Annotated in this window: 52 protein-coding genes and 2 tRNA genes (1 of these 54 running past the window's edge); 17 read left to right on the top strand and 37 right to left on the bottom strand. The window is 61.8% G+C overall.

Going from position 1 to position 56567, the window contains the following annotated elements:
- A protein-coding gene (locus ACW4TB_RS16290; RefSeq protein ID WP_455843017.1) for a propionyl-CoA synthetase crosses the window boundary here: on the bottom strand, nt 1-1888 show its 5' portion. 62 nt of this gene lie to the left of the window's left edge; only the first 1888 of its 1950 coding nucleotides appear in the window; it begins with the start codon at nt 1886-1888; its stop codon lies off the left edge, out of view.
- Nucleotides 1889-2008: 120 nt separating this feature from the next.
- On the opposite strand from ACW4TB_RS16290, the gene ACW4TB_RS16285 reads away from it, so the two are divergent.
- The gene (locus ACW4TB_RS16285) at nt 2009-2875 is read left to right on the top strand and encodes a LysR family transcriptional regulator (protein WP_039602801.1); all 867 of its coding nucleotides are present in this window, start codon (nt 2009-2011) and stop codon (nt 2873-2875) included.
- Here ACW4TB_RS16285 and ACW4TB_RS16280 read toward each other — a convergent pair.
- The 5 genes from ACW4TB_RS16280 to ACW4TB_RS16260 all read right to left on the bottom strand — a co-directional run bounded on the left by ACW4TB_RS16280 (nt 2849) and on the right by ACW4TB_RS16260 (nt 6824).
- Nucleotides 2849-4006: an HPP family protein gene (locus ACW4TB_RS16280; RefSeq protein ID WP_012313690.1), complete on the bottom strand. Its 1158-nt coding sequence runs from the start codon at nt 4004-4006 to the stop codon at nt 2849-2851. The two genes, ACW4TB_RS16285 and ACW4TB_RS16280, sit on opposite strands and share 27 nt — an antisense overlap.
- Nucleotides 4007-4216: 210 nt before the next feature.
- Nucleotides 4217-5536, bottom strand: coding sequence for an ATP-binding protein (locus ACW4TB_RS16275; protein ID WP_012313689.1), 1320 nt, complete (start codon nt 5534-5536; stop codon nt 4217-4219).
- Nucleotides 5533-6201, bottom strand: a complete 669-nt coding sequence (locus tag ACW4TB_RS16270) for a response regulator transcription factor (RefSeq protein WP_012313688.1) — start codon at nt 6199-6201, stop codon at nt 5533-5535. Before ACW4TB_RS16270 ends, ACW4TB_RS16275 begins: the two co-directional genes overlap by 4 nt.
- Nucleotides 6202-6516: a PepSY domain-containing protein gene (locus tag ACW4TB_RS16265; RefSeq protein ID WP_012313687.1), complete on the bottom strand. Its 315-nt coding sequence runs from the start codon at nt 6514-6516 to the stop codon at nt 6202-6204. It abuts the gene before it with no gap.
- A complete protein-coding gene (locus ACW4TB_RS16260) occupies nt 6516-6824 on the bottom strand; it encodes a PepSY domain-containing protein (protein ID WP_012313686.1) in 309 nt (102 codons plus the stop codon). The genes ACW4TB_RS16265 and ACW4TB_RS16260 overlap by 1 nt, the downstream gene beginning before the upstream one ends.
- A gap of 153 nt (nt 6825-6977) precedes the next feature.
- Between ACW4TB_RS16260 and ACW4TB_RS16255 the strand changes: the two genes are divergently transcribed.
- Both ACW4TB_RS16255 and queD read left to right on the top strand, forming a co-directional pair.
- Nucleotides 6978-8057 carry a patatin-like phospholipase family protein gene (locus ACW4TB_RS16255; RefSeq protein WP_455828419.1) on the top strand — a complete coding sequence of 360 codons (1080 nt, stop codon included), beginning with the start codon at nt 6978-6980 and terminating at the stop codon, nt 8055-8057.
- Nucleotides 8058-8108: 51 nt separating this feature from the next.
- Nucleotides 8109-8465, top strand: a complete 357-nt coding sequence (gene queD, locus ACW4TB_RS16250; RefSeq protein WP_012313684.1) for a 6-carboxytetrahydropterin synthase QueD — start codon at nt 8109-8111, stop codon at nt 8463-8465.
- A 27-nt stretch (nt 8466-8492) separates the two neighbouring features.
- On the opposite strand, the gene ACW4TB_RS16245 is transcribed toward queD, so the two are convergent.
- Both ACW4TB_RS16245 and ACW4TB_RS16240 read right to left on the bottom strand, forming a co-directional pair.
- Nucleotides 8493-9254 (bottom strand): hypothetical protein, encoded by a 762-nt coding sequence (locus ACW4TB_RS16245; protein WP_279928417.1) that lies wholly within the window; start codon nt 9252-9254, stop codon nt 8493-8495.
- A gap of 67 nt (nt 9255-9321) precedes the next feature.
- Nucleotides 9322-9789: a DUF1289 domain-containing protein gene (locus tag ACW4TB_RS16240; protein ID WP_012313682.1), complete on the bottom strand. Its 468-nt coding sequence runs from the start codon at nt 9787-9789 to the stop codon at nt 9322-9324.
- Between the two features lie 405 nt (nt 9790-10194).
- On the opposite strand from ACW4TB_RS16240, the gene acnB reads away from it, so the two are divergent.
- Complete coding sequence (gene acnB, locus ACW4TB_RS16235; RefSeq protein ID WP_039602878.1) at nt 10195-12804, top strand: bifunctional aconitate hydratase 2/2-methylisocitrate dehydratase; 2610 nt, start codon at nt 10195-10197, stop codon at nt 12802-12804.
- A 65-nt stretch (nt 12805-12869) separates the two neighbouring features.
- Here the strand turns inward: acnB and prpD are convergent, their stop codons facing one another.
- The 6 genes from prpD to ACW4TB_RS16205 form a co-directional block, all read right to left on the bottom strand.
- The gene (gene prpD / locus ACW4TB_RS16230; protein WP_254467455.1) at nt 12870-14354 is read right to left on the bottom strand and encodes a 2-methylcitrate dehydratase; all 1485 of its coding nucleotides are present in this window, start codon (nt 14352-14354) and stop codon (nt 12870-12872) included.
- A gap of 138 nt (nt 14355-14492) precedes the next feature.
- Nucleotides 14493-15683 (bottom strand): 2-methylaconitate cis-trans isomerase PrpF, encoded by a 1191-nt coding sequence (gene prpF, locus ACW4TB_RS16225; RefSeq protein ID WP_279928413.1) that lies wholly within the window; start codon nt 15681-15683, stop codon nt 14493-14495.
- Between the two features lie 139 nt (nt 15684-15822).
- Nucleotides 15823-18411: a Fe/S-dependent 2-methylisocitrate dehydratase AcnD gene (acnD, locus tag ACW4TB_RS16220; protein ID WP_279933591.1), complete on the bottom strand. Its 2589-nt coding sequence runs from the start codon at nt 18409-18411 to the stop codon at nt 15823-15825.
- A 154-nt stretch (nt 18412-18565) separates the two neighbouring features.
- A complete protein-coding gene (prpC, locus tag ACW4TB_RS16215; RefSeq protein WP_254467452.1) occupies nt 18566-19693 on the bottom strand; it encodes a bifunctional 2-methylcitrate synthase/citrate synthase in 1128 nt (375 codons plus the stop codon).
- A gap of 154 nt (nt 19694-19847) precedes the next feature.
- Nucleotides 19848-20738 carry a methylisocitrate lyase gene (prpB, locus tag ACW4TB_RS16210; RefSeq protein WP_012313676.1) on the bottom strand — a complete coding sequence of 297 codons (891 nt, stop codon included), beginning with the start codon at nt 20736-20738 and terminating at the stop codon, nt 19848-19850.
- 8 nt (nt 20739-20746) lie between these two features.
- Nucleotides 20747-21451 (bottom strand): GntR family transcriptional regulator, encoded by a 705-nt coding sequence (locus ACW4TB_RS16205; protein WP_455828418.1) that lies wholly within the window; start codon nt 21449-21451, stop codon nt 20747-20749.
- Nucleotides 21452-21745: 294 nt separating this feature from the next.
- On the opposite strand from ACW4TB_RS16205, the gene rloA reads away from it, so the two are divergent.
- The 5 genes from rloA to ACW4TB_RS16180 all read left to right on the top strand — a co-directional run bounded on the left by rloA (nt 21746) and on the right by ACW4TB_RS16180 (nt 27175).
- On the top strand, nt 21746-22282 hold the full coding sequence (gene rloA / locus ACW4TB_RS16200) for a retropepsin-like aspartic peptidase RloA (protein ID WP_012313674.1): 537 nt from the start codon (nt 21746-21748) through the stop codon (nt 22280-22282).
- A gap of 5 nt (nt 22283-22287) precedes the next feature.
- Nucleotides 22288-23823, top strand: a complete 1536-nt coding sequence (gene rloB, locus ACW4TB_RS16195; RefSeq protein WP_012313673.1) for an osmotic stress tolerance membrane protein RloB — start codon at nt 22288-22290, stop codon at nt 23821-23823.
- A complete protein-coding gene (locus ACW4TB_RS16190) occupies nt 23823-24806 on the top strand; it encodes an alpha-L-glutamate ligase-like protein (protein WP_254467451.1) in 984 nt (327 codons plus the stop codon). Before rloB ends, ACW4TB_RS16190 begins: the two co-directional genes overlap by 1 nt.
- Before the next feature lie 171 nt (nt 24807-24977).
- Nucleotides 24978-26321 (top strand): aminodeoxychorismate synthase component I, encoded by a 1344-nt coding sequence (pabB, locus tag ACW4TB_RS16185; RefSeq protein ID WP_279933596.1) that lies wholly within the window; start codon nt 24978-24980, stop codon nt 26319-26321.
- A 119-nt stretch (nt 26322-26440) separates the two neighbouring features.
- Entirely contained in the window at nt 26441-27175 is a 735-nt protein-coding gene (locus ACW4TB_RS16180; protein ID WP_279933598.1) for a phosphoadenylyl-sulfate reductase, read from the top strand.
- Nucleotides 27176-27276: 101 nt separating this feature from the next.
- Here ACW4TB_RS16180 and cysB read toward each other — a convergent pair whose 3' ends face one another.
- The 3 genes from cysB to ACW4TB_RS16165 all read right to left on the bottom strand — a co-directional run bounded on the left by cysB (nt 27277) and on the right by ACW4TB_RS16165 (nt 29930).
- Entirely contained in the window at nt 27277-28251 is a 975-nt protein-coding gene (gene cysB, locus ACW4TB_RS16175; RefSeq protein ID WP_012313669.1) for an HTH-type transcriptional regulator CysB, read from the bottom strand.
- A 129-nt stretch (nt 28252-28380) separates the two neighbouring features.
- Nucleotides 28381-28878 (bottom strand): universal stress protein, encoded by a 498-nt coding sequence (locus tag ACW4TB_RS16170; protein ID WP_012313668.1) that lies wholly within the window; start codon nt 28876-28878, stop codon nt 28381-28383.
- 104 nt (nt 28879-28982) lie between these two features.
- Nucleotides 28983-29930: a putative 2-dehydropantoate 2-reductase gene (locus tag ACW4TB_RS16165; protein WP_279933601.1), complete on the bottom strand. Its 948-nt coding sequence runs from the start codon at nt 29928-29930 to the stop codon at nt 28983-28985.
- Between the two features lie 233 nt (nt 29931-30163).
- Between ACW4TB_RS16165 and ACW4TB_RS16160 the strand changes: the two genes are divergently transcribed.
- Nucleotides 30164-31240, top strand: coding sequence for a 3-deoxy-7-phosphoheptulonate synthase (locus tag ACW4TB_RS16160; protein ID WP_046787319.1), 1077 nt, complete (start codon nt 30164-30166; stop codon nt 31238-31240).
- A gap of 62 nt (nt 31241-31302) precedes the next feature.
- Here ACW4TB_RS16160 and ACW4TB_RS16155 read toward each other — a convergent pair whose 3' ends face one another.
- The gene (locus ACW4TB_RS16155; RefSeq protein ID WP_046787320.1) at nt 31303-31584 is read right to left on the bottom strand and encodes a GNAT family N-acetyltransferase; all 282 of its coding nucleotides are present in this window, start codon (nt 31582-31584) and stop codon (nt 31303-31305) included.
- Between the two features lie 515 nt (nt 31585-32099).
- On the opposite strand from ACW4TB_RS16155, the gene ACW4TB_RS16150 reads away from it, so the two are divergent.
- A complete protein-coding gene (locus ACW4TB_RS16150) occupies nt 32100-32351 on the top strand; it encodes an Lpp/OprI family alanine-zipper lipoprotein (RefSeq protein ID WP_003250288.1) in 252 nt (83 codons plus the stop codon).
- 140 nt (nt 32352-32491) lie between these two features.
- Here ACW4TB_RS16150 and ACW4TB_RS16145 read toward each other — a convergent pair whose 3' ends face one another.
- The 3 genes from ACW4TB_RS16145 to ACW4TB_RS16135 form a co-directional block, all read right to left on the bottom strand.
- Nucleotides 32492-33469, bottom strand: a complete 978-nt coding sequence (locus tag ACW4TB_RS16145; RefSeq protein WP_279933605.1) for a L,D-transpeptidase family protein — start codon at nt 33467-33469, stop codon at nt 32492-32494.
- 131 nt (nt 33470-33600) lie between these two features.
- Entirely contained in the window at nt 33601-33882 is a 282-nt protein-coding gene (locus ACW4TB_RS16140) for a hypothetical protein (RefSeq protein ID WP_012313663.1), read from the bottom strand.
- A 58-nt stretch (nt 33883-33940) separates the two neighbouring features.
- On the bottom strand, nt 33941-34546 hold the full coding sequence (locus ACW4TB_RS16135) for an arylesterase (protein WP_012313662.1): 606 nt from the start codon (nt 34544-34546) through the stop codon (nt 33941-33943).
- 10 nt (nt 34547-34556) lie between these two features.
- Between ACW4TB_RS16135 and ACW4TB_RS16130 the strand changes: the two genes are divergently transcribed.
- Nucleotides 34557-35240 (top strand): ABC transporter ATP-binding protein, encoded by a 684-nt coding sequence (locus ACW4TB_RS16130; protein WP_012313661.1) that lies wholly within the window; start codon nt 34557-34559, stop codon nt 35238-35240.
- The gene (locus ACW4TB_RS16125) at nt 35240-37747 is read left to right on the top strand and encodes an ABC transporter permease (RefSeq protein WP_196997778.1); all 2508 of its coding nucleotides are present in this window, start codon (nt 35240-35242) and stop codon (nt 37745-37747) included. The genes ACW4TB_RS16130 and ACW4TB_RS16125 overlap by 1 nt, the downstream gene beginning before the upstream one ends.
- A 57-nt stretch (nt 37748-37804) precedes the next feature.
- Here ACW4TB_RS16125 and greB read toward each other — a convergent pair whose 3' ends face one another.
- The 4 genes from greB to ACW4TB_RS16105 form a co-directional block, all read right to left on the bottom strand.
- Nucleotides 37805-38278 carry a transcription elongation factor GreB gene (greB, locus tag ACW4TB_RS16120; protein ID WP_012313659.1) on the bottom strand — a complete coding sequence of 158 codons (474 nt, stop codon included), beginning with the start codon at nt 38276-38278 and terminating at the stop codon, nt 37805-37807.
- An 11-nt stretch (nt 38279-38289) separates the two neighbouring features.
- Nucleotides 38290-38598 (bottom strand): hypothetical protein, encoded by a 309-nt coding sequence (locus ACW4TB_RS16115; protein WP_012313658.1) that lies wholly within the window; start codon nt 38596-38598, stop codon nt 38290-38292.
- Between the two features lie 214 nt (nt 38599-38812).
- Complete coding sequence (locus ACW4TB_RS16110) at nt 38813-39247, bottom strand: DoxX family protein (RefSeq protein ID WP_012313657.1); 435 nt, start codon at nt 39245-39247, stop codon at nt 38813-38815.
- Nucleotides 39248-39361: 114 nt separating this feature from the next.
- Nucleotides 39362-40768 carry an MltF family protein gene (locus ACW4TB_RS16105; protein ID WP_012313656.1) on the bottom strand — a complete coding sequence of 469 codons (1407 nt, stop codon included), beginning with the start codon at nt 40766-40768 and terminating at the stop codon, nt 39362-39364.
- A 158-nt stretch (nt 40769-40926) separates the two neighbouring features.
- Here ACW4TB_RS16105 and ACW4TB_RS16100 point away from each other — a divergent pair, with 158 nt between their 5' ends.
- The 3 genes from ACW4TB_RS16100 (at nt 40927) to ACW4TB_RS16090 (ending at nt 43762) form a co-directional block, all read left to right on the top strand.
- A complete protein-coding gene (locus ACW4TB_RS16100) occupies nt 40927-41724 on the top strand; it encodes a TatD family hydrolase (protein WP_012313655.1) in 798 nt (265 codons plus the stop codon).
- Nucleotides 41725-41839: 115 nt separating this feature from the next.
- Nucleotides 41840-43318 carry a methyl-accepting chemotaxis protein gene (locus tag ACW4TB_RS16095; protein ID WP_012313654.1) on the top strand — a complete coding sequence of 493 codons (1479 nt, stop codon included), beginning with the start codon at nt 41840-41842 and terminating at the stop codon, nt 43316-43318.
- A 75-nt stretch (nt 43319-43393) separates the two neighbouring features.
- Complete coding sequence (locus tag ACW4TB_RS16090) at nt 43394-43762, top strand: Mpo1-like protein (RefSeq protein ID WP_012313653.1); 369 nt, start codon at nt 43394-43396, stop codon at nt 43760-43762.
- A gap of 3 nt (nt 43763-43765) precedes the next feature.
- On the opposite strand, the gene ACW4TB_RS16085 is transcribed toward ACW4TB_RS16090, so the two are convergent.
- The 3 genes from ACW4TB_RS16085 to ACW4TB_RS16075 all read right to left on the bottom strand — a co-directional run bounded on the left by ACW4TB_RS16085 (nt 43766) and on the right by ACW4TB_RS16075 (nt 45712).
- Entirely contained in the window at nt 43766-44563 is a 798-nt protein-coding gene (locus tag ACW4TB_RS16085; RefSeq protein WP_012313652.1) for an acyl-CoA thioesterase, read from the bottom strand.
- Between the two features lie 76 nt (nt 44564-44639).
- Entirely contained in the window at nt 44640-45419 is a 780-nt protein-coding gene (locus tag ACW4TB_RS16080; RefSeq protein WP_012313651.1) for a CHAD domain-containing protein, read from the bottom strand.
- Between the two features lie 14 nt (nt 45420-45433).
- Nucleotides 45434-45712, bottom strand: coding sequence for a hypothetical protein (locus ACW4TB_RS16075; RefSeq protein WP_012313650.1), 279 nt, complete (start codon nt 45710-45712; stop codon nt 45434-45436).
- 153 nt (nt 45713-45865) lie between these two features.
- Here ACW4TB_RS16075 and ACW4TB_RS16070 point away from each other — a divergent pair, with 153 nt between their 5' ends.
- Nucleotides 45866-46906: a patatin-like phospholipase family protein gene (locus ACW4TB_RS16070; RefSeq protein WP_012313649.1), complete on the top strand. Its 1041-nt coding sequence runs from the start codon at nt 45866-45868 to the stop codon at nt 46904-46906.
- Between the two features lie 80 nt (nt 46907-46986).
- On the opposite strand, the gene ACW4TB_RS16065 is transcribed toward ACW4TB_RS16070, so the two are convergent.
- The 9 genes from ACW4TB_RS16065 to ACW4TB_RS16025 form a co-directional block, all read right to left on the bottom strand.
- Nucleotides 46987-48858, bottom strand: a complete 1872-nt coding sequence (locus tag ACW4TB_RS16065; protein WP_012313648.1) for a SurA N-terminal domain-containing protein — start codon at nt 48856-48858, stop codon at nt 46987-46989.
- A gap of 183 nt (nt 48859-49041) precedes the next feature.
- Complete coding sequence (locus ACW4TB_RS16060) at nt 49042-49314, bottom strand: HU family DNA-binding protein (protein WP_012313647.1); 273 nt, start codon at nt 49312-49314, stop codon at nt 49042-49044.
- Nucleotides 49315-49466: 152 nt separating this feature from the next.
- The gene (gene lon / locus ACW4TB_RS16055; RefSeq protein WP_012313646.1) at nt 49467-51863 is read right to left on the bottom strand and encodes an endopeptidase La; all 2397 of its coding nucleotides are present in this window, start codon (nt 51861-51863) and stop codon (nt 49467-49469) included.
- A 156-nt stretch (nt 51864-52019) separates the two neighbouring features.
- The gene (gene clpX, locus ACW4TB_RS16050; RefSeq protein ID WP_012313645.1) at nt 52020-53303 is read right to left on the bottom strand and encodes an ATP-dependent Clp protease ATP-binding subunit ClpX; all 1284 of its coding nucleotides are present in this window, start codon (nt 53301-53303) and stop codon (nt 52020-52022) included.
- Between the two features lie 108 nt (nt 53304-53411).
- Nucleotides 53412-54053: an ATP-dependent Clp endopeptidase proteolytic subunit ClpP gene (gene clpP, locus ACW4TB_RS16045; RefSeq protein WP_009683825.1), complete on the bottom strand. Its 642-nt coding sequence runs from the start codon at nt 54051-54053 to the stop codon at nt 53412-53414.
- 91 nt (nt 54054-54144) lie between these two features.
- The gene (gene tig / locus ACW4TB_RS16040) at nt 54145-55458 is read right to left on the bottom strand and encodes a trigger factor (RefSeq protein WP_012313644.1); all 1314 of its coding nucleotides are present in this window, start codon (nt 55456-55458) and stop codon (nt 54145-54147) included.
- 246 nt (nt 55459-55704) lie between these two features.
- Nucleotides 55705-56004, bottom strand: a complete 300-nt coding sequence (locus ACW4TB_RS16035; RefSeq protein WP_012313643.1) for a DUF6388 family protein — start codon at nt 56002-56004, stop codon at nt 55705-55707.
- A gap of 239 nt (nt 56005-56243) precedes the next feature.
- Nucleotides 56244-56319: transfer RNA gene (locus ACW4TB_RS16030), tRNA-His, on the bottom strand.
- Nucleotides 56320-56355: 36 nt separating this feature from the next.
- Nucleotides 56356-56440 (bottom strand) — tRNA-Leu (locus ACW4TB_RS16025).
- Nucleotides 56441-56567: the final 127 nt, after the last annotated feature.

Genomic DNA, 56567 nt, shown 5'->3' with positions numbered 1-56567 from the left:
CCAGTGTCGAGGGCGGCACATATGCCTGGCCATCGGCAATCTTGCGCAGCACCGCCCGCAGGATCTTGCCCGAGCGGGTCTTGGGCAGCCGTTTCACCAAGCGCACCCGGTTGAAGCACGCCAACGCGCCGATCTCTTCACGCACCCTGCCCACCAAGTCCACTAACAGTTGCGCCTCGGTAATACCCTCACCGTCCTTGAGCACCACCAGCGCCAAGGGCACCTGGCCCTTGATCTCGTCATGTACGCCGATTACCGCGCATTCGGCCACCGCAGGGTGGCACGCCACCAAGTCCTCCATCTCACCGGTGGAAAGGCGATGGCCAGAGACGTTGATCACGTCATCGGTTCGCCCCATGATGTAGACGAAGCCATCGTCATCCAGGTAGCCACCATCACCGGTGTGGTAGTAACCCGGGTAAGTCTGCAGATAAGCCTGCAGGTAGCGCTCATGATCGCCCCACAAGGTCTGGCTGCAACCGGGCGGCAGCGGCAGGGCGATGACGATGGCGCCCTGATGGTTCGGGCCCAGCAGGTGCCCATCGTCATCCAGCACACGTACGTCATAGCCCGGCACCGCGCGGTTGCTCGAGCCCGGCCGCGCCGCGCTGCCCTCCAGCCCCACGCATGGCGCGGTGACTGGCCAGCCAGTCTCGGTCTGCCACCAATGGTCGTGCACCGGCTTGCCGGTAACCCGTTCCAGCCATTGGTGGGTACTTGAATCGAGCTTTTCCCCCGCCAGGAACAACTGGCGCAGCGAGCTCAAGTCATGTCGCCGGATCAACTCGCCATCCGGGTCCTCCTTACGGATCGCCCGCATGGCGGTCGGTGCACAGAACAAGGCATTGACCCCATACTGCTCAACCACACGCCAATAGGCCGACGCATCCGGGGTGCGGATCGGCTTACCTTCGTAGAACACCGTGGTGCAGCCGCTCATCAGTGGCCCATAGACGATCAGCGAATGACCGACCACCCAGCCCACATCGGAAATGCCCCACCACACGTCACCGGCGTGCATGCCGTAGATGTGGCGCATGGCATAACAGAGGGCGACAGCGTTGCCACCGTTCTCACGGACGATGCCCTTGGGTTTGCCCGTGGTACCAGAGGTGTACATGATGTAAAGCGGGTCTGCCGATTCCAGCTCGACCGCAGGCACAGGCTCGGCATTTACCAGCGCTTGCTGCCAGTCAAGGTCGCGGTTTGGCTGCAACCGGGCGCGAGCCTGGGGCCGCTGCAGCACCAACACCTGGCGCGGCTGATGGTGAGCCAGTTGCAGTGCGCGGTCGACCAGCGGCTTGTACTCGATCACCCGATCGAACTCCAGGCCGCAGGAGGCCGTCAGCAGAAGGGTTGGCCGCGCATCATCGATACGCAGGGCCAGTTCGTTGGCTGCAAAACCACCGAACACCACCGAGTGCACCGCACCGATACGCGCGCAGGCGAGCATGGCCATGGCCGCCTGCGGCACCATCGGCATGTAGATGATCACTCCATCGCCTTTGCCCACCCCCAACTGGCGCAGCAAACCGGCCAGGCGCGCCACCTCGTCACGCAGCTGGTTGTAGCTGAACGTTTGCTGCACGCCGGTCACGGGGGAGTCGTAGATCAACGCCGCCTGCTCGCCACGGCCCAACTCGATTTGCCGATCGAGGGCCAGGTAGCAGCTGTTCAGGCGGCCGTCAGCGAACCAGCGATGGGTGCCGTCCGGGTTTTCCTGCAGCGTCAGGGTGGGTTTGCGGTACCAGGCCAGATGTTTGGCCTGTTCGGCCCAAAAGGCAGCAGGGTCGGCAATGGAATGAGCGTAGTTGTGCTGGTAGGTCATGTTGATGGCAACCCGGTACTTGTTGTTATTGAAGGGCGAGCCTTGAGTATGGACCGCCACGCCCGGGCTGCCATGGGACTAAAGTCACAACGCATATGCAGATTTGCAGCGTCGGCGAAAGCGCCCCATAACGGTGCAAAGCCTCTAGAATAGGCCACCCTCCCCGCCACAGAGCAGCCCATGGATATCGAGCAGGCCCGAACCTTTCTGGAAGTCGTACGGTGCGGCAGCCTCGTCGCCGCCGCCGAACGCCTGTTCGTGTCACAGACCGCCATTACCGCCCGCGTTCAGCGCCTTGAGCAGCAACTGGGCTGCCAGCTGTTCGTGCGTAGCCGCAACGGCGCCAGCCTGACCAGTGATGGCGAAGCCTTCGTCAGCTATGCCAACCAGCTGGTGCAGACGTGGGAAGCGGCGCGCCGTGACCTGCCGCTGCCTGAGGGCTGCCAGCAGGTGCTGCACGTAGGGGCGGAAGTGAGCTTGGGCAACCCGATGCTGCTCGACTGGGTCAGCGCCTTGCACTGCGCATTACCCAGCCACGCTATCCGCAGCGAGGTCAGCGACGGTGAGTCCTTGCTGCGCAAGGTAGAGATGGGCCTGCTGGACGCCGCACTGGTCTATCAGCCCACCTACGGTCCGGGCCTGCAGGTAGAGCAGTTGATGGAAGAGAAGCTGATCCGCATACGCCGGGTCGAGCAACCCGACCCGTACATCTACATCGACTGGGGCGAGGCCTTCCGCCGCCAGCACGACGCCGCCCTGCCCGACTGCGCGCGACCGGCGCTGAGCTTCAACCTCGGGCCGCTGGCCCTGCAGTTCATTCTCGACAAAGGCGGCAGCGGCTATTTCCGTACCCGCGTGGTGCAGGCGTATCTGGACAGCGGAGTATTCGAGCGGGTGCCGCAAGCTCCGGAGTTCACCTACCCGACCTTCCTGGTATACCCGCGCAAGCGCGACAGCGAGGCCCTGCAACAGGCCTTCGCGGTGCTGCGCCGGCTGGTGGCCTCCGGCGCCAGTGATTGGTCACAACGCTGGGACCCGCTGATCTGAAACGCTGCCAGCGCCACTGAGCAACTGGCGCTTAAGGCCGGCGATCAGGTCGGTCTGGGTGATCACACCGACCAACTGGTCGCCATCGATCACCGGCAGGCAGTGCAGCCCTTGCTCGCACAGCAGGGGCAGCAGGCGTTCCAATGGGTGCTGGCTGCTGACACTGATGACCTGCCGGCTCATCACCTGCTCCATACGCACGGCCTTGCCCGCGAAAAGCCCCCGCCAGCTGAACCGGCCACGCTGCATGGCCGGACCGAGCAGATCGCTGAGACTGACGATACCCACCAGCTTGCCCTGTTGCAGCACCGGCAGGGTTTTCAGGTGATGACTGGCGAGCATCTTCCAGGCCTGTTCCAGGGTGGTGTCGGGTGCGGCGAACTGCACATCGCGCGACATCACCGACGCTGCGGTGATCCCGCCCAGGCTGCGCTGCAGGGCATGCTGCTCGGTGGCCAGGATGATGCGCTCCAGTTCATCGCGGGTGACGTCGACGAACTCACCCAGCTCTTCCAACGCCTGATCCAGATCCGCACCACTGACCCCGACCCGCTCGCTGGGCAAGGGGTCGTGGGTGTGGTGCTGGTCCTTGCGTGGTGCAGCGCCCTTGGGGTAATGCACGCCGGTCAAACGGTTGTATACCACTGCCACCATCACCAGAATCAGCGCGTTGAGCAACACGGGCTCCAGCAGGTGGTCGCCCAACGCCGTCAGCCCTGAATCGGCCAGCACCGCGCTCACCGCAACACCGCCACCCGGCGGGTGCAGGCAGCGCAACAGGCACATCAGCAAAAGCGAGATGCCCAAGGCAGCCGCCGCAACCCACAGGTGGGGGCCGAACCCCTCGCGCATGGCAAGGCCCACTGCACCCGCCAGCGCATAGCTGCCCAGCACCGGCCAGGGCTGAGCCAACGGGCCGGAATGCACGGCGAACACCAGCACTGCCGAAGCCGCAAGAGGGCCCAGCAGGTGCAAGGCGATGCCAGGCCCGTAGGCCATGCCGGTCAACCAGCCAGCGAGGAACAAACCGAGCAGCGCGCCGATGCCGGCACGCAGCCATTGTTTTGGAGGAATATTAAGGGGCGACGGCAACAGCCGCTGCAGACGACTTTCGGAACGCGAGGCAGTCATTCAAGTAATCGTGTTTGTGGTTCTGATGAAAAAGAAAGCCCAGCCAAACTGGCCTGGGCCCTAGGGGCTCCGTCCGTGGAAGAGATGGAAACCGCAGGGTTTCGTCAGTGGATTGTGCCGCCCTGTGTCGGACTTGGGCCAATTCAAAAAAATGCGGTTGCACTGCAGTTTTTTTGCAGTGCTGCTAGCCGGCGCTAGGGCCAGAGAGAATCAGCGCGCCTTGCGCGGTAATTCGATACTCACCCGCAAACCACCCAAAGGGCTCTCGAGCAAGGCCAAAGACCCACCCCAGGCATCGACGATATCCCGCACGATCCCCAGCCCAAGGCCATGCCCATCCACTTGCTCATCCAGCCGCGAACCACGCTCAAGCACCTGCAGACGCTGGCTTTCAGGTATGCCCGGACCGTCGTCGTCGACCCACACTTGATAGCCTTCGGTCGTCGGGGCTATGCCCAGGCGCACTTCGCTGTCTGCCCACTTGCAGGCGTTATCCAGCAGGTTACCTAGCAGCTCCAGGAAGTCCTCCCGGTCCCAAGGCAGCAGCAACCCTGGCGGTACATCGCGCTCGAGCAACAAGCCTTCGCCATGGATCATGCCCAAGGTAGCGAGCAAGCCCGGAAGTTCGGTATCGCAGTCGAATTGGGCGCCAGGCAGCGCATCCCCGGCCAGGCGCGCCCGGTTCAGCTCGCGTGCCAGGCGCTGCTGGATCTGCTCCAACTGCTCGCGCAGTTGCGCACGCACATCGGGCAAGTCATTCAAGCGCTCGCTGGACGCCAGGCTCAGCAGCACCGCCAATGGCGTCTTCAATGCATGGCCCAGGTTACCCAACGCGTTGCGCGAACGGCGCAGGCTGTCTTCGGTATGGCTGAGCAAATGGTTGATCTGGCCCACCAGCGGTGCCAGTTCGCTGGGCACTTGGGCATCGAGCTGCGAGCGCTGGCCTTGCTGCAATTGAGCAATCTGCTGACGCGCCCGCTCCAGCGGGCGCAACGAGCGGGTGACAGTGATGCGCTGCAGCACCAGCACCAGGATCAGCGCTACCAGGCCCATGCCCAGGCCGATCTGCTGCAGGCGCCGGAACCCCTCGCGCACAGGCGAGTAATCCTGGGCAACGCTGATCGAAATGTCCTGGCCCAGCCGCCGGTAATCGGCACGCAGTGCAAGCAACTGCTGGCCTTCCGGGCCCAGTTCGTGGCTGTCGGAAAGGCCAGGGGCGGCTGGCTTCGGCATGTCCAGGTCCCACAGCGAGCGCGAGCGCCAGGTGCCCTTGTCGAAATCGATGCGGAAGTAGTAACCGGAAAACGGCCGTTGGTAGGCGGCGGAAATACGCCGCTCATCCAGCTGCAACCCCGAAGGCCCACGTACTAGCGCCACCAGCAGGTTTTCGCTTTCCTTGCGCAGACCGTTTTCCAGATAGCGCTGCAAACCGGCTTCGAACAGCCATAAGGTAAGTTGCGCCAGTACCACTCCGGCCACCACCAATACGGCTACAAGGCCCAGGCTCAAGCGTGCCTGGATCGATTTCACCCGGCGCTCCCGGCGTAGATGTAGCCTTGCCCGCGGCGAGTCTCGATGACGCTGCGGCCCAGCTTGCGGCGCAGATGATTGACGTGCACTTCGAGCACGTTGGAGTCACGCTCGGTTTCACCGTCGTACAAGTGCTCGGCCAGGTGGCTCTTGGAAAGGATCTGCTGCGGGTGCAGCATGAAGTAACGCAACAGGCGGAATTCGGCAGCGGTCAACTGGATATCAACCCCTTCGCGGCTCACGCACTGGCGGCTTTCGTCCAGATGCAACCCGGCAGCTTCGAGCCTGGGCTGGTTGGCAAGGCCCTTCGCCCGGCGCAGCAGCGCCTGAATGCGCAACTGCAGCTCTTCAGGGTGGAAGGGCTTGCTCAGGTAGTCGTCCGCACCGGCCTTCAACCCCTCGATGCGCTCGGCCCACGAGCCTCGCGCGGTCAGGATCAGCACCGGCGTTGCCAGACCCGCGGCACGCCACTGCGCCAGCACCTCCAGGCCCGGCAACCCCGGCAGGCCGAGGTCCAGAATGATCAGGTCGTAGGGCTCGCTCTGGCCCTGGTATACCGCGTCCCGGCCGTCAGCCAGCCAATCCACGGCGTAGCCCTGGCGCTGCAGGCCGGCAATCAACTCGTCAGCCAGGGGAACGTTGTCCTCGACAAGCAACAGGCGCATTCAGTCGTCTTCCTCGTCTTTGAGCAGGGCACCGGTGCTGGCATCGAGCTTGATCTCGCGCACCACACCTTCCGTGGTCAGCAGCTCGACTTCGTATTCGTAGCGATCATCGTCTTCTTCCAGCTCCGCCTCCAGCAACCGCGCCCCGGGGTGACGCCCCAGGGCGGTCTCGAGCAGTTGCTCGAGCGGCAGAATCACGCCTTTCTGACGCAACTGCAGGGCCTCATCCTGATCCAGGTCGCGAGCAACAGCCAAGGAACAGACGGCCAGCAGCGAGAGTGCCAGGTAGCGCGCCGACCGGGTCAAGTGGATCATCAGCGGTCCTGTTCGTCCTTCAGCACTTCACCGGTCTTGGCGTCCAGGTCAACGTCCCATTCGACGTTCTGGGTGTCACGCATCTCGACCTTGTAGATGTAGCGACCGTATTCGTTTTCCAGCTCCGAATCGGTGACGGTGGCGCCCGGGTGCTTGGCAACGGCAGTGGCCTTGAGCTCATCCAGCGACTTGATGGTCTTGGCATTCACAAGCTTTACCACTTCGTCAGGCTGGACGTCCTTGGCCAGGGCAACGTTGGCACCGAAAGCAAGCGCAGCGGCAGTGAAAATGGCAGTCAAAGTTTTCATCAGGTTCTCTCCATCGAGATGTGCAATTTGTCTACGGAGTTAAGATTATCCACCGGTCCTTAACTCAACCTGAAAATAGCTGGCGCCATGATAGCGCAGCGCATCAACCAGCGACTCCCTATAATGGCCCTCCTGTGAGTTGCGAGGCCGTCCATGAGCGCCATCCATATCAAGTACCCGGCTCTGACCCTGAAGGCCGGCAAACGTGCCCTGCAGCAGATCCGCGAACGCGGGTTGCAGGCAGCGGACGTCGGTGTGGTGCCAGGCGCCGCTGGCGGGCCCAAGCCGCTGGGGATTCAGGGATTGGACCTGGCGCTGTTTGGCGAGTGGCTGCCATCGGCCCCTCGCCAGCGGGCATTGATTGGCGCATCGATCGGCTCCTGGCGTTTCGCCAGCGCCTGCCTTGACGACCCGGTCGCAGGCATCCGCCGCCTCGGCGAGCTGTATACCGAACAGGACTTCGCCAAAGGTGTGACCGCAGCCCAGATCAGCCGCAGCTGCCAGCAGATGCTCGACGACCTGCTGCAAGGGCGCGATGGGCAGATCCTGGCTAACCCGCACTACCGCCTGAACATCCTGGTGGTGAAGAGCCACGGCCATCTTGCCCACGACCACCGCGGCCGGTTGGGGATGGGTCTTGGCTCGGTGATCGCCAGCAACCTGCTGGGGCGCTCACGCCTGGCACGGCATTTTGAACGGATCATCCTGCACGATGAGCGTGCCACCCCGCCGCTGGATCAGCTCATAGACTTTCCCTCACGCTATCTGCCACTGGGCCTGGGCAACCTGCGCCATGCCCTGCTCGCTTCCGGCTCGATTCCGATGGTCATGGAAGGTGTGCGCGACATCCCCGGTGCCGGTGCGGGCACCTATCGCGACGGCGGTTTGCTCGACTATCACCTTGACCTGCCATACCGCGGCGACGACCTGGTGCTTTACCCGCACTTCACCGACAAGGTCGTGCCAGGCTGGTTCGACAAAGCGCTGCCATGGCGCAAGGGCGATGCCACACGCCTGCGCAATGTGCTGTTGGTGACGCCTTCACAGCAATACCTGGCCGCACTGCCCTTCGGCAAGCTGCCCGACCGCAACGACTTCAAGCGCTTCATGGGCGATGCACCCAGCCGCAAACGCTACTGGTACCAGGCCATTACCGAAAGCCAGCGGCTGGGTGACGAACTGCTGGAGCTGATCGCCACCGGGCGGCTGCACGAACGCCTGCAAGCCTTGTAGCGACCATGCTGGTAGACTGCGCGCATCTTCGATACACACAGAGTTCTGACCGTGGAAATCTTTAAGGAATTTACCTTCGAATCGGCCCACCGCCTGCCTAACGTCCCAGCCGGGCACAAATGCGGCCGCCTGCATGGCCACTCGTTCAAGGTCGGCCTGCACCTGACCGGCCCGCTTGACCCGCACACCGGCTGGATCCGCGACTTTTCCGAGATCAAGGCGATCTTCAAGCCGATCTACGAGCAGTTGGACCACAACTACCTCAACGATATTCCAGGCCTGGAAAACCCAACCAGCGAAGTCATCGCCAAGTGGATCTGGGAACAGGTCAAGCCGCTGCTGCCGGAGCTGTCCAAGGTGCGTATTCATGAAACCTGCACCAGCGGCTGCGAATACAGCGGCGATTGATTGGCGGCTGCGCTACACGAGCACAGGTCAAGGCGTGGCAACGAGCGGGCGAGGGTGAGGAGGCACACAAGGGTTCGACACCTGCAGGCTGAACTGGCCGCGCGCGCCTTGACGGTTGTTAAGGTATGCAACCCGCTCCACCCGTCGCCTCACTTGCCGCCCGTCCGCACTGTAAAGCTTCATGTTCAAGAGCAATTGCCCTTCTTGCAACCGCTGCGGATCCAGGCCAGGGATGTACCACAACGGCGTCCGGCGCCCGGCGGTCAGCTTGTACAGTGCCGTCTCCAGATCGATAGGCGGGTCGGCGGGTAGCACCACAGATGTCCCGAAGGGGTCTCGCAACACCAGACTGGCTGGGTCGTCCTTGCACACACCCGCATCCGAACGCGCCGGGTAAAAGCCCAGATAACCGTTTCGACTGACGTCGAGCCAGTATTCCAGTGAAGGCCATCGGTCGAGGTTATTGCCCTCATATGCCGGGCGGATCTCGTAAACGAAGCCAGTTGCAAGTCGATAGACGCCAAACCAGAAACTGTCACAAAACGCACGCTGACGATCCTCGCGCCCCCACAGCGAGTCAATCAGGAACGATTGCAACATTTCTTCGCCATAGTCCAGGCTGGTCATCAGCCAACCATCGTCACCGTTCCAGTCATCGAATTCGACCCAGAACGGCCGGGTGATTTCATCATCGTCAAACCGGGCGGCCGGCAACGGTGTATCCAGCAATTGCCAGCGGCATGTCGCGGTAAAACTCAGCAGCGGTTCAAAACACAGCTCCACCATCATCCGTACTCCATACGCTCGATAAAAACGCACAATGGCGCCTTTTCAAGGCATGGAGCAGAAAGAAGGCTTACCTCAGTTCGGCACGCAGGAACCCGGGCGCGATATAGCGCTGGTAATGCGCCTCGGACAACAAAAAGAATTCCCGGTCGATGGCATCGCGCAACTGCGGCAGCTCCCAGTCACGAAACTCGGGCAGCAACGCCATCCCGTAGGCTTCCAGGTCGCGAATCAGGCGGGCACCGCGTGCAATCAGCTGATACGCCCAACAATACTCAGACTGCTGCTCGACAAAGCGTATGGAGCGCTGCTGCAGTTGCTGACGCAGCAGGTTTGCATCAAACACTTCCAGCTTGGCCATCATCACCTGCACCAGCAACTGTTCCAGGCGCAGCAAAACGGCACGTTTCTGATCGTCGTCGTAGCCGTTCCAGTGGATGACTTCATGATGGAAGCGCTTGCAGCCACGGCACACCGTGTCTCCATAAACCGTGGAGCAAAGGCCGACGCAAGGGGTCTTGATGGACTGGTTGGGCATGGAAAAACAACGGCTTGGCGGTGGAACACAGGCCCATGTTAGCCCTTTGTCTAACCAGGGTCACTCGTTAAAGTCATGTTCGCCGCCTTACCTTCTGCGACAATTTGCCGTAGAATCATCCCGCCTTTTCAAGGCAACAATGTCCGTTGGAAGCTGTTTTCAAAGCGTCACGAGCACAGTTGATCCGGTAGAACGGCGTTGGCCCGGGCCATGCACCCCTCGCATGCCCGTGCCAGCCCTCATCAGCCCCCGTTCTGCAGGCGTAAAACTTTGAAAGCAGCTTCTGTAAGGATTCTCTGCGACCCTGGCTGGGCGGCCCAAGAAGCCGTGATGGCGCATGGGTGCAGAGAATGCTGGATGAGCGTCCCGGACTCCCTTTAGGGACCACTGATGAGGGTAATAACTGTGCTTGAAGCCTACCGCAAACACATCGAAGAGCGTGCCGCCCTGGGTATCGTGCCCCAGCCGCTGAACGCCGAACAAACTGCAGGCCTGGTCGAGCTGCTGAAAAACCCGCCGGCCGGCGAAGAAGCCTTCCTCGTAGACCTGATCACCCACCGCGTTCCACCAGGAGTCGACGAAGCTGCCTACGTCAAGGCTGCTTTCCTGTCTGCCGTGGCCAAGGGTGAAGCCAACTCGCCACTGATCGACCGCAAGCACGCCACCGAGCTGCTGGGCACCATGCAGGGCGGCTACAACATCGAAACGCTGGTCGCGCTGCTGGATGACGCCGAACTGGGCGCCGTCGCGGCCGAAAAGCTCAAGCACACCCTGCTGATGTTCGATGCCTTCCACGACGTGGCCGAAAAAGCCAAGGCAGGCAATGCTCACGCCAAGGCCGTGCTGGAATCCTGGGCTGCCGGCGAGTGGTTCACCTCGCGTCCGGCCATCGCCGACAAGTACACCCTGACCGTGTTCAAGGTGCCCGGCGAAACCAACACCGACGACCTGTCCCCTGCCCCGGACGCCTGGTCGCGCCCTGACATCCCGCTGCACGCCCTGGCCATGCTGAAAATGGCCCGCGACGGCATCGAGCCACAGCAGCCGGGCTCTGTCGGTCCGCTGGCGCAGATCGAAGCGGTCAAGGCCAAAGGCTTCCCGGTCGCCTACGTCGGTGACGTGGTCGGTACCGGGTCTTCGCGCAAATCCGCCACCAACTCGGTGCTGTGGTTCTTCGGCGACGACATCCCGTACGTGCCGAACAAGCGCGCCGGTGGCTTCTGCTTCGGCACCAAGATCGCCCCGATCTTCTACAACACCATGGAAGACGCCGGCGCCCTGCCGATCGAATTCGACTGCACCAACCTGGGCATGGGCGACGTCATCGACGTTTACCCATACAAAGGTGAAGTACGCCGGCACGACAGCGACGAGCTGGTCACCAGCTTCGAGCTGAAAACCGAAGTACTGCTGGATGAAGTCCGCGCTGGCGGCCGCATCCCGCTGATCGTCGGCCGTGGCCTGACCGAAAAAGCCCGAGCCGAGCTGGGCCTGGGTGCATCCGACCTGTTCAAGAAGCCAGAGCAGCCTGCCGATTCCGGCAAGGGCTTCACCCTGGCACAGAAAATGGTCGGCCGTGCCTGCGGCCTGCCGGAAGGCCAGGGCGTGCGCCCAGGTGCTTACTGCGAGCCGAAGATGACCACCGTCGGCTCCCAGGACACCACTGGCCCGATGACCCGCGACGAGCTGAAAGACCTGGCGTGCCTGGGCTTCTCCGCTGACCTGGTGATGCAGTCGTTCTGCCACACCGCAGCCTATCCAAAGCCGATCGATGTCACTACCCACCACACCCTGCCAGACTTCATCCGCACCCGTGGCGGCGTGTCGCTGCGCCCAGGCGACGGCATCATCCACAGCTGGCTGAACCGCATGCTGATGCCTGACACCGTCGGTACCGGTGGTGACTCGCACACCCGTTTCCCGATCGGCATCTCGTTCCCGGCCGGTTCCGGCCTGGTGGCCTTCGCCGCCGCTACCGGCGTCATGCCGCTGGACATGCCAGAGTCGATCCTGGTGCGCTTCAAGGGCAAACTGCAGCCAGGCATCACCCTGCGTGACCTGGTACATGCCATCCCTTACTACGCCATCCAGCAGGGCCTGCTGACCGTCGAGAAGAAAGGCAAGAAAAACGCCTTCTCCGGCCGCATCCTGGAAATCGAAGGCCTGGACGAACTGACCGTCGAGCAAGCGTTCGAACTGTCCGACGCCTCGGCCGAGCGTTCCGCTGCCGGCTGCACCATCAAGCTGCCGGAAAAGGCAATCGCCGAGTACCTGAAGTCGAACATCACCCTGCTGCGCTGGATGATCGGCGAAGGCTACGGCGATGCCCGCACCCTGGAGCGTCGCGCCCAGGCCATGGAAGCCTGGCTGGCCAAGCCTGAGCTGCTGTCGGCTGACGCCGATGCCGAATACGCCGAAATCATCGAAATCGACCTGGCCGACGTCAAGGAGCCTGTGCTCTGCGCGCCGAACGACCCGGACGACGCCCGCCTGCTGTCGTCGGTACAGGGCGAGAAGATCGACGAAGTGTTCATCGGTTCGTGCATGACCAACATCGGCCACTTCCGCGCTGCCGGCAAGCTGCTGGAGAAGGTCAAGGGCGGTATTCCGACCCGTCTGTGGCTGGCTCCGCCAACCAAGATGGACGCCCACCAGCTGACCGAAGAAGGCTACTACGGCATCTACGGCAAGGCCGGTGCGCGCATGGAAATGCCAGGCTGCTCGCTGTGCATGGGTAACCAGGCACGCGTGCAGACCGGTTCGACCGTGGTCTCCACCTCGACCCGTAACTTCCCGAACCGCCTGGGCGACGCCACCAACGTCTACCTGGCATCGGCCGAGCTGGCGGCTGTCGCATCGATCATCGGCAAGCTGCCGACCGTCGAGGAGTACATGCAGTACGCGAAAGACATCGACAGCATGGCTGCCGACGTTTACCGCTACCTGAGCTTCGACCAGATCGCTGAGTTCCGCGAAGCTGCGGCCAACGCCAAGATCCCGGTTGTCCAAGCGTAATCAGCAGTACGCTTCAAGAAAAACCCCGGTATGAATGCCGGGGTTTTTTATTGCTCTTGCTCGCCTCAGGTCACGAACAAATCCACAAACCGGTGTACCGCCGTACCCTCCAGCCGCTGTTGATCCTCGCACAGCTCGAAAATCTCCAGGCAACGCTGGGGCGCAAACCGCGTCGCCAGGTTGTCCCTGAACTTGGCCTCCAGCAAGGGGATGCCCTCCCCGCGCCGGCGCCGGTGCCCGACCGGGTATTCCACCACCACCTGTTCGGTACTGCTGCCATCCTTGAAGAACACCTGCAAGCCATTGGCGATCGAGCGCTTGTCCGGCTCCAGGTATTCGCGGCTGAAACGAGGGTCCTCGACCACCTCCATCTTTTCGCGCAGACGGTCGATGCTCGGGTGGGCGGCGTGGAAGGCATCTTCGTAATGCTCGGCCACCAGATGGCCGAATATAAGCGGCACCGCCACCATGTACTGCAGGCAGTGGTCGCGGTCAGCAGCATTGGCCAGCGGGCCGACCTTGGAAATGATGCGAATGGCTGATTCCTGGGTCGTGATGACGATACGGTCGACTTCGTGCAGACGGTTGCGCACTTGCGGGTGCAGGCTCACAGCGGCTTCGCAGGCGGTCTGGGCGTGGAACTCGGCCGGGAAACTGACCTTGAACAACACGTTCTCCATCACGTAGCTGGTCAACGCCTGCGGTATGCGCAGCGCCTGCTGGGCAGAAGGCTTGAGCGCCAGGTCCTTGTTGGTATGGCTGAACGACACATCATAAAAGCCCCACTGCGGCGCGGTCAGCACCCCGGGCACACCCATCTCGCCACGCAGCGCGATATCGGCCAGGCGTACGCCCCGGCTGGAAGCATCACCGGCAGCCCACGACTTGCGTGAGCCGGCGTTGGGTGCATGACGGTAGGTGCGCAGCGCCTGGCCATCGACAAAGGCGTGGGACAAGGCCGAGAGCAGTTGTTCACGATTGGCACCCATCAACTTGGCGCACACGGCTGTGGAGGCCACCTTGACCAGCAGCACGTGGTCCAGGCCGACGCGATTGAAGGCGTTTTCCAGCGCCAGCACACCCTGGATCTCATGGGCCATGACCATGGCCTCGAGCACTTCGCGCATGAACAGCGGGCCTTCACCCTTGGCCACCCGTTTTTGCGACAAGTGATCAGCTACCGCAAGGATCCCCCCTAGGTTATCGGAAGGGTGGGCCCACTCTGCGGCAAGCCAGGTGTCGTTGTAATCCAGCCAACGCACGGTGCAGCCGATATCCCAGGCGGCCTTGACCGGATCGAGCCGGTAACTGGTGCCGGGCACCCGGGCGCCGTTGGGTACCACTGTGCCCTCCACCAGCGGGCCGAGGTGCTTGGTGCACTCTGGAAAGCGCAGGGCCAGCAGGCCGCAGCCCAAGGTGTCCATCAGGCAATTGCGCGCGGTGTCCAACGCCTCGGGGGACTCGACGCGGTAGGTGAGAACGTAATCGGCAAGGGTTTGCAGCACCACGTCATAGTCAGGGCGCTCGTTCAGGTCTACGTTGGCGCTCATTTGCAGCTCCTTTGATTGGGGCCGCTACGCAGCCCATCGCCGGCAAGCCGGCGCCCACAAGGCCACTGCAGGCACCGGCTTGCCGGCGATGGGCCGCGCAGCAGCCTTGCTGATTCAAAGCCAAGCGCCAATGGTGCGTCAGAAGCTGTCGCCGGGCACCCTTACCCAGCCTTCCATCAACACCCGGGCACTACGACTCATGATTGCCTTGGTGACCGTCCACTCGCCATCCACCTGGCTGGCCTGAGCCCCGACCCGCAAGGTGCCGGAGGGATGGCCGAAGCGCACGGCACTGCGCTCGCCCCCGCCAGCAGCGAGGTTGACCAGCGTACCTGGAATGGCAGCAGCGGTACCGATGGCCACCGCAGCAGTACCCATCATCGCGTGGTGCAACTTGCCCATGGAAAGTGCACGCACCAGCAGGTCGATGTCAGCCGCCTCGACAGCCTTGCCACTGGACGCAGTGTAGGTGTTTGGCGGCGCAACGAAAGCCACCTTCGGCGTGTGCTGACGCCCGGCCGCCTGGTCGACATGTTCGATCAGCCCCATGCGCACGGCGCCATGGGCACGGATCGCCTCGAAACGCGTCAGCGCTTGCGCATCGCCGTTGATCGCATCCTGCAGCTCGGTACCGGCATAACCGATATCGGAGGCATTGACGAAAATGGTCGGGATACCGGCGTTGATCAAGGTGGCTTTGAAGGTACCGACACCGGGCACTTCCAGGTCATCCACCAGGTTACCGGTAGGGAACATCGCACCGCCGCCTTCACCCTCATCGGCCGCCGGATCAAGGAATTCCAGTTGCACCTCTGCCGCCGGGAACGTCACACCGTCGAGCTCGAAGTCGCCGGTTTCCTGCACTTGGCCCTCGGTGATCGGCACATGAGCGATGATGGTCTTGCCTATATTGGCCTGCCAGATACGCACGGTGGCAACGCCATTGCGCGGGAAGCGCGACGGCTCGACCAAGCCACTGCTGATGGCGAACGAGCCGACAGCAGCAGACAGGTTGCCGCAGTTGCCGCTCCAGTCGACGAAGGCCTTGTCGATGGCTACCTGGCCGAACAGGTAGTCGACGTCGTGGTCGGACCTGGTGCTTTGCGACAGGATCACGGTTTTGCTGGTGCTTGAAGTGGCGCCACCCATGCCGTCGATCTGCTTGGCATAGGGGTCAGGGCTGCCGATGACCCGCAGTAGCAGTGCGTCACGGGCCGGCCCTGGGGCTTGAGCTGGTTCAGGGAGGTCTTGCAGGCGGAAGAACACGCCTTTGCTGGTGCCGCCGCGGATGTAGGTGGCGGGGATCTTGATTTGTGGTGCGTGTGCCATGGTTGTGCTGTCCTGATAGTCCGGCGAAATACCCTGGGGCTGCTCTGCAGCCCTTTCGCGACGCAAGGCCGCTCCTACAGCTCCGGTAGGAGCGGCCTTGCGTCGCGAAAGGGCCGCAACGCGGCCCCGCTTTTCAAGCTCAGGCGGTGGCTTCGAGGAAATCCTGGGCGAAGCGCTGCAGTACCCCGCCCGCCTCGTAGATCGACACCTCTTCGGCGGTATCGAGCCGGCAGGTCACCGGCACCTCGACCCGTTCGCCATTGCGGCGCGTAACCACCAGCGTCAGGGTTGCACGCGGCTTGCGCTCACCTGCCACGTCATAGGTCTCGCTGCCATCCAGGCCCAGGGTCTTGCGGTCGGTCCCCGGCAGGAATTCCAGCGGCAGGACGCCCATGCCCACCAGGTTGGTGCGGTGAATGCGCTCGAAGCCTTCGGCCACGATCGCCTCGACGCCCGCCAGCCGCACGCCCTTGGCCGCCCAGTCGCGGGACGAGCCTTGCCCATAGTCGGCACCGGCAACGATGATCAGCGGCTGCTTGCGCTGCATGTAGGTTTCGATGGCTTCCCACATCCGGGTCACCTTGCCCTCCGGCTCCAGGCGCGCCAGCGAACCCTGCTGCACGCTGCCATCGGGTTTGCGCACCATCTCGTTGAACAGCTTAGGGTTGGCGAAGGTGGCACGCTGTGCCGTCAGGTGGTCGCCGCGGTGCGTGGCGTAGGAGTTGAAGTCCTCCTCCGGCAAGCCCATCTTGGCCAGGTATTCACCCGCCGCGCTGTCGAGCAGGATGGCATTGGAAGGTGACAGGTGGTCGGTGGTGATGTTGTCCGGCAGCACCGCCAACGGACGCATGCCGCGCAACGTGCGCTCACCGGCCAGGGCGCCTTCCCAGTAGGGCGGGCGGCGGATATAGGTACTCATCGGACGCCACTCGTAAAGCGGCGCCACTTTCGGCCCACGGTCTTCCTCGATAGCGAACATCGGGATGTAGACCTTGCGGAACTGCTCCGGTTTGACCGCCGCGCGCACCACCGCGTCGATCTCTTCGTCGCTTGGCCAGATGTCCTTGAGGCGGATCTCCTGACCATCGACTACGCCCAGTACATCCTTCTCGATGTCGAAGCGGATAGTGCCGGCAATGGCATAGGCCACCACCAGCGGCGGCGAAGCGAGGAATGCCTGCTTGGCGTACGGGTGGATGCGCCCATCGAAGTTGCGGTTGCCCGAGAGCACCGCCGTCGCGTAGAGGTCACGGTCGATGATTTCCTGCTGAATCACCGGGTCCAAAGCACCGGACATGCCGTTGCAGGTGGTGCAGGCGAAAGCGACGATACCGAAGCCCAGCTGCTCCAGCTCCTTCTCCAGCCCCGCTTCCTCCAGGTACAGCTGCACGGCCTTGGAGCCGGGCGCGAGCGACGACTTGACCCACGGCTTGCGCGCCAGGCCGAGCTTGTTGGCATTGCGTGCCAGCAGGCCAGCTGCGATCACGTTGCGCGGGTTGCTGGTGTTGGTGCAACTGGTAATCGCAGCGATGATCACTGCGCCGTCAGGCATCTGCCCCGGTATCTCGTCCCAGGCACCAGCGATGCCCTTGGCTGCCAGCTCACTGGTGGCAACACGGGCATGCGGGTTGGACGGCCCGGCCATGTTGCGCACCACGCTCGACAGGTCGAAGTTCAGCACGCGTTCGTATTCGGCCTTCACCAACGCGTCAGCCCACAAACCCGTGGCCTTGGCGTAGGTCTCCACCAGTTTAACCTGCTGATCTTCACGGCCGGTCAGTTTCAGGTAGTCGATGGTTTGCTGGTCGATGGCGAACATTGCAGCGGTTGCACCGTATTCCGGTGCCATGTTGGAGATGGTCGCACGGTCGCCGAGGGTCAGGGCGCGTGCACCTTCGCCGTAGAACTCAAGGTAGGCGCCAACCACCTTCTGCTTGCGCAGGAACTCGGTCAAGGCCAGCACCAGGTCGGTGGCGGTGATGTTGGGCGCCAGCTTGCCGCTGAGCTCCACGCCGACAATTTCCGGCAGGCGCATCCAGGAGGCGCGGCCCAGCATGACATTTTCAGCTTCGAGGCCGCCGACGCCGATGGCGATCACGCCCAGGGCGTCGACATGTGGAGTATGGCTGTCGGTGCCCACGCAGGTGTCCGGGTAGGCAACACCGCGATCGCTGTGAATCACCGGCGACATTTTCTCCAGATTGATCTGGTGCATGATGCCGTTACCGGGCTGGATCACATCGACGTTCTTGAACGCCTTCTTGGTCCAGTTGATGAAATGGAAGCGGTCTTCGTTGCGACGGTCTTCGATGGCGCGGTTCTTGTCAAAGGCCTGCGGGTCGAAGCCACCGCACTCGACGGCCAGCGAGTGATCGACGATCAGTTGCACCGGCACGACAGGGTTGACCGCCGCCGGGTCGCCGCCTTTTTCGGCGATGGCGTCACGCAGGCCGGCGAGGTCGACCAGCGCGGTCTGGCCGAGGATGTCGTGGCACACCACGCGGGCCGGGAACCACGGGAAGTCAAGATCACGCTTGCGTTCGATCAGCTGGCCGAGCGAGGCGCTCAGGGTTGCAGGGTCGCAGCGGCGCACCAGGTTTTCGGCGAGCACGCGCGAGGTGTAAGGCAGGCTGTCGTAGGCACCGGGCTTGATGGCCTCGACCGCAGCACGGGCGTCGAAATAGTCCAGGTCAGTGCCTGGCAGGGCTTTGCGGTATGCAGTGTTCATAGAATTATCGGGCTCGGTCACGGTACGGTCGTGGATAAACGCACAGACGCTTCAATCACTACGGGAGCCGGCTTGCCAGCGATCTGGCCGGATCAGGCGGCGCCTTCATCGCCGGCAAGCCGGCTCCCACAAGTTCGCTACAGCGCCTGCTGTTTCAGCGCTGCTCGATCGGCACGAACTGGCGCTGCTCGACGCCGACATACTCGGCGCTGGGGCGGATGATGCGGTTGTTGGCGCGCTGTTCGAACACGTGCGCTGCCCAGCCGGTCAGGCGCGAGCAGACAAAGATCGGGGTGAACAGCTTGGTCGGGATACCCATGAAGTGATACGCCGAGGCATGGTAGAAATCGGCGTTGGGGAACAGACGCTTCTGCTCCCACATGGTCTTGTCTATGGCTTCGGAAACCGGGAACAGCACCTTGTCACCGACTGCGTCGGCCAGCTGCTTCGACCAACCCTTGATCACCTCGTTGCGCGGGTCGGACTCTTTATAGATGGCATGACCGAAGCCCATGATCTTGTCCTTGCGCTCGAGCATGCGCAGCAATTCTGCGGTGGCTTCCTGCGGGCTCTGGAAGCGCTCGATCAGCTCCATCGCCGCCTCGTTGGCGCCGCCGTGCAGTGGGCCGCGCAGCGAGCCGATGGCCGCTGTGATGCAGGAGTACAGGTCCGACAGCGTCGAGGCGCAGACTCGGGCGGTGAAGGTCGATGCGTTGAACTCGTGCTCTGCATACAGGATCAGCGAAACGTTCATTACCTTGACATGTAACTCGCTCGGCTTCTTGCCGTGCAGCAGGTGCAGGAAATGGCCGCCCAGGGTGTCTTCGTCGCTGGTGCAGTCGATACGTACGCCATGGTGGGTGAAGCGGTACCAATAGCACATCACCGCCGGGAACAGCGCCAGCAGGCGATCGGTCTTGTCGTGCTGCGCGTCGAAGGTCAACTCTGGTTCCAGCGTACCCAGCACCGAGCAGCCGGTGCGCATGACGTCCATCGGGTGCGCATCGCGCGGAATGCGCTCGAGCACTTCCTTCAGCGCCTGCGGCAGGTCGCGCAGGCCCTTGAGCCTGTGTTTGTAATCGGCAAGTTCTGCCTTGCTGGGCAACTCGCCGTACAGCAGCAGGTACGCCACTTCTTCAAATTCGGCGCCTGCCGCCAGGTCGCGCACATCATAGCCCCGGTAAGTCAGGCCGGCACCGGCCTGGCCGACGGTCGACAGCGCAGTCTGGCCGGCCACCTGGCCACGCAGGCCCGCGCCACTGAGTACTTTTGCTTCGGCCATGGTGTTTCTCCTTTTTTGAATTTGTTATGGATATCGTTCTGGCTAATTCAGGGTGCCTGTACCGGCCCTATCGCCGGCAAGCCGGCTCCCACAGGCTCAACCTTGGCGCTGTACCTGTGGTAGCCGGCTTGCCGGCGATGAGGCCAGCATTGGCTCAACCTTTTTTCTGCGCAAACAGCGCATCGAGGCTCTGCTCGAAGGCGTGGTAGCCGATGGCATCGTAGAGCTCCATGCGGGTCTGCATGGTGTCGATCACATTCTTCTGCGTGCCGTCGCGACGCAGCGCGGTGTAGACATTCTCGGCCGCCTTGTTCATGGCACGGAACGCCGACAGCGGGTACAGCACCAACGACACGTCCACACCAGCCAGCTCTTGGGTGGTGAACAGCGGCGTCGCACCGAATTCGGTAATGTTGGCCAGGATCGGCGCCTTCACCCGGTCGGCGAAGGTCTTGTACATCTGCAGCTCGGTGATGGCTTCAGGGAAAATCATGTCAGCGCCGGCCTCGATGCAGGCGGCGGCGCGATCCAGCGCTGCGTTCAGGCCTTCCACGGCCAGGGCATCGGTACGCGCCATGATCACGAAGCTGTCATCGGTACGCGCATCGACCGCAGCCTTGATGCGGTCGACCATCTCCTGCTGGGAGACGATCTCCTTGTTCGGACGGTGGCCGCAGCGCTTGGCGCCTACCTGGTCTTCGATATGGATGGCGGCAGCACCGAACTTGCTCATCGAACGCACAGTGCGCGCAACGTTGAATGCCGAGGCCCCGAAGCCGGTGTCGACATCTACCAGCAAGGGCAGATCGCAGACGTCAGTGATGCGCCGCACATCGGTCAGCACGTCATCAAGACCGGTGATGCCCAGGTCCGGCAAGCCCAGCGAACCGGCGGCGACACCACCACCGGACAGGTAGATGGCCTTGAAGCCGGCGCGCTTGGCCAGCAGCGCATGGTTGGCGTTGATGGCGCCGACCACCTGCAGGGGATGTTCGGCGGCAACGGCATCGCGAAAACGCTGACCAGGGGTGCTCTTCACAGTCATTTCTCACCTCAAAGGCTATTGTTGTTGGCGTCCAGGTAGTGACGCTCGATGTTGCGTTTGGACGCGCCGATGTGGCGGCGCATCAGGAGTTCGGCAAGCTCGCCGTCACGATCGGTGATGGCATCGAGAATGCGGTGGTGTTCGGCAAAGGCCTGGCGCGGACGGTTGGGCGTGGCGGAAAACTGGATGCGGTACATGCGCACCAGCTGGTACAGCTCGCCGCAGAGCATCTTGACCAGGGTCTGGTTGCCGCTGCCCTGGATGATCCGGTAATGGAAGTCGTAATCGCCTTCCTGTTGGTAGTAGCCCACCCCCGCCTGGAACGCTGCGTCGCGCTCGTGGGTGTCCAGCACCCGACGCAGCTCGTCGATATCAACCTGGCTCATCCGCTCGGCGGCCAGTCGGCACGCCATGCCTTCCAGCGACTCACGGATTTCATACAGCTCGATCAGTTCAGCATGGCTGAGCGACACCACGCGCGCGCCTACATGGGGCACCCGCACCAGCAGGCGCTGACCCTCCAGGCGATGGATGGCCTCACGCAGCGGACCCCGGCTGATGCCGTAGGTGCGCGCAAGCTCCGGCTCGGAGATTTTGCTGCCTGGGGCTATTTCCCCCTTAACGATCGCGGCCTGAATGCGCCGGAAGACATTCTCGGACAAGGTTTCCGTTTCATCCGACGCTGAGGGGCTGGGGGTAATGAGGTCCAGCATATTGTTGACACCTTGATAAGCTCTTGAGAAGAAACTAGCGAAACAAGCTCATCCAGTCAAAGATAAAATGAACATTGTCGACAATCGTCTAAGCGCGAACTTAGTGAGTGATGGCGTTGTCAGATCGCGACGCGCTGGCGCCAAGGCATCGGCGTGATAGAATGCCGCGCCTCCAACGGAGTATGGATAGCGTTTCTGTCATCCATTCATGTTGTTGACAGATGAACCGAGGAAGCTTGCGCAGTACCTGCCAGTCGCCTTGCCCCGAACCTTGCACAGCACCGCGCCAGGACTATGAGACTTACACCCGTTTTATTGCTGTCATGCCTCACCCTGCTGCCGGCCCTTGGCCAGGCGGCGGGCAAGACCGTGTACGGTCTTAACGAATACGCTCGCCTTGGCGACCTCGACCTGGAAGTGGCCGCCAAGCTCGACACCGGCGCCAAAACCGCATCCCTGAGCGCCCGCGACATCAAGCGCTTCAAGCGCAATGGCGAGAGCTGGGTGCGTTTCTACCTGGCCATTGACGCAGCCCATTCGCACCCCATCGAACGCCCGTTGGCGCGGGTCAGCAAGATCAAGCGCCGCGCAGGCGACTATGATGCCGAATCAGGCAAGGCCTATACCGCCCGCCCGGTCATCGAACTCGAAATCTGCATGGGCCAGGCTCTGCGCACCATCGAAGTCAACCTCACCGACCGCAGCGCATTCCAGTTTCCGCTGCTGATCGGTTCCGAGGCGCTCAAGCACTTCGACGCGCTGGTCGACCCAAGCCTTAAATACGCGGCCGGCAAACCTGCCTGTGCCACCGACGCTCCCAAAGCAGAGTAATCCCGATGCGCTCTCTTACCCTACATCTGAAAGTCCTGATCACCGTACTGGTGCTGCTGGGCGTGGCGGTCACGGCTTATCAGATCTTCTTCCTCGGCATACCGGTGACCGAAGACGAAACCGACGACCTTTGGAACATCGACGCAAAGGTCGAGTTCGTCGCCAGCAGTAAGGACCCGGTCAAGGTACAAATGTTTGTACCGCCGCTGAACCGCGACTATGTCAGCCTCAACGAGAGCTTCATCTCCAACAACTACGGGGTCAGCGTCAACCGCGCCGATGGCAACCGCAAGGTAACCTGGTCGGCCCGCCGCGCCAGCGGCAACCAGACCCTCTACTACCGCCTGGTGCTGACCAAGCGCTACAGCAGCGAAAAGGCCGCCATCAAAGGCCCGACCTTCCGTGACAGCCTGGCGGTAGAAGGCCCCGAGAAGATCGCCGCTGAAGCCCTGATGGCGCCGATCCGCCAGCACTCTGCCGACGTCGAGACCTTCGTCAGCGAAACCATCAAGCGGGTCAACAACCTCAACGACGACAACGTCAAGCTGCTGCTGGCCGGCGATACCTCGCCCATGAAGAAGGCCCAGGTCATCGACCTGCTGCTGTCGATAGCGCATGTGCCGATGGAGAAGGTCCACACCATCCGCCTGGTGGCCGATACGCCGCAGTCCCCCGAGCTCTGGCTGCGCAGCTTCAACGGCAGCGACTGGCTGTACTTCAACCCGGACACCGGTGAGCAGGGCCTGCCCAGCGACCGCCTGCTGTGGTGGACCGGTGACGACAACCTGGTCACCGTCGATGGTGGCAAGAAGGCCAACGTCACTTTCAGCATGAACAACAGCGAGATGAACGCCATTCGCCTGGCCAAGCTGACCGACGAGAACACCGACGCCGACTTCCTCGAGTACTCGCTGTACGGCCTGCCGCTGCAGACCCAGCAGACCTTCATGATCATGGTGATGATCCCGATCGGCGTGCTGGTGATCCTGGTCCTGCGCAACCTGATCGGCATCCAGACCCTGGGCACGTTCACACCGGTACTGATCGCCCTGGCGTTCCGCGAGACCCAGCTGGGCTTCGGCATCGTGCTGTTCACCGTCATCACGGCATTGGGCTTGTCGCTGCGCTCCTACCTTGAGCACCTCAAGCTGCAGATGCTGCCGCGCCTCTCGGTGGTACTGACCTTCGTCGTGGTATTGATTGCCGCCATCAGCTTGTTCAGCCACAAGCTGGGGCTGGAGCGCGGCCTGTCGGTGGCGCTGTTCCCGATGGTGATCCTGACCATGACCATCGAGCGCCTGTCGATCACCTGGGAAGAGCGTGGCGGTGGCCATGCCATGAAAGTGGCGATCGGCACCCTGTTCGCAGCGTCGCTTGCCCACCTGCTGATGATGGTGCCGGAGCTGGTGTACTTCGTCTTCACCTTCCCGGCGGTACTGCTGATCCTGGTGGGCTTCATGCTGGCAATGGGTCGCTACCGCGGTTACCGCCTGACCGAGCTGGTGCGTTTCAAGGCATTTCTGAAGAAGGCTGACGCCTGATGTTTGGCCTTATCAAGACGTGGAAAGCCCTGGAGGCCCGGGGCATCATGGGTATCAACCGCCGCAATGCGGACTATGTGCTCAAGTACAACAAGCGCAGCCTGTACCCGATCGTCGACGACAAGATCATCACCAAGGAGCGTGCGCTGGCAGCGGGCATTCACGTGCCTGAAATGTACGGCATCATCGAGACCGAGAAACAGATCGACAAGCTTCACGAGATCATCGGCGGGCGCAACGACTTCGTCATCAAGCCGGCCCAGGGGGCCGGCGGTGACGGCATTCTGGTGATTGCCGACCGCTTCGAGGACCGCTACCGCACGGTTTCCGGCAAGATAATCAGCCATGAAGAGATCGAGCATCAGGTCTCCAGCATCCTTACCGGCCTGTACTCGCTCGGTGGGCATCGCGACCGCGCGCTGATCGAGTACCGGGTAACTCCCGACCAGATCTTCAAGAGCATCAGCTACGAAGGCGTGCCTGACATCCGCATCATCGTGCTGATGGGCTACCCGGTGATGGCCATGTTGCGACTGCCAACCCGCCAGTCCGGCGGCAAGGCCAACCTGCACCAGGGCGCCATCGGTGTAGGCGTTGACCTGGCCACCGGAGTGACCCTGCGCGGTACCTGGCTGAACAACATCATCAGCAAGCATCCGGACACCACCAATGCGGTGGATGGCGTACAGCTGCCGAACTGGGACGGCTTCATGAAGCTGGCAGCCGGCTGCTATGAGCTGTGCGGCCTGGGCTACATCGGTGTGGACATGGTGCTGGACCAAGACAAGGGGCCATTGATTCTCGAACTCAATGCCCGCCCTGGCCTGAACATCCAGATCGCCAACGACACCGGGCTGACCCAACGCACTCATGCCATCGAGGCGCACATCGAGGCGCTGACCAAAGACGGTGTGACCGAAGATGCCGAACAGCGTGTCCGGGTGGCGCAAAGCCTGTTCGGGCACGTGCATCCGCACGGATAGCTCTGCCCCCATCGCCGGCAAGCCGGCCCACAGGATGGACTGCGCAGCCCCTGTGGGCCGGCTTGCCGGCGATGGCTTCAACACACTGTTTGAAAATCACACTGGCGCTAGGCGCATTTCCTGCACAGGTCTACAATCGCCCTCCTCGCTTTTACATCGCCGTCCACACTGATGCCGACCTGTACGCTCCACCCCCTGCCCTACCAGCCCGACCCCGCCGCGTACTTCGGCCGCCTGCGCCAGGCGCCCGGGGCGATCCTGCTCGACAGCGCCCGCCCAGGCGCCGAGCGCGGCCGCTTCGACCTGCTCAGCGCCTGGCCTCTGCAACACTTGCAGGTACTACCCGACGAAGATGGCCGGGCCTTCCTGCAACGGCTGCGCACCAGCCTGAAACAATTGGGCCCTGCGCAGTTGCCCGATGGTGTCGAGCTACCATTTGCCGGCGGCCTGATCGGCTATCTCAGCTACGACTTCGGCCGACGCCTGGAGCACCTGCCCTGCATCGCCACGGATGACCTCGGCCTGCCCGACGCCCAGCTTGGGTTGTATGGCTGGGCGCTGGTGACCGACCACCAGCATGGCAGCAGCCAACTGGTATTCCATCCCCAGCTGGCTGATGACGAGCGTGAGCGCCTCATCGCCTTGTTTGCAGATCCCGATAACGCTGCAAGCGGCGATTTCCGCCTGCTTGCCGCCATGACGGGAGATTTGCAACCAGGGCAATACGAGGCAGCATTCGATCAGGTACAGCGCTACATCCAGGCCGGTGATTGCTACCAGATCAACCTGACACAACGCTTCCGCGCTCCTTGCCAGGGCGACCCCTGGCACGCCTACCAGGCACTGCGCAAGGCCTGCCCGACACCGTTCTCGGGTTACCAGCAACTGGCCGACGGCAGCGCACTACTGAGCTTCTCGCCTGAACGCTTCGTCCGCGTCAGCCAGGGGCAAGTGGAGACCCGGCCGATCAAGGGCACCCGCCCGCGCTCGGCCGACCCGGCAGAAGACGCCCGCAATGCCGAGGAGCTGCGTCACAGCCCCAAGGACCGCTCGGAAAACCTGATGATCGTCGACCTGCTGCGTAACGACCTGGGCCGAACGTGCCAGATCGGTTCGGTGAAGGTGCCCGAGCTGTTCAGCCTGGAAAGCTACCCCAACGTGCACCACCTGGTCAGCAGCATCACCGGGCAACTGGCCACCGACAAGGACGCGCTGGACCTGATCGGCGACAGCTTCCCAGGCGGCTCGATCACCGGTGCCCCCAAGATTCGCGCCATGCAGATCATCGACGAACTGGAGCCCAGCCGCCGCGCGCTGTATTGCGGGTCCTTGCTGTACGTGGATGTGCGCGGGGAAATGGACAGCTCCATCGCCATTCGCAGCCTGCTGGTCAAGGATGGGCAGGTCAGCTGCTGGGGCGGCGGCGCGGTGGTGGCGGACTCCAACTGGCAATCGGAATACGAAGAATCGATCGCCAAGGTGCGGGTATTGATGGAGACGTTGCAAAGCCTGTGACTCAGCGCATGCCTGCCCCGGCCCAAGGCCGGTGCAGGCACAGCGTCTAGCCTGCCATTTTTTGTTACCATCACCTCATTACGAGCGCACAGCGCCATAGCCAAGATGGAAACCGCCTGATGAGCCAACCCTTCGACGTCGCCGCCCTGGCCGCGACCTACGCCAGCAAATCCCCGCAGGAAATCCTCAAGCTCGCCTTCGATCACTTCGGCGACGACCTGTGGATCTCTTTCAGCGGTGCCGAGGACGTGGTGCTGGTCGACATGGCCTGGAAACTGAACAAGCAGGTCAAGGTGTTCAGCCTCGACACGGGCCGCCTGCACCCTGAGACCTACCGGTTCATCGACCAGGTCCGCGAGCAATACAGCCTCCCGATCGAGATCCTCAGCCCGGACCGCGCCAAACTCGACCCGTTCGTGCAGAAAAAGGGGCTGTTCAGTTTCTACAAGGACGGCCATGGCGAGTGCTGTGGCATCCGCAAGATCGAGCCACTGCGGCGCAAGCTCGCCACCGTCAGCGCCTGGGCCACCGGCCAGCGCCGCGACCAGAGCCCAGGCACCCGCAGCCAGGTGGCAGCGCTGGAAATCGACAGCGCGTTCTCCACAGCGGAACGCACCCTGTACAAATTCAACCCGCTGGCGCAGATGACCAGTGCGGAAGTCTGGGGCTACATCCGGATGCTCGAGCTACCGTACAACAGCCTGCACGAGCGCGGCTTCATCAGCATTGGTTGCGAGCCTTGCACCCGCCCGGTACTACCAAACCAGCACGAACGTGAAGGCCGCTGGTGGTGGGAAGAGTCGACCCAAAAGGAATGCGGGCTGCACGCCGGCAACCTCATCAGCAAGGCCTGAAGGCAGCTGCAAGCCTCAAGCTATAAGCTGCAAACCCCAAGAAGAAAGAGCAGCCCACACGGACTGCTCTTTCTTGAAGCTTGCAGCTTGAAGCTGCCTTTTCAGTGCACAGGCAACTCGACACCGGCAAACAGCTCTTCGAGCTCCTGCTTGTTGTGGCACTGGATCGCCTTGGCCATCACTTCACGCGTCAGGTGCGGCGCAAATTTCTCAATGAAATCGCACATGAAACCGCGCAGGAAGGTGCCGCGGCGGAAGCCGATCTTGGTGATGCTGGCCTCGAACAGCTCACTGGCATCAAGCGCTACCAAGTCACTGTCCAGCTTGCTGTCCACCGCCATCTTGGCCACGATGCCCACGCCCAGGCCCAGGCGCACGTAAGTCTTGATCACGTCGGCGTCAGCAGCAGTGAACACTACCTTCGGTGTCAGCCCGCGGTGATTGAAGGCCTCATCCAGCTTGGAGCGGCCAGTGAAACCGAATACATAGGTGACGATCGGGTATTCAGCTACAGCTTCCAGCGTCAGCTTGGGCAATTTGGTCAGCGGATGACCCTGCGGCACCACCACGCAGCGGTTCCACTTGTAGCACGGCATCATGATCAGGTCGCCAAACAGCTCCAGCGCCTCGGTGGCAATGGCGAAGTCGACGGTACCGTCCGCAGCCATCTCGGCAATCTGCATGGGTGAGCCCTGATGCATATGCAGGGCGACTTCCGGGTACTGCTTGATGAAACTGCTGATGACCGGCGGCAGCGCATAGCGAGCCTGGGTATGGGTGGTAGCGATGGACAGCGTACCCTTCTTCTCGTTGGAGAATTCCTGGGCGATCTGCTTGATACTTTCGACCTTGCGCAGGATTTCGCCAGCGGTGTTGATGATGCGCTCACCTGCCGGAGTGACACGGGTCAGATGCTTGCCGCTGCGGGCAAAGACTTCAACACCCAGCTCATCCTCGAGCAGGCGGATTTGTTTGCTGATCCCCGGCTGAGAGGTGTACAGACTCTGCGCCGTCGCGGAGACGTTGAGGTCGTGGTGCGCCACTTCCCAGATGTAGCGCAGTTGTTGAAGCTTCATAGGTTTCCCTCGAATCAGCGGTAAGTCAGCGGCAGCAGGCAGCGACGGGATATAACTATATTAGTGGTTCTCGAAATAAAACTAGAACTATTTTGTTACATGCCGCTCCGAAACTGCCTACCATCAGCTTCACGTTTTCCTACGGCCGAGATGCTGCGAAAGTGGCACCATGTACACCGGCACCGCAGACAACTGCAGCAAGCGCACAGCCGTTCGACCAATCGGCACATCTACCCCGGCACCGGCGCTGTGGCTGCCGAAAATCAGCAAGTCCACGCTCAAACGTTGCGCCTGCTCCAGGATGACCTGCGCCGGATCACCCTGGCGCACCCGGACCGCCTTGATCACCGCCAGGTCCGCGTCCTCGCCCAGCTCCTCGCGAAAGTTCTCCAGCACACGCTGCTCGATGTTGGCCATCACCGTATTGACGCCCTCGCTATGCAACGCATCGAGCGTCTGCTCATCGAGGTAGCTTTGCAGGAGGGATTCGGCGAACTGCCCCATGGGTTCTACGGCATGAATCACATACAGTTCCGCGCCGAACGTGCGGGCCAGGGCCAAGGCATGCTGCATGACAAAAGGGGCGTAGACACCGAGGTCGGTGGCGTACAGCATGGAGCGGATCATTCGACCTCCTCGACTGCCGTGGCGGCAGAGCAAGCTTCAGCTTAGCAGCGCGCCGGACACTCGCTCGGCCGCCCGGCGCACTGCCAATGCGGGCTGTAGAGGTTTCAGCCGGCGCGATTGGCGCGATCGACGAAGGCCAGTGCCTGGTAGAGCATCTGCATGCGCGGCAGGCTGCACCCCGCAGCGCGCGCCCGGGCCAGAGGCTCGGCATAGATAGCCTGAAGTTCCAGCGGTCGCTGCTGGACGTGATCGTGGTACATGCTCGGCCAGTAGTCGGGCATCTGCTCGGTGACCCGGAACAAGTGCTCGGCATAACCGGCAGGCAGCTCGTGACCACAGGCGGCCGCCGCCTGAACCACCTCAGCCATCAACGCCCGAACAAGCTCACGACTGTCGGCATCGGCCATCAGCGGCGAGGTACTGGCACCAAGCAACACCGAAAGGCCGTTGTAGGGGACATTCCACACCAGCTTCTGCCAGCGAGCCTGGCCGAGGTCACCCATGGCCTGGGAGTCGATACCCGCGGCGCGGAACAGCCCGGCGCCCTCCTCTACGATGCTCACCCCCCCGTCGCTGGCGGGCCCGCTGTGATAGCCCAGGTTGACCGCACCCAGCGCCTGATGGCGTACCACACCAGGGCATACGCGGTTGACACAGATAAAGCATAAGCCACCGAGCAAGTGCAGATTGCCGGGCAACGCTGGCCGCAGCTGCTCCTCGACACCCAGCCCGTTCTGCAGCAGAACCACCTTGGCATCAGGTGCCGACGCCTGGGTGATCAGCGGCGCCATTTCGCCATTGCTGGTGGCCTTTGCACCTACCAGCAACCAATCGCACAGCGGCATGTCAGCAGCGCTGGAATAAGCCTGCACCTGCATGCGCAAGTCGCCGTGCACAGCGCTTTCCAGCCGCAGGCCATGCTCGCGAACCTCCGCAAATTCGCTGCGCAACAGGAAATGCACGTCAAACCCGGCCCGCGCCAGCATCAGGCCATAAAAACCGCCAATGGCACCACTGCCAATAATGCCAATGCGTGGTTTGCGAGGGTCCATGCTGATCTTCTGATGAATGTCGGTGTGCTTTTCTACACCGATTGAGGCATTTTGCGCACCCAAATAGCAGTACAAGCCTGTTGCAGCAGGGAAAAACCCTGCACAGGCGCGTTGCAGCCCATTGTCGCGCCCCCTGTAACGCGCTAAGGTTCGGCTCCCCGCTGCGAACATTCTTGCTGCTGGGCCGCACGGGGATTGCTGGCGGCCGGCACCGTGACCTGACGAGTAACACGATGGCTGATTTACCGATCGACGACCTAAACGTTGCCTCCAACGAGACCTTGATCACTCCCGATCAGCTCAAGAAGGAAATCCCTCTCAGCGCCAAAGCCTTGCAGACCGTTACTGCCGGCCGCGAAGTGGTGCGCAATATCCTCGACGGAAAAGACCATCGCCTGTTCGTAGTGGTCGGCCCGTGCTCGATCCACGACATCAAGGCCGCTCACGAATACGCTGAGCGCCTCAAAGTGCTGGCTGAGGAGGTTTCCGACACGCTGTATCTGGTAATGCGTGTTTACTTCGAGAAGCCGCGCACCACGGTCGGCTGGAAAGGCCTGATCAACGACCCTTATCTGGATGACTCTTTCAAGATCCAGGACGGCCTGCACATCGGCCGCCAACTGCTGCTGGATCTGGCCGAAATGGGCCTGCCAACCGCCACTGAAGCGCTCGACCCGATCTCGCCGCAGTACCTGCAAGACCTGATCAGCTGGTCGGCCATTGGCGCGCGCACCACCGAATCCCAGACCCACCGTGAAATGGCCTCGGGCCTGTCCTCGGCGGTCGGCTTCAAGAACGGCACCGATGGCGGCCTGACCGTGGCCATCAACGCCCTTCAGTCGGTATCCAAGCCGCACCGTTTCCTGGGCATCAACCAGGAAGGCGGCGTATCCATCGTCACTACCAAGGGCAACCCCTACGGCCACGTAGTGCTACGTGGCGGCAACGGCAAGCCGAACTACGATTCGGTCAGCGTTGCCCTGTGCGAACAGGACCTGGCCAAGGCGAAGATCAAGGCCAACATCATGGTCGACTGCAGCCACGCCAACTCCAACAAGGACCCGGCCTTGCAGCCACTGGTCATGGAGAACGTCGCCAACCAGATCCTCGAAGGCAACCAGTCGATCATTGGCTTGATGGTCGAAAGCCACCTGAACTGGGGCGCCCAGTCGATCCCGAAGAACCTGGAAGATCTGCAGTACGGCGTATCGGTCACCGACGCCTGCATCGACTGGTCTGCCACAGAGAACACCCTGCGCAGCATGCACGCCAAGCTCAAGGATGTACTGCCCAAGCGCAAGCGCGGCTGAACTTGGCCACAAAATGAAACGCCGGGCTTAGCCCGGCGTTTTCGCATGTGCAGTCAGCAGGTTCAGGCTTTACTCGAATGACGCTGCTTGCGCTCCATGTAGCGTTCGACGTACGAGCAGGAAGGAATCACCGTGTAGCCCATCTGGTCCGCGTACTCCAAGGCCCTTTCGGTCAGCGCTGCAGCGATGCCGCGGCCGCGCAGGGCGTTGGGGACGAAAGTGCGATAGATATCCAGCGTCTGCTTGCCCAGATCCATGTACGTCAGGTAGGCACGATGACCGTCCACGTTGGTCTCGAACTGATGACCGGCCTGGTCATGGTGGATGGTCAGCGCTTCACTCATCACTACTCCTCGCAGGCCTTTTGGGCAGACCTTTACCTTAATCGATGGTGATTATCCGGCAGAGGAACCAATGCGTGCAGCGCCTATGCCACCTCTTGCCCCTTGGACCGCAGGCCGATCGCAATGGTTCTGCCGGACCGGGCCATCAAATAGTAGGCGCGACACCCCGGATTGCTCAAGGTGGCATCGGTTAAAAGTCACGCCGATGAGCTCGAATCCCTGTACGAACTGGCCTGCAACATCAGCCGGACACTATTGGGCTTTAGACGTACACGGACCCTTAAAGTCACCGTTAGTTCAACAAAAAGTTCCCACACAACAATCGCTTGCGCCGCCTGCACAGCGTGCTCACAAAAATCCTGAGAATCTTGTCAAGCACCCTTGGGCAACATTTTTTTTACCGTTCTTGCGCTGAGTCAGTTTACTTACTACAAGTAATGGGTACTATGTACGCCGGCCAGTTTCTCTTTCCTGAGAGATGGCTATTTAATAGAAAGTCCTTGAAGGGGAACACGATGAACAACGTTCTGAAATTCTCTGCTCTGGCTCTGGCCGCAGTTCTGGCTACCGGTTGCAGCAGCGTATCCAAAGAAACCGAAGCTCGTCTGACTGCGACTGAAGACGCAGCAGCTCGCGCTCAGGCCCGTGCTGACGAAGCCTACCGTAAGGCTGACGATGCAATGGCAGCCGCTCAGAAGGCTCAGCAGACCGCTGACGAAGCCAACGAGCGCGCTCTGCGTATGCTGGACAAAGCCAGCCGCAAGTAATAGTCCTCACGGATTGTTAAGAAGCTGACCCACTTGCGGGGTCGGCTTTTTTATTGCCGCAACAAAAGTAGCCGACACAAATGAAAAAGCCTGCGCCAGGCGTTTAACCCGGGCAGGCTTCAGTCGTATCGCTCGAGGGCTTACTGCAGTTCTGGTGGAATGCTCGACACCATGGGGGCTGCACCCTGGTTGTCGACTGGCACGGCAATCTCTACCGGCATGCCATCCTCTGCAGCGACCACGTCGCGGACCATGTCCCAGTTCATACGCACATTGCTGGCCAGGTCTTCGCGCTTGAGCAGCGCGTTGATGACCGCAGTGTGCTTGTCGACTACCGACGGGTCGCCGTTGTCATCAAGCGGCGTGTGCGCCTCGAGGTATACCTTGCCACCACTGATTCCGAACTTGTAAGGCTCGTTGATGATACGCACCGGCGTACCGACCGGGACCATCTTCGACAGCTCCAGCACATTGTTGTTGAACATGCGGAAGCAACCATGGCTGGTACGCATACCAATGCCGAACTTCTTGTTAGAACCGTGGATCAGGTACCCCGGCACACCCAGGGTGAATTTGTACGGCCCCAGCGGGTTGTCTGGCCCGGCCGGAACCACGGTTGGCAGGATGTCACCGTCGGCGGCATGTTCGGCACGGATCGAGGCCGGTGGCGTCCAGGTCGGGTTTGGGGTCTTGGCAATGATCTTGGTGTTGGCGATGGGGGAACCCCAGCCTTCACGACCGATTCCCAGCGGGAAGGTGTACACCACACTCTGCCCTTTCGGGAAGTAGTACATCCGGTATTCCGCAAGGTTGATGACAACGCCCTCGCGGGGCCCCGGCGGAAGCACGTAACGGGTCGGCAGGATGATCTCGGTACCGGCGCCCGGCAGCCACGGGTCCACACCCGGGTTGGCGGCGATCATCTCCAGGTAGCCGAGGTCGTTGGCTGTACCGATGTCGGCAAAGGTGTCCTCGTACTTGGCCTTGATCACCTGCACCTGGCCAACGACGTCTTCACCCGGAGGCGGCAGCGGCAACTCCAGTGCAACGGCGGGGCCTGCTACCAGCAGGCCGGCCAGGGTCAGGCAGCGGGTGACGGCGGGAAAGCGCGGCAACATCCGGTAAATCCTTCGAAAGGTGGGTCAAGAGAATCGATTGTACACCCGCACCGAGCCAAGCGGGAGACACTGGTGGTTTCCATGCGTTTCAGATGATGAAAGGCGCTCTGAGTTTCAGGCCAAGGGCCGCATCAAAGCTGCGGCCATACCGGACGCATGCCGCGCCGCTGGGCTTCGAGAATCGCCCGACAGAGGTCGCACAGGCGGCCGTCACGATAGATGGAGCGCGGCACGCCGGACCAGCGTGGTTGTGCAGGCAGCAACCCGCCACAAAGGGTACGGTCGACCGGCACACCCAGCTCGAGCTGTCGGGCAACAAGGTGGACGCGGATTTCCTGGCAGGCGAACAGATCGAGTTGCTCATCGGGCTCGATCAGTTGGTAGGCATACAAGGACCAGGCAGGGCGCGGCATCGGGGGCTCTCGAAACGGGGGGCGCAACATTAGCCGAAAGCCGGCCCCGTTTAAAGCGTCAGAGCAAGGGTTTTATCGCTGGCCAGGCATTTTCCAGCAACCGCTGCTGGGCACCCTGCGCCGGATGGATGCCATCGGCCTGCATCATCTCCGGCACTCCCCCTACGCCCTCGAGGAAAAACGGCACCAGTGCCACCTGTTTCTCCGCTGCCAGCTGCTCATAAACCTTGGCGAACGCCGTGGTGTAGCGCACCCCATAATTGGGCGGCAGACGCATGCCCAGCAGCACGACCTTGGCCCCGGACTCGCGTGAGCGCTCGATCATCGAGGCAAGATTTTGTTGCAATTGCTCTGGAGGCTGTCCGCGCAGCCCGTCGTTGCCGCCCAATTCCAGCACCACTAGGCTGGGCTTGTGCGCTGCAAGCAGCGCAGGCAGCCGCGCCTGGCCCCCTGCACTGGTGTCGCCGCTGATCGAAGCGTTGACCACCTGATCATCGAAACCTTCGTCCCTGAGCCGGGTCTGCAACAAAGAGACCCACCCCTGGCGGGTATCCAGGCCAAAACCGGCGCTGATACTATCGCCAACAACCAGCAAGGTTCCCGCCGCTGCGCTCTGGGCCAGGCAATACAGGGCCAGACCGGCACTCAACCACCACACTCGCATTGGATTCTCCATGGGCCCCAGCATTCTCGTTGCGCAGAACCTTAGCAAAGTGGTCCCCAGTGCGGAAGGTGACCTGACCATTCTGCACGCACTGTCCCTGGACCTCGCCCAGGGCGACAGCCTGGCCATCGTCGGCGCCTCGGGCTCGGGCAAATCTACCCTGCTCGGGCTGCTGGCCGGCCTGGACCGCCCCAGCGCCGGCAAGGTGATACTCGCCGGACACGACCTGGGCCCACTGGACGAAGACCAACGCGCCAGGGTTCGCGCCGAACATGTCGGCTTTGTGTTCCAGTCGTTCCAGCTGCTCGACAGCCTCAATGCACTGGAAAACGTCATGTTGCCACTGGAACTGGACGGCCGTCGCGATGCTCGCGAACAAGCCCGCACCTTGCTTGAACGGGTCGGTCTGGGCAAGCGCCTGACCCACACGCCACGCCAGCTGTCCGGTGGCGAGCAGCAGCGGGTGGCGATCGCCCGCGCCTTCGCTGCCCAACCGGCGGTGCTGTTCGCTGACGAACCTACCGGCAACCTCGACAGCCATACAGGCGAGCGCATCAGCGACCTGCTGTTCGACCTGAACAAGGAGCGCGGCACCACCCTGGTTCTGGTTACTCATGACGAGCGTCTGGCCAGCCGCTGCAGGCGCCTGATACGACTGGAAGCAGGCCGCCTGGTGGCGCCGGTGGAGGCCTGATGAAACATATGCCGCTTTCCCGCCTGTGCGGCCTGGCGCTGCGCCAGTTGTTGCGCGACATCCGCGCCAGCGAAGTGCGCGTGCTGTTCTTCGCCCTGCTGGTGGCCGTTGCCGCCAGCACCGCCATCGGTTATTTCGGTGCCCGCCTCAATGGCGCCATGCAGTTGCGCGCCAGCGAGTTCCTCGGCGCCGACCTGGTATTGCAAGGCAGTGCGCCGGCGCGTCAAGAGCAGGTCGATGCCGGCACCGCCCTGGGGCTGCGCCACGCACGGGTCGTGGAGTTCACCAGCGTGGTCGGTGGTGATGCCGGCATTCAGCTGTCGAGCATCAAGGCCGCCGATGGCGCCTACCCCCTGCGTGGCCAGGTACGCAGTGCACCGGCGCCGTATGCCATGGAAACCCCCGGTGGCGGCCCGCCGCCGGGCGAGGTCTGGGTCGAACCGCGCCTGCTGGCTGCCCTTGGCCTGAGCATCGGCGACAGCATCGATGTCGGCATGAAGACCCTGCGCATGAGCCGCGTTCTGACCTACGAACCGGACCGTGCCAACAACTTTTATAGCCTCACCCCGCGGGTGATGATGAACCTTGCCGACCTGGAGGCCACAGGGGTCATTCAGCCCGGCAGCCGGGTCAGCTACCGTGAGCTGTGGCGCGGCGATGCGCAGGCCCTGGCGCAGTACCGTCAGGGGCTGGAGAAGAACCTGGCGGCGAACCAGCGCCTGCTCGACACCCGCGATGGCAACCGGCAGATCGGGGGCGCCCTGGGCAAGGCCGAACGCTACCTGAACATGGCCAGCCTGGTAGCGGTGCTGCTGGCAGGCGTCGCCGTGGCACTCTCGGCCAGCCGCTATGCAGCGCGGCGCCTGGACGCCAGTGCACTGTTGCGCTGCCTGGGGTTGTCCCGCCACCAGGCGCTGGGCCTGTACTGCCTGCAACTGGCCATGCTCGGCCTGCTGGCCGCGCTGGTCGGTGCCCTGCTCGGCTGGCTGGCGCAACTGGGCCTGTTCCGCCTGTTGCACGGTCTGCTGCCGAGCGTGGTGCCGCCTGGCGGCATCCTCCCGGCATTGGCCGGCATCGCCACCGGGCTGGTCGCACTGGCCGGTTTCGCCCTGCCCCCGCTCGCCGCCCTGGGCAAGGTGCCGCCACTGCGTGTACTGCGCCGCGACCTGCTGCCCGTGCCACCCAGCAGCTGGCTGGTCTACGGCGCCGCCCTGTTCGCGCTGGGCCTGATCATGTGGCGCCTGAGCCTCGACCTGCTGCTGACCTTCGCTCTGCTTGGCGGCGGGTTGCTTGCCGCGCTGGCACTGGGCGGCCTGCTGCTGCTTGGGCTGCGCAGCCTGCGGCAACTGCTGGCGGGCGCCCCGCTGCCCTGGCGCCTGGGCTTGGGCCAGTTGCTGCGCCACCCCATGGCTGCCGCGGGCCAGGCACTGGCGTTTGGCCTGATCCTGCTGGCCATGGCCCTGGTCGCCTTGCTGCGCGCCGAGCTGCTCGACACCTGGCAGGCACAACTGCCCAAGGACGCACCCAACCATTTCGCCCTGAACATCCTGCCCGACGACCGTGAGCCTTTTGCCCAGCGCCTGCACGAGGTGAACGCAGCCTCCGCACCGCTGTACCCGGTGACGCCTGGCCGGCTGATCCAGATCAACGAGCAACCCGTGCAACAGATCGTCAGCAAGGATTCCGCCGGCGAGCGCGCCGTTCAGCGCGACCTCAGCTTGACCTGGGCCGCCGACCTGCCCGCAGGCAATGCCTTGACCGCCGGCAACTGGTGGCGGGCGCTACCGGCTGGCGATGAAATCCCCGGCGTTTCGGTCGAAGCGGAACTTGCCGCCAGCCTGAAGGTGCAACTGGGCGACCTACTGACCTTCGACATTGGCGGCGAACAACGCCAGGCACGGGTCAGCAGCCTGCGCAGCGTGCACTGGGACAGCTTCCAGCCGAACTTCTACATGATCTTCCAGCCCGGCACCCTGCAGGGGCTGCCGACCACCTACCTGACCAGCTTCTACCTCGCGCCGGGTCATGACCTGGATGTGGTGGCCCTGTCGCGGGCGTTCCCGGCAGTGACCATCCTGCAAGTCGATGCCTTGCTGGAGCAGCTGCGCAGCATCCTCGCCCAGGTTACCCTGGCGGTGGAATATGTATTGCTGTTCGTCCTGGCGGCGGGGCTGGCCGTGCTGTTCGCAGGCTTGCAGGCAACGCTGGATGAACGCATTCGCCAAGGCGCATTGCTGCGCGCGCTTGGCGCTGCTCGACCGTTGCTGGTGAAAGCGCGGCGTATCGAGTTCGGGCTGCTGGGTGCGGCCAGTGGCGCCCTGGCAGCGCTAGGCTGTGAGTTGATTACCCTGGTGCTTTACCGCTATGCGTTCGACCTGCAGTGGGGCCCGCATCCGTGGCTGCTGATACTGCCGCTGGCGGGCGCACTACTGGTAGGCGGGGCTGGTGTGCTGGGGACTCGGCGGGCGCTTAATGCCAGCCCGTTGGCGGTGCTTCGGGAGGGGTAGCCTTGCAAGCTGCAAGCTGCAAGCATGGCCAATACGCCTCGGCTTGCAGCTGAACGCTTACTGTTCGTAACTTATGCTGCTTACATACCAGGTCGCTTCGCCGGTAGGTGTGTGCACCACCACCTCATCACCCTTCTCTTTCTTGAGCAGGGCCCGCGCCATCGGCGAATCGATCGAGATATAGTCATTGCGTCCATAGATCTCGTCGTACCCGACGATGCGAAACTTCAGGGTTTCGCCGTCATCATTTTCGATCTCCACCCAGGCACCGAAGAAGACCTTGCCCTCCTGCTGCGGCGAATAGGCAACCACCTTGACGTCTTCGAGGCGCTTGCGCAGGTATCGGACCCGACGGTCGATCTCACGCAGCAACTTCTTGTTGTACTGGTAGTCGGCATTCTCGCTGCGATCCCCCAGCGAGGCAGCCCAAGCCACCTTCTGGGTAATTTCCGGGCGATACACCCGCCACAGATGGTCCAACTCTTTCTTCAGAGCTTCATGGCCTTCTGTCGTGATGATATTGGTACTCAACAGCGGGATCCTCAGCGTCGGGTAATCAGGCCCTGGCGTGCGATGCGGGTGAGGTGGCCGATCACTTCGGCAGCATCCTGCGGGGCAGGTGCCTGGATCACCGCCAGATCGAAGCGGTCGTTGCCAAACTGCTCCAGCCGGCACGCGGTATCGGCAAACTGGATGAGGAAGGCGCGGGCCTGGCCTTTGCGACGGGACAAGCCTTCGAGATGACGCAAAAGAGTGGGCTGATGCTGGCCACCGAGCAGGATGCGCGGTGTACGGGTGGCCTGGCTGGCAGGCAGTGGGCTCAAGCAGACACTGGTACGTGGGCAACTCATGGAGTGTATCTCCGCCTCGCAAATCCCGCTGGGCAGCGGTGGGAGGCGTCACCGAACCAGCGCTTTAGCGGTATTTCGGATGACCCGGGGCTGGGCTTTCCTGCGCCCCGCAAGTAGCTGTTTAAATCGGCGCAGGCGGTATGCTAGAGCTACACGCGGCAAGCTGCAAGCCCCAAGCTGAAAGTCATCAACTTGAGGCCTGCAGCATGAGCTGTCAGCGGGCGATCAATCGGTCTACGGAGAAGCGACCAGCGCCTTCGATCAGTACCGCGACGGTACCCGCCAGCAACGCCAGGGCGAACTCATAGCCATTGTTGGACATGAACAGGCCGTTACCGATGTGCACCGAGAAGATTGCCACCACCAGCGTCACTGTCAACGCCAGAGCCGCCGGGCGAGCCAGCAGGCCGATCACCAGGGCCAGGCCGCCGAAGAACTCGGCGCTGCCGGACAACAGGGCCATCAGGTAACCGGGGGCCAGGCCGATGCTCTCCATCCACTGGCCGGTGCCCTCCAACCCGTAGCCACCGAACAGGCCGAAGAGTTTCTGCGCACCGTGCGCCATGAAGATGATGCCGACCAGGATGCGAATTACGCTCAGGCCCAGGCCGGCGCGGGTGGAGAGCAGTTTGATGATTGCGTTGTTCATTGGGTGACTTCCTTGAAAGCTGGGCTGTTGTGTTGGGATGGGCGCCATAGTAATCGACTTGACAGATATTTGAATCGCAAAAAACCCTGCATACCAATCAAAGAAATCGATTTATTAGCGCTTGGCCCTCCGCTCCAGCACCGCACGCTCACGGTTGAACGCCAGGAAGTACTTGTTCACGCTGTTGACGAAGTTCACCGGCCCCATGCCCACCTGCTCCATCGCGACCCGTTCGGTCTGAAAGAACCATTGATTGCCATTGAGGCCACGCTTGCGAGCCTCGACACGCATGGCCTGGACCCGCTCGGGCCCAAGGTTGTAGGCGGCCAGCACAAAGGCCATGCGCTCACGCTCGTTGATCTGCGGGCTGGCAAAGAACTTGCGGCGGATCAACGCCAGGTAACGGGCGCTGGCCTGGACATTGCCATCCACCGTTGCGGTATTGCTGACCCCGACCCGTTGGGCAGCTGCAGGAGTGATCTGCATCAGGCCATGCGCCCCGCCACTGCCGCGCGCCGCCGGGTTGAGGGTCGACTCCTTGAAGGCCAACGCAGCAAGGTTCAGCCAGTCGATCTGTTGCGCCTGGCCATGTTTCTGCAGCACCGCGCGCACAGAAGCCAGGCGCTGACGGTCCTTGCGCGCAAGCGGGTTGTGCACGCGGTACTGGCGCCGGTAGATGCGCTCGAAGGCAGCGTCCTGGTTCTCCGGCGCACGGTAGCCCTGCAAAAAACGATCGACCGTGGCCTGCAGCAGCGTCGCATCACGCCGCACATACCAGCGCATGGCTTGCGGCGGGCCCAGTTGCAGGCGGCTATCCAGGCGCAGGCGTGGCATTACCCGAGCCCAGCGCAGCGCGATCGGCCGCTCCACCACGGTCAGGTGATAGATGCCGGCCTGGACCATCTCCAGCACGTCCTCCACCGCCAGGGTCGAATCGACCCACTCGATCTTGACGGGCGGGCGCTTGCGCAGCGCCAGGTGCTGGTTGATCTGCTGGATCAGCGCGCCGGCGGCACTGGCACTGGTCAGCGCCACGGTGCGCCCGGACAACTGCTCGACACGGGTGAAACTGCGCTCGCCCTTGCGCCCGACCAGCCACAGCGGCACTTGGTCCAGGACCGGAGCACTGCTGTTCACGCCACCGACCAGGCTCGGGTCGAGCAATTCGCCCGGGGCGGCAAGGTCGCCCTCACCGCGCTGCAGGGCCCCGAGTAGTTGCTCTTTGGCTCTGGGGATGAGTTTGAGCTGCACCTGTTGCCCGTCGCCGGCCCGAGCGTTGAGGTAATGCTCAAGCGCACGCAAGCGGTAGTACTCGATACCGACGGGCTCGCCCTTGACCTCACCGGAGCTATTGCGACTTTGATTGACCAGTACCCGCAGCACCTTGCTGCTGCGGATCTGTTCAAGGTCACGGGCCTTGCTCACCGGCACGTTCTGCTGCGGCCCCGGCAGGCGTGCGTAGGCGGGACCGACGCTCATCAGGCCAAACGCCAGCAGCAGGGCGAGCAGGTATCGCAGCATGCGAAAACGTATCCGAGGTCGGTGGGCAGCATCCATGTGTACGAGCAACTCGTGATAAATGACGGTAAAAGACCATGGCAACAGCCTGAAGTTCTTGGCTTTTTCCCGAAAATCGCGCTTTTTGCTATGCTGGCCGTCCCGCGGCACGAGGTAGCACCATGCAACTGATCGATATCGGCGTCAACCTGACCAATAGCAGTTTCCACGACCAGCAGGCCGCCATTGTCGAGCGCGCCATCGAAGCCGGCGTAGTCCAGATGATCCTTACCGGCACCAGCCTCGCGGTCAGCGAGCAGGCGCTTGAACTGTGCCAGCAGCTGGATCCCGCCAGCGAGCACCTGTTCGCCACAGCCGGCGTACACCCGCACGACGCCAAAGCGTGGGACGCCAACAGCGACCAACGACTGCGCCAGTTGCTGAGTGAAGCGCGTGTGCGCGCCGTAGGCGAATGCGGGCTGGACTTCAACCGCGACTTCTCCCCTCGCCCACTCCAGGAAAAAGCCTTGGAAGCTCAGTTGGCGCTGGCCGCCGAGTTGCGTCTGCCAGTGTTCCTGCATGAGCGTGATGCCAGCGAGCGCTTGCTGGCGATTGTGAAGGACTACCGTGACCACCTGCCGGCCGCCGTGGTGCATTGCTTCACCGGCGAGCGTGACGCACTGTTCGCCTACCTGGACATGGATCTGCACATTGGCATCACCGGCTGGATCTGTGACGAACGCCGCGGCACGCACCTGCATCCGCTGGTGGGAAATATCCCACAAGGGCGCTTGATGCTGGAAAGTGATGCCCCGTACCTGCTGCCGCGCAGTCTGCGACCGAAACCGAAGAGCGGGCGCAACGAGCCGGCGTTTTTGCCAGAGGTGCTGCGGGAGGTAGCGTTGCACCGGGGTGAACGAGTTGAAGAGACCGCGGCGCACACTACCGCAACGGCTCGGGCATTCTTCCAGCTGACCTGAGCTTGATCGGGCATAAACGATTTGTTGATACACGTCAAAACCTCCCAGGCGTGGGCGGGCACAATGATGGCACCTTGCCAATAATGTTTCCGCTCAACTCAGAGAAGACCTGCCCATGGGTGCCTGGCTTAGCAATATTTCCCTGAAGTACAAGTTCTGGGCCGTCAACGCAGTGGCCTTTGTCACCACCCTGATGCTGGTGCTTTATGCCGTGCACCTGGAGCAGCGAGCCCGCGCTGAAGCTGTGCAGATCCAGGCGCAATCCCAGGCACAGCTGCTGGCCGCCTGGCCGCAAGGGCTTGCCCTGCCCCGCCAGGCCAACGTGATCACCTGGCAACCCGGCCAAACTCCGACCTTTGCCGGCCAAAGTCTGGATGCCCTGCGCCATGCACAGGGCTGGGTAACACTCCCGGCCGACTGGATCCTGGGCGACAACCCACTACGCGGCGCCCAGGTACTGCGCCATGGCGACCAGCAGGTGGCGGTACTGGCCCAGGCACCGAGCGTGCGCCAGGTGTTCTTCGAGCGTTTTGCCAACTACGCCGTCTGCGTACTGATCCTTATGCTGGCAATGCTTTGCGCCTCGCAGCTGCTGATCCGCTTCCTGCTGAGCCAACTCAACACCCTCAAGGATGTCATGCTCCACGTGGAAAAAACCGGTGACCTGTCGGCCCGCGTGCCCCTGGCTTGTGGGGACGAGGTGGGCCAGATGGCAGGCGCCTTCAACGCCATGCAGTCGACCTACCACCGCGTGGTCAGCACCGTGGCACGCACAGCCGCGCAACTCGATTCGGGCGCCGCGCGCCTAGCCACAAGCATGAATGAGGTTCGCCACGGCATGCTCGGCCAGCAGAGTGAGACCGACCAGGCAGCCACGGCGATCAACGAGATGTCCGCCACCGTGCACCATATCGCCCAGCATGCCGGTGCTACCCGCGACCTGTCGCAGACCGCCGACACCCTCGCTGGCAGCGGCAAGAATGTGGTCAACCGGGTGCAGGATTCGATTGCCGGGCTATCCAGCGGTGTGCAGCAGACCGCCGAAATGATCCGCCAACTGGCCGAGGACAGCCAGAAGATCAATGGCGTGGTCAACGTCATCCACAGTATTGCCGAACAGACCAACCTGCTGGCGCTAAATGCCGCCATCGAAGCAGCGCGCGCCGGCGAAATGGGCCGTGGCTTTGCGGTGGTCGCAGATGAAGTGCGTAGCCTGGCCAAACGCGTGCAAACCTCCACCGACGAGATCACCGGCATGGTTGCCGACCTGCAAGCCGGTACCCGCGATGCGGTGGAGTTCATGCAGGAAAGCTCTTACAAAGCTGACGACTGCGTGCGCCAGGCCCAGGAAGCCGGCGCAGCGCTGGCCGAGATCACCGGCGCCGTGGCGCAGATGCGCGAGAGCAACACCCAGATAGCCGTCGCCGCCGAGCAGCAAAGCCAAGTGGCTGAAGAAATGAACCGGGCAGTAGTCAGCATCCGTGACGTTACGGAGGAAACCGTGCAGCAGACTGTCGATTCGGCCACCACCAGCAGCGAACTGGCTACCCTGGCCGGCGAGCTGAACAAGGCCATCGGCCAGCTCAAACTATAGTCACCATAGCTAGCCTCGATTGGCTGTGAACACAGGGCCGCACTAAGCTTTGGGCATGACCGCGAGGAACTGCCCATGAGCAAACGACTGCCCAACTTGCCCGCCTGGCAATGGCGCGGCTATCACCACAACCACCGCCACCCGACCAACCTGGTGCTGCACCTGATTGCAGTGCCGCTGTTCATCCTTGGCGCTTTGCTGGTGCTTTCAGGCTTGTTCGCCCTGGACCTTGGCCAGATTGCTGTCGGCATCATTTCCCTGATCGCCGGCCTGGGCCTGCAGCGTCAGGGCCATCGCCTGGAGGCCGAGCAGCCAGAACCATTCGCCAACCGCAAGGACGCCATGCAGCGCCTGCTGACCGAACAGTTCATCACCTTTCCGCGCTTTGTGCTCAGTGGTGCCTGGTGGCGAGCCTGGCGGGAGCGGCACAAGCATCGGAATTGAATCTCAAGCAAACACCGTAACTGTCTGCCGGCTCAATGCCAGCAGCTCACCTTCAGCCGTCCACAGGGCGGCTGCAGCATGCCCGTAACCATCGCGCGCGTATTCGGTCTCGACGCAGTAGCGGCACCAGTCCAACGTCGACAGTCTGGCAACCGGCTGGATGAACTCAATGGTCCACGTCAGCGTGCTGCCTGCTGCCGGCTGCTTCAGGTAAGGCAAGAGGCTGGGCGGCCAGGCATCGACAAGCGCTAACAGGTGGGCCTCGTTGACCTGCTCCTCGGCAACATCTTGCAAGCGCACCCAGCCGCCCATGTGCCGTGATTGATTACCGCTGAACGGCAGCCCACCAACCGCCCAGCGCAACGCAACATGGCGCATGAACTCTGGTGTGACGCCTTTGATGTAAGGAAGCACAGGGGCAGCATCCTCAAGCGCTTTCATCTCCATGGCCGGCACTGCCGGAACATCTACCACCGATACCCGCCCGGCGCCGAAATTGCCCTGCACCAAGGTCACCACCTGGCCATCCTGCACCGCTCGACCAAGCAGGGTGCTGACGGCTTTGCCCTCGCGCAGCACTTCGACTTCAAAACGGGTTGGCACGTCGGGAGCTGCCGGGGCGACGAAACTGATGGCCAGGGAACGCACAGGGCGGCTATCGGCAAGCTTCAGGCGCATGGCCTCATACACCATGGCGGCCATCAGGCCACCGAATACGGCACGCCCTTGGGCCCAGTTGGGCGGGACACTGACGCCGTCGGGGTTTGCTCGCACGGCGTCGAGCAGTTGGTTGAAATTCATGGGCCGGCTCCTGCAGCGGCGAAAGGTGTCAGCCAATACTATCGAGCAACCTTGCGTCGAACAGCCCGCATATCGGTCATTTGCCGGGCTTGCGCCGCTCCAGCGCTGCCTGCAAGGCAGCCAGTGTCACATCGGACTGACGCTCGGCATCATTGAGCTCCTGTTCCCAATCGACCTTGCAGGGCGCGAGGTCCGCATGCGATCGAGCCTGCAACAGCCATTGCAAGCGATCATGCCAGTTACCCAAATCGCTCTGGGCTTGTTTTAGCATGCGCTGCAGCGGCTTGCCGGCATGATCGAGTTGCGGATAGGCCTGGTCGCCATAGCGCACACGCTTGATCAACAGCCGCAGGCGGTGGCGGTCGTGGGCCGGGTCCTGCAAGGCTTCCTGCAGCTTGCGCCATTGCTTGACCAGGCGTTTGTCGACGCGCTTGCGCAGTGACTTCGCCAACCCTTCACGGCCCGCTGCGCGCAGGAACAGCGGGAAGGCATCGAGGATGGCAAGTACACGGCTCAGCTGCGCGCTGGTGGCCACGCCGGCAAAGGTGGCAGCCCGCCCTTGCAGACGCCGCTGCCCCGCCTGGGCAACGCCGCGCTTGATCAACTCGGCCGCCAGTACCTCACGGTCACGTAGCGGTGTGGTCAAGCTACCAAGGGCTTTCGCAGCGTCCTCCAACTGCTCGACCCCCGGCAAGCCCCTCAGCGGCCGCAACAGGCTGCGCAAACGCCTCAGGCCTATGCGCAGATCGTGCAAGGCCTCGCTGTCGGTATCGGCAGCAAGGCGCTCGCGACAAGTCAGCAGGCGCACCTGCAAGGCCACTACCTGGGCAACCACATGGTCGAGCATGCTGGACATACAGCGCTCCTCGGTCAGCGCCCGGCGCGCGACTCACGAATGTAGAAACGCGCCTTTTCGGCTTTATTGGTGCAACCTTCGAAACCTTCGAACTGCTGCTGGGTCTTGGCCCCGGTCAAAAGCGACAAAGCCTTGGAATAGCTGACAGTACCGGCAAAGCCTTCAGCCTTGGCCAAGTCAAGCTCCTTCCAGGCGGCATCGAGCTGCGACGCGCAGCTGTCACGGTAAGCCGTCTTGCCCGCACAGCCGGCAAGGGCCAGGGCAATCAGAGGAAGGCAGATCCAGGCTTTCATCGGTAATACCTCAGAGGTTCAAATAGAGTGGCTGTTCGACGCGCGGGCACCTGAAAAGTGCCGCGTCCGGCACGTTTTGCCTAGAGTCTACATTGAAGCACAGGCAACGCTCGGTGCATTGTAGGACCATGGATGCAAAAGCCGGGGAAGATCATGAGCAAACGTGTAGCACTGGTGTTGGGATCGGGGGGCGCTCGGGGCTATGCCCATATAGGCGTGATCGAGGAAATCGAACGGCGCGGCTACGAGATCGCCTGCATTGCCGGCTGCTCGATGGGCGCGGTGGTCGGGGGAATATACGCGGCAGGCAAACTGGATGAATACCGCAACTGGATCGAAAGCCTGGATTACCTGGACGTACTGCGTCTGGTCGATGTCAGCTTCCGCCTTGGTGCCATTCGTGGCGACAAGGTGTTTGGGCAGATCCGCAAGATCGTTGGCGAAATCAATATCGAGCAATTGCGCATCCCCTACACGGCGGTGGCCACCGACCTGACCCACCAGCAGGAGATCTGGTTCCAGGAAGGCTGCCTTCACCAGGCAATGCGCGCTTCGGCGGCAATTCCAAGCCTGTTCACGCCGGTAATGCAAGGCAACCGCATGCTGGTGGACGGCGGCATCCTCAATCCGCTGCCGATCGTGCCGGTAGTGTCCAGCCACTGCGACATGATCATTGCGGTGAACCTCAACTCCACCAACCAGAAGCAGTACCAGTTGCCTGTCATCGAGCGGCCGGCAGCATTCAGGATGCGCTTTGACGCGCTGATCAATTCGCTGGGATCGCGCATGCCGTTTCGGCGCAAGCCCGCCGAGGAACTGATGCGCATAGAGCAGGAGATCACCGGCGAGGGCCTGGTTCCACCCAACCCCTGGCTGACCGATGCGGCCGACCCAGAAGCCCAGCAACCGGCGGCGGCACCGCAGAGCGAGGGCGCGCCAAAATCAGCCACAGGGTCGATCATCGTCGACAACGTGGGGCCAGCTTCGCTACTGGACCTGATCAACCAGAGTTTCGAGGTGATGCAGACGTCGTTGGCGCAATACAAGATCGCGGGGTATCCACCGGACGTGCTGATCAACGTGCCCAAGCGGGTCTGCCGATTCTTCGAGTTCTACAAGGCGCCGGAGCTGATCGCCTTGGGCCGGGAGATTGCGCGCGATACGCTGGATAACTATGAGGGCGAGAAGCGCTGAGGCGAACCCGGCGCTTACGCCCATGCCACAGAAACGAAACAGGCCGCATCATGCGGCCTGTTTCGTTACCAGACAGTCACTCAGTAGCGAGTGATGTCCGCGCTGCCTTCCAGCTGCTTGCGGTATGCCGCAAAGTCCTGCTGGCCCGCACGCGAAGCGAGGTAGCGGCGAATCTGCTGCTTCTCTTCATCGCTGGCGGCCGCGCCTTCGTTGACACCCTTGAGCTGCAGCACGACCAGGCTGCCATCGGCCAGAACCACGCTGCCATATACCGGCTTGTCCTTGGCTTGCGGCTTGGCCAGGCGGAACAGCGCCTGCAACTCGGCCGGGTCGATACCGTCCTGGTTGCGGGTGACTGCTTCGTAGGCCTTCCAGCTCTGGCCTTCCTGGGCAGTACCGGCAGCGACGGAGCCGTCACGCAGGCCGGCGATCAGTTTGTCCGTCTTGGCCTTGAGCTCGGCGGTTGCCTTCTCCTTGGCCAGGTGTTCGCTGATGGACTTGGCTACGGCTTCGAGCGGCATCTGCTCCGGTTTACGGTGCTCCTTGACGCGCAATACCACGGTGGTTTCCGGGTCCAGCTCGATGGCGGTGCTGTTGGCAGCCTCCTCCAGCACTTCCTCGGAAAACGCAGCCTGGACCACGGCACGGTTGGCCGTGATGCCTTCACCGCCTTCACGGCCGAATGGCGCCGACGTATGTACCTTGAGGTTCAGGTCCTGGGCCGGCTGGGCCAGGTCGGCAGCCTCGTAGGCAGCATCCTGCAGCTGCTTGCTGGCATCGACATAGCGCTGCTCGACCAGCGGAGTCTTCAGGTCTCGGGTGAGCTTGTCCTTCAGGCTGGCAAAACTCGGGACTTCCGGCGCCTGTTTGCCCAGCAGCTTGATCAGGTGATAACCGAACTGGGTACGAACCGGTGCCGAAACCTGACCATCGTCGAGCTTGTACAGAGCGTCCTCGAAGACCGGGTCATACACACCCGGACCGGCGAAGCCAAGGTCGCCACCGCTGTTGGCCGAACCCGGGTCCTGGGAGAACTCCTTGGCCAGTTTGGCGAAGTCTTCACCTTTGGCCAAGCGTTGCTCGACCTCTTCGATGCGGGCCTTGGCCTGGGCATCGGTGACCTTGTCATTGACCTCGATAAGGATGTGCGCAGCGTGGCGCTGTTCGGCCAGGTTGGCGATTTCCTTCTCGTACTGGGCCTTGAGCTCGTCGTCGGTAACCTTCACCTGATCGAAGAAGGCCGACTTCTTCAGCTCGACATAGTCGATGACCACTTGATCCGGCGTCATGAACTCTTTGGCGTGCTGTTCATAATGGGCCTTGACCTCGTCATCGCTGACCTTGACTGCGGCCGGGTTGGCCTTGAAGGTCAACGAAGCGAAGTCGCGGGTCTGGTTTTCCAGGCGAGCGAAGGCGTCGACCTGCTGGTCGGTAACGAAGCTGCTGCCGGCAATGCCGGTGCGTACCTGGCCGATCAGCATTTCTTCGGCGAGCATCTCGCGGAACTGCAAACGGCCATAGCCCATCTGTCGGATGACCTGGTCGAAACGGTCGGCGTTGAACTTGCCATCCACCTGGAATTCCGGCGTCTGCAGGATTACCTGATCCAGCGCGGCCTCACTGAAGGCGAACTTGGCATCTTTGGCACCCTGCAATAGCAGTTTGCGTTCGATAAGCCCTTTGAGCGCAGCATCTCGCAGCAATTTCTCGTCCAGCAGTGCCGGGTCGAAATCCTTGCCCAGCTGTTGCATCAGCTGGCGGCGCTGCATGTCGGCCGCCTGGCTCAGCTCATTCTGGCTGATGGTCTGGCCGTTCACCTTGGCGGCGTCCTGGCTATGGCTGGCGGCCTGGAAAATGGCCTCGAAGCCGGTCAACGCCATCAGCACTACGATGAGGCCGATGATGGTCTTGGCAATCCAACCTTGTGAATTGTCCCTGATATTTTGCAGCATGCGTCCCCCAGAAACGGCTGTACCACTGCGTCGACAACCGCGGAGCGTGGGTAGAATCCTGATAAAAGAAAGGCGCATCCGAGGATGCGCCTTTTCTTAGCAAACGTGTCAGGCGGGAACGTTTGCGACCCGCCTTCAGCGTGCTCGGACCTGGCCAGGCCTGGTCCGGCTGAAAGAGACGACTTAGTTGACGGCGTCTTTCAGGCCTTTGCCAGCCTTGAAACCTGGAACCTTGGCAGCAGCGATCTTGATGGTCTTGCCAGTTTGCGGGTTACGGCCATCGCGCTCTGCGCGCTCTTTCACCGAGAAGGTACCGAAGCCAACCAGAACGACGTCGTCGCCTGCTTTCAGGGCACCAGTTACGGAGTCAATTACTGCGTCCAGCGCGCGGCCGGCTACAGCTTTCGGGATGTCAGCAGATGCGGCGATAGCGTCAATCAGTTCCGACTTGTTCACTCTAAGTCCCCTTATTTCTCTATTGAGTTTGTTTCTAAGTATGTAATGAAAAGCTTATGAAACGAGCGCTGGGTGGCCTGGTGACAATAGCGTGCCGCTTTATAGCAAGGCCCCGAAAATACTGTCAAGGAAAGCCCCCCAGCCAAAAACTACTAATGCGTGCTAATTCGTTCCTTAGCATCGCCGTCGCGCTTTTCATCTTTCGCGACAATCTCAGGAGCCACATCTGGCAAGGGCTCCGGGGCGTATTGCAGCGCAATTTGCAGGACTTCGTCAATCCATTTGACCGGTTTGATCTGCAGATCCTGTTTGATATTTTCCGGAATCTCCTTCAGATCGCGAACATTCTCCTCTGGAATGATCACTGTCTTGATCCCGCCACGGTGCGCCGCCAGCAGTTTTTCCTTCAACCCGCCAATGGCCAATACCTGCCCACGCAAGGTGATTTCACCGGTCATGGCAACATCTGCTCGCACCGGAATCTGCGTCAGGGCCGACACCAGCGCCGTGCACATGCCGATACCGGCGCTCGGACCATCCTTGGGCGTGGCACCCTCGGGCATATGGATGTGCACGTCGTGCTTCTCATGGAAGTCGGCGGCTATCCCCAGGCTGCGAGCGCGGCTACGGACTACAGTTTGCGCGGCGGTAATCGACTCGACCATGACGTCGCCGAGCGAACCGGTCTTGATCAGTTGGCCCTTACCAGGGATAACCACCGACTCGATGGTCAGCAACTCGCCCCCCACCTGGGTCCAGGCAAGGCCGGTCACCTGGCCTATCTGGTCCTGCTGCTCGGCCAGGCCGTAGCGGAACTTGCGCACTCCCAACAGGTGCTCGAGCTGCTCACTCGTCACTTTGACCTTGACCTGCTTCTGGCCGGTATGTTCCTTGACGACCTTGCGGCAGACCTTGGCAATCTGCCGCTCCAGGCCACGCACACCGGCTTCGCGGGTGTAGTAACGGATGATGTCGCGGATCGCCGAGGTGTCGATCTCGAGCTCTTCCTTCTTCAAACCGTTGGCCTTGACCTGCTTGGGCGTCAGGTACTTGACCGCGATGTTGATCTTCTCGTCCTCGGTGTAACCCGGCAGGCGAATGACTTCCATGCGGTCAAGCAGCGCCGGCGGGATGTTCATCGAGTTCGAAGTGCACAGGAACATCACGTCCGAGAGGTCGTAATCGACCTCCAGGTAGTGGTCGTTGAAATTGTGGTTCTGCTCGGGATCGAGCACTTCCAGCAGTGCCGAGGCCGGGTCACCACGCATGTCGCTGCCCATCTTGTCGATCTCGTCGAGCAGGAACAGCGGGTTGCGCACACCCACCTTGGTCATCTTCTGGATCAAGCGGCCTGGCATCGAACCGATGTATGTCCGACGGTGGCCGCGGATCTCGGCCTCGTCACGCACTCCACCCAGGGCCATGCGTACGAACTTGCGATTGGTAGCGGCGGCGATCGACTCGGCCAGCGAGGTTTTGCCCACGCCTGGTGGGCCGACCAGACACAACACCGGGCCGCGAATTTTCTTCACGCGCTTCTGCACGGCGAGATATTCGAGGATGCGCTCCTTGACCTCTTCAAGGCCATAGTGGTCGGCATCGAGAATTTCCTCAGCCTTGGACAAATCCAGCCGAACCTTGCTCTGGGCCTTCCACGGCACCTGCACGAGCCAGTCGAGGTAGGTTCGCACAACGGTGGCTTCGGCCGACATCGGCGACATCTGCTTGAGTTTGTTCAGCTCGGCCTGAGCTTTGGTCAGGGCGTCTTTCGGCAGGCCGGCAGCTTCAATGCGTTTTTTCAGCTCTTCGACTTCGTTGTGGCCTTCGTCGCCATCACCGAGCTCTTTCTGAATGGCCTTCATCTGCTCATTCAGGTAGTACTCGCGCTGGCTGCGCTCCATCTGTTTCTTGACCCGGCCACGGATACGCTTCTCGACCTGCAGCAGGTCGATTTCCGCATCCAGCATCGCCAGCACATGCTCGACACGGGTGGACAAATCGACGATCTCGAGAATTTCCTGCTTCTGCTCGATCTTCAGCGCCATGTGTGCGGCCATGGTATCGACCAGGCGCCCAGGCTCCTCGATGCTGTTCAGTGACGACAACACTTCGGCGGGGACTTTCTTGCCCAACTGTACGTACTGCTCGAACTGAGACAGCAGCGTGCGCACGAAGACTTCCGACTCGCGCTCAGCGGCATCGGTTTCGTCGATCAGGGAAACTTCGGCACGGATGTGCCCTTCAACTTCGGTAAAGCGCTCAACCGCACCACGCTGCTCGCCCTCGACCAGCACCTTGACGGTGCCATCCGGCAGCTTCAGCAGTTGCAGAACGGTAGCGACGGTACCGACGCGGTACAGGGCGTCTTCGCCCGGATCGTCGTCGGCGGGGTTTTTCTGGGCCAGCAGAAGGATCTGCTTCTCGCCAGTCATCGCAGCCTCAAGGGCCTCGATGGACTTCTCACGCCCCACGAACAGTGGGATGACCATGTGCGGGTAAACAACGACATCGCGCAATGGCAAAAGAGGCAAGTCGAGGGTGGTCTTCATGATTTCGCCTCTACAGCGGCCTTATGGCCGGAAACCGGTGGAAATGATGCTTGGACCTAATGTGGGGGCACGCTTGGGAAATTACAAGCGCTTGCATAGGAAAAGCAGAAAGGGGCCCGCATGGGCCCCTTTCTTGCTTGCTGCCACCCAACCGACTCAGGCGTCGGGTGCGGCCTTGGCTTGCGGCTCGCTGTTCTCGTAGATCAGCAAAGGCTGCGAAGTGCCTTCGATGACGCTTTCGTCGATCACCACCTTGCTGACTTCCTTCTGCGAAGGAATCTCATACATGGTGTCGAGCAGCACGCCTTCGAGGATCGAACGCAGGCCACGGGCGCCAGTCTTGCGCTCCAGAGCTTTGCGTGCGACGGCCTTGAGCGCATCACTGCGGAACTCCAGGTCCACGCTTTCCATCTCGAACAGCCTGGCGTACTGCTTGGTCAGAGCGTTCTTCGGCTCGGTGAGGATCTGCATCAGCGCGGCCTCATCCAACTCGTCGAGGGTTGCCAGAACCGGCAGACGGCCGACGAACTCGGGGATCAGGCCAAACTTGACCAGATCATCCGGCTCGACTTCACGCAGCGATTCACCAACCTTCTTGCCCTCTTCCTTGCTGCGCACTTCAGCGCCAAAACCGATACCACCCTTGGTGGAGCGGTTCTGGATGACCTTTTCCAGACCAGAGAAGGCGCCACCGCAGATGAACAGGATGTTGCGGGTGTCTACCTGCAGGAATTCCTGTTGCGGGTGCTTGCGCCCCCCTTGCGGCGGAACGGAGGCAACGGTGCCCTCGATCAGCTTGAGCAGTGCCTGCTGCACGCCCTCACCCGAAACGTCACGGGTGATCGACGGGTTGTCCGACTTGCGCGAGATCTTGTCGATCTCGTCGATATAGACTATGCCCATTTGGGCCTTTTCCACATCGTAGTCGCACTTCTGCAGCAGTTTCTGAATGATGTTCTCGACGTCCTCACCCACGTAACCGGCTTCGGTCAGGGTGGTGGCGTCGGCAATGGTGAACGGCACGTTCAACAGGCGAGCCAGGGTTTCGGCGAGCAGGGTCTTGCCCGAGCCTGTAGGCCCGATAAGCAGGATGTTGCTCTTGCCGAGTTCAACCTCGTCACCTTTCTTGTCACGCTGGTTCAGGCGCTTGTAGTGGTTGTACACCGCTACCGAAAGCACCTTCTTGGCGCGTTCCTGACCAATCACATACTGGTCCAGGATGCCGCTGATTTCTTTCGGCGAAGGCAATTTGTGCGCGCTGCTTTCGGCCTGGGCTTCCTGCACCTCCTCACGGATGATGTCGTTGCACAGGTCGACGCACTCGTCGCAGATAAATACCGAGGGCCCGGCAATCAGTTTGCGCACTTCGTGCTGGCTTTTGCCGCAGAAGGAGCAATAAAGCAATTTGCCGCTGTCCTCGCCGTTACGGGTGTCAGTCATTCGATCGATCCAATCCGGTAGGCTTGCAACACAAGATGAAGGCAATTGCGGGCTTTTTCAAGTCCGCAGGTAGGCGCCTTGGGCACCTACCTGCTCTGGCACCTGGGTTCAGGATGCCAGTTGCCGCTTGTCGTATACCGAGTCGATCAGGCCGTACTCGGCCGCGCGCGAGGCGCTCATGAAATTGTCACGCTCGGTGTCGCGCTTGATGGTCTCCAGATCCTGGCCGGTGTGGTAGGCCAGCAGCTCGTTCAGACGCGCCTTGATGTTGAGGATTTCCTGGGCGTGGATCTCGATATCGGTCGCCTGGCCCTGGAAGCCGCCGAGCGGCTGGTGAATCATCACCCGCGAGTTAGGCAGGCAGTGACGCTTGCCCTTGGCGCCGGCGGCCAACAGGAAGGCCCCCATGCTGCAGGCCTGGCCGATGCAGATGGTCGAGACGTCCGGCTTGATGAATTGCATGGTGTCGTAGATCGACATGCCAGCCGTTACCGAGCCACCTGGGGAGTTGATGTAAAGATGGATATCCTTGTCCGGGTTTTCCGCCTCAAGGAACAGCATCTGTGCCACTACCAGGTTGGCCATGTAGTCCTCTACCGGGCCGACCAGGAAGATCACTCGCTCCTTCAACAGGCGCGAATAGATGTCATAGGCACGTTCGCCACGGGCGGACTGCTCGATAACCATCGGGACCAGGCCGCCTGCGGCCTGGATGTCAGAGCTCTGCTGAATATAAGAATTGCGGGACATGTCCTGCGCTCACTCCCAAATAGTCATGGCTTGAATACGCACAAGCCAGCGCGAAGGCTGGCTTGTGGGGGTTTCCTACGAGAGGGCCGCCTTACTCAGCTTCGGCAGGCGCCTGCGCTGGTTTTACGGCTTCTTCGTACGAGACCGATTTGTCGGTCACAGTAGCTTTCTGCAGAACAGTATCTACAACTTGCTCTTCCAGCACAACCGAACGCACTTCGTTCATCTGCTGGTCGTTTTTAAGGTACCAAGCGATGACCTGCTCAGGCTCCTGGTAAGCCGAAGCCATTTCTTCGATCATTTCGCGAACCTTGCCTTCGTCCGGCTTCAGCTCGAACTGCTTGACCACTTCGGCGACGATCAGGCCCAGCACCACACGGCGCTTGGCTTGCTCTTCGAACAGCTCGGCTGGCAGCTGCTCAGGCTTGATGTTGCCACCGAACTGCTGAACAGCCTGGACGCGCAGGCGGTTGACTTCATTTTCCAGCAGAGCTTTTGGCACTTCGATCGGATTGGCGGCCAGCAGACCGTCCATGACCTGGTTCTTCACCTTGGTCTTGATCGCCTGACGCAGTTCACGCTCCATGTTCTTGCGAACTTCGGCACGGAAGCCTTCCAGGGTCGATTCCTTGATGCCGAACTGGGCGAAGAACTCTTCGTTCAGTTCTGGCAGCTGAGGTGCCGAAACGCTGTTGACGGTGATGGTGAACTCGGCAGCTTTGCCAGCCAGGTCCAGGTTCTGGTAATCCTCAGGGAAGGTCACGTTGACAACGCGCTCTTCGCCAGCCTTGGCACCAACCAGGCCGTCTTCGAAGCCTGGGATCATGCGGCCGGAGCCCAGTACCAGCTGGGTGCCCTTGGCCGAACCACCGGCGAAGGCTTCACCGTCGATCTTGCCGACGAAGTCGATGTTGACCTGGTCATCTTTCTCGGCAGCACGCTCAACGGCCTCGAAGCGCACGTTCTGCTTGCGCAGCACTTCCAGCATGTTGTCCAGGTCGGCGTCAGTCACTTCGGCACTCAGGCGCTCGACGCTGATCGACTCCAGGCCGGCAACGGCGAACTCTGGGAACACCTCGAAAATGGCGACGAATTCCAGATCCTTGCCCTTTTCGAAGGACTTCGGCTCTACAGCAGGCGCGCCAGCCGGGTTCAGTTTCTGCTCGACGATGGCTTCGTAGAAGGAAGCCTGGACCAGGTCACCGAAGGCCTCTTGACGAGCATCGGCTTCGAAACGCTGGCGGATCACGCTCATCGGCACTTTGCCTGGGCGGAAGCCCGCGACCTTGGCGCGCTTGGCAGTCTGCTGCAGACGCTTGTTGACTTCGTTCTCGACGCGCTCGGCCGGAACGGCGATGGTCATGCGGCGCTCGAGAGCGGAAGTGTTTTCAACAGAAACTTGCATGGATATTCCTCGTTGCACAGACGTTAGCCGGCGTTAGCCCGACTCCAGAATCAAGGGCAAGCATTCTAGTGAGTCACGCACCAGAAGTCACCCCACCCTGGACGACGGGAAACCACGCCGGTCGATTAGCTTGCAAGGCCCGCACGGCGTATCGCCGGGCCTCTATATATATGCTGGCTGCGCAACGCCATCGGCGGCACGCAACCGTAATACCTTGTCAAACAACTACAGCCCACAAAAACGCCTTTATTCAGGGTCGATTTCATTGAACTGGCAGTACTCTTCCCAGGCCATACCCAGCGCCTCGGCCACTTCGCGATGAGTCTCCAGGCGCATGGCCTGCAGTTGCTCAGGGCTTTCGGCAATCAACTGCAGCGCCAGCTCCCAAGGCTGTATGCCCTGCTCGTCGGCGGCATCCTCGAACGCCCATTCGATCTGCCGGGCCTGTTCGCGCGCATCCAGCTCACGAATCTCCTCGAGCAGTTGCGGATTGGCCTCAGCGAAGCGCTGAAGCGCCAGCGCCTGACGGGCTTCTTTTGCAATCATTGGATAAATCCTTTGCCGGCCTAATCCAGCCGGTATTTCAACCGCCTGAAATCTATCAGCTTTTATTGGGGCGTCGCCAGAGGATTGCAAGGGCTGGCAGAGGTATTGCACAGGCCTCAAGAACTGCGCGCCCCTGCAGGAGCCGGCTTGCCGGCGAGGCTGCATAGTTACGCGCTCGTACGCATAACGCAGAAACAACAAAGGCGCCTGATCATTCAATCAAGGCGCCTTCGAAAATATGGGGTGGACGATGGGAATCGAACCCACGACAACCGGAATCACAATCCGGCGCTCTACCAACTGAGCTACGCCCACCATATTGCGGTGTTACGGTACAACCTTACATAAACATGGTGCGGACGAAGAGACTCGAACTCTTACAGCTTGCGCCGCTGGAACCTAAATCCAGTGTGTCTACCAATTTCACCACGTCCGCATAACGCTTAAAACAAAGGCGCCAGATCTACAATCAAGGCGCCTCTGAAGAATATGGGGTGGACGATGGGAATCGAACCCACGACAACCGGAATCACAATCCGGCGCTCTACCAACTGAGCTACGCC

Source organism: Lelliottia jeotgali (genome assembly GCF_977070485.1).
This window is presented reverse-complemented; position numbering and strand designations above follow the sequence as displayed.

Coding starts and splice junctions, on each gene's coding strand:
- ACW4TB_RS16170 (WP_012313668.1), bottom strand. CDS start 28,878: ATGATCCGCTCCATGCTGTACGCCACCGACCTCGGTGTCTACGCCCCT.
- ACW4TB_RS16270 (WP_012313688.1), bottom strand. CDS start 6,201: ATGCGCCTGTTGCTTGTCGAGGACAACGTTCCCCTGGCTGACGAGTTG.
- ACW4TB_RS16085 (WP_012313652.1), bottom strand. CDS start 44,563: ATGAATTTCAACCAACTGCTCGACGCCGTGCGAGCAAACCCCGACGGC.
- ACW4TB_RS16110 (WP_012313657.1), bottom strand. CDS start 39,247: ATGAACAACGCAATCATCAAACTGCTCTCCACCCGCGCCGGCCTGGGC.
- prpD (WP_254467455.1), bottom strand. CDS start 14,354: ATGAGCGCCAACGTAGACCTGAACGAGCGCCCTGACTATGACGTGGTG.
- rloA (WP_012313674.1), top strand. CDS start 21,746: ATGAGACTTACACCCGTTTTATTGCTGTCATGCCTCACCCTGCTGCCG.
- ACW4TB_RS16075 (WP_012313650.1), bottom strand. CDS start 45,712: ATGAAAGCCTGGATCTGCCTTCCTCTGATTGCCCTGGCCCTTGCCGGC.
- rloB (WP_012313673.1), top strand. CDS start 22,288: ATGCGCTCTCTTACCCTACATCTGAAAGTCCTGATCACCGTACTGGTG.
- ACW4TB_RS16090 (WP_012313653.1), top strand. CDS start 43,394: ATGAGCAAACGACTGCCCAACTTGCCCGCCTGGCAATGGCGCGGCTAT.
- ACW4TB_RS16095 (WP_012313654.1), top strand. CDS start 41,840: ATGGGTGCCTGGCTTAGCAATATTTCCCTGAAGTACAAGTTCTGGGCC.
- ACW4TB_RS16245 (WP_279928417.1), bottom strand. CDS start 9,254: ATGATGGTGGAGCTGTGTTTTGAACCGCTGCTGAGTTTTACCGCGACA.
- ACW4TB_RS16280 (WP_012313690.1), bottom strand. CDS start 4,006: ATGACTGCCTCGCGTTCCGAAAGTCGTCTGCAGCGGCTGTTGCCGTCG.
- ACW4TB_RS16205 (WP_455828418.1), bottom strand. CDS start 21,451: ATGCTGGACCTCATTACCCCCAGCCCCTCAGCGTCGGATGAAACGGAA.
- acnD (WP_279933591.1), bottom strand. CDS start 18,411: ATGAACACTGCATACCGCAAAGCCCTGCCAGGCACTGACCTGGACTAT.
- ACW4TB_RS16130 (WP_012313661.1), top strand. CDS start 34,557: ATGGGCCCCAGCATTCTCGTTGCGCAGAACCTTAGCAAAGTGGTCCCC.
- ACW4TB_RS16190 (WP_254467451.1), top strand. CDS start 23,823: ATGTTTGGCCTTATCAAGACGTGGAAAGCCCTGGAGGCCCGGGGCATC.
- clpP (WP_009683825.1), bottom strand. CDS start 54,053: ATGTCCCGCAATTCTTATATTCAGCAGAGCTCTGACATCCAGGCCGCA.
- ACW4TB_RS16135 (WP_012313662.1), bottom strand. CDS start 34,546: ATGCGAGTGTGGTGGTTGAGTGCCGGTCTGGCCCTGTATTGCCTGGCC.
- ACW4TB_RS16165 (WP_279933601.1), bottom strand. CDS start 29,930: ATGGACCCTCGCAAACCACGCATTGGCATTATTGGCAGTGGTGCCATT.
- ACW4TB_RS16265 (WP_012313687.1), bottom strand. CDS start 6,516: ATGATCCACTTGACCCGGTCGGCGCGCTACCTGGCACTCTCGCTGCTG.
- pabB (WP_279933596.1), top strand. CDS start 24,978: ATGCCGACCTGTACGCTCCACCCCCTGCCCTACCAGCCCGACCCCGCC.
- prpC (WP_254467452.1), bottom strand. CDS start 19,693: ATGGCCGAAGCAAAAGTACTCAGTGGCGCGGGCCTGCGTGGCCAGGTG.
- ACW4TB_RS16180 (WP_279933598.1), top strand. CDS start 26,441: ATGAGCCAACCCTTCGACGTCGCCGCCCTGGCCGCGACCTACGCCAGC.
- ACW4TB_RS16035 (WP_012313643.1), bottom strand. CDS start 56,004: ATGATTGCAAAAGAAGCCCGTCAGGCGCTGGCGCTTCAGCGCTTCGCT.
- ACW4TB_RS16065 (WP_012313648.1), bottom strand. CDS start 48,858: ATGCTGCAAAATATCAGGGACAATTCACAAGGTTGGATTGCCAAGACC.
- cysB (WP_012313669.1), bottom strand. CDS start 28,251: ATGAAGCTTCAACAACTGCGCTACATCTGGGAAGTGGCGCACCACGAC.
- ACW4TB_RS16140 (WP_012313663.1), bottom strand. CDS start 33,882: ATGCCGCGCCCTGCCTGGTCCTTGTATGCCTACCAACTGATCGAGCCC.
- prpB (WP_012313676.1), bottom strand. CDS start 20,738: ATGACTGTGAAGAGCACCCCTGGTCAGCGTTTTCGCGATGCCGTTGCC.
- ACW4TB_RS16070 (WP_012313649.1), top strand. CDS start 45,866: ATGAGCAAACGTGTAGCACTGGTGTTGGGATCGGGGGGCGCTCGGGGC.
- ACW4TB_RS16260 (WP_012313686.1), bottom strand. CDS start 6,824: ATGAAAACTTTGACTGCCATTTTCACTGCCGCTGCGCTTGCTTTCGGT.
- clpX (WP_012313645.1), bottom strand. CDS start 53,303: ATGACTGACACCCGTAACGGCGAGGACAGCGGCAAATTGCTTTATTGC.
- lon (WP_012313646.1), bottom strand. CDS start 51,863: ATGAAGACCACCCTCGACTTGCCTCTTTTGCCATTGCGCGATGTCGTT.
- ACW4TB_RS16160 (WP_046787319.1), top strand. CDS start 30,164: ATGGCTGATTTACCGATCGACGACCTAAACGTTGCCTCCAACGAGACC.
- prpF (WP_279928413.1), bottom strand. CDS start 15,683: ATGGCACACGCACCACAAATCAAGATCCCCGCCACCTACATCCGCGGC.
- ACW4TB_RS16080 (WP_012313651.1), bottom strand. CDS start 45,419: ATGTCCAGCATGCTCGACCATGTGGTTGCCCAGGTAGTGGCCTTGCAG.
- ACW4TB_RS16105 (WP_012313656.1), bottom strand. CDS start 40,768: ATGCTGCGATACCTGCTCGCCCTGCTGCTGGCGTTTGGCCTGATGAGC.
- ACW4TB_RS16255 (WP_455828419.1), top strand. CDS start 6,978: ATGAGCGCCATCCATATCAAGTACCCGGCTCTGACCCTGAAGGCCGGC.
- ACW4TB_RS16100 (WP_012313655.1), top strand. CDS start 40,927: ATGCAACTGATCGATATCGGCGTCAACCTGACCAATAGCAGTTTCCAC.
- ACW4TB_RS16115 (WP_012313658.1), bottom strand. CDS start 38,598: ATGAGTTGCCCACGTACCAGTGTCTGCTTGAGCCCACTGCCTGCCAGC.
- ACW4TB_RS16240 (WP_012313682.1), bottom strand. CDS start 9,789: ATGCCCAACCAGTCCATCAAGACCCCTTGCGTCGGCCTTTGCTCCACG.
- ACW4TB_RS16125 (WP_196997778.1), top strand. CDS start 35,240: ATGAAACATATGCCGCTTTCCCGCCTGTGCGGCCTGGCGCTGCGCCAG.
- ACW4TB_RS16145 (WP_279933605.1), bottom strand. CDS start 33,469: ATGTTGCCGCGCTTTCCCGCCGTCACCCGCTGCCTGACCCTGGCCGGC.
- ACW4TB_RS16285 (WP_039602801.1), top strand. CDS start 2,009: ATGGATATCGAGCAGGCCCGAACCTTTCTGGAAGTCGTACGGTGCGGC.
- ACW4TB_RS16150 (WP_003250288.1), top strand. CDS start 32,100: ATGAACAACGTTCTGAAATTCTCTGCTCTGGCTCTGGCCGCAGTTCTG.
- tig (WP_012313644.1), bottom strand. CDS start 55,458: ATGCAAGTTTCTGTTGAAAACACTTCCGCTCTCGAGCGCCGCATGACC.
- ACW4TB_RS16155 (WP_046787320.1), bottom strand. CDS start 31,584: ATGAGTGAAGCGCTGACCATCCACCATGACCAGGCCGGTCATCAGTTC.